The sequence below is a fragment of the Porphyromonas sp. genome (assembly GCF_030529325.1).
Taxonomy (GTDB): domain Bacteria; phylum Bacteroidota; class Bacteroidia; order Bacteroidales; family Porphyromonadaceae; genus Porphyromonas_A.
This window is the reverse complement of the sequence record NZ_JAUMXC010000006.1, coordinates 1-57,671: the sequence shown is the minus strand read 5'-3', so window position 1 is coordinate 57,671 and position 57,671 is coordinate 1. Positions and strand designations below refer to the sequence as shown.

51 protein-coding genes and 1 tRNA gene (1 of these 52 running past the window's edge) are annotated in these 57,671 nt (G+C 46.4%); 26 read left to right on the top strand and 26 right to left on the bottom strand.

Annotation, left to right across the window (positions count from 1 at the left end; genetic code table 11):
• From Q4A14_RS02045 to Q4A14_RS02005, 9 genes are all read left to right on the top strand, one after another.
• On the top strand, window positions 1-314 hold the 3' portion of the coding sequence (locus Q4A14_RS02045) for a hypothetical protein (protein ID WP_303169566.1). 61 nt of this gene lie to the left of the window's left edge; 314 of the gene's 375 nt are visible here — the last part of the coding sequence; the start codon falls outside the window, past its left edge; the stop codon is at window positions 312-314.
• Between the two features lie 84 nt (window positions 315-398).
• Complete coding sequence (locus Q4A14_RS02040) at window positions 399-1,325, top strand: 5'-nucleotidase (RefSeq protein ID WP_303169564.1); 927 nt, start codon at window positions 399-401, stop codon at window positions 1,323-1,325.
• Between the two features lie 206 nt (window positions 1,326-1,531).
• Window positions 1,532-1,858: a hypothetical protein gene (locus Q4A14_RS02035; RefSeq protein ID WP_303169563.1), complete on the top strand. Its 327-nt coding sequence runs from the start codon at window positions 1,532-1,534 to the stop codon at window positions 1,856-1,858.
• Window positions 1,859-1,882: 24 nt separating this feature from the next.
• The gene (locus tag Q4A14_RS02030) at window positions 1,883-2,746 is read left to right on the top strand and encodes a GLPGLI family protein (RefSeq protein ID WP_303169561.1); all 864 of its coding nucleotides are present in this window, start codon (window positions 1,883-1,885) and stop codon (window positions 2,744-2,746) included.
• 67 nt (window positions 2,747-2,813) lie between these two features.
• A complete protein-coding gene (locus Q4A14_RS02025) occupies window positions 2,814-3,035 on the top strand; it encodes a hypothetical protein (protein ID WP_303169560.1) in 222 nt (73 codons plus the stop codon).
• A gap of 21 nt (window positions 3,036-3,056) precedes the next feature.
• Window positions 3,057-3,893 carry a GLPGLI family protein gene (locus Q4A14_RS02020; RefSeq protein WP_303169559.1) on the top strand — a complete coding sequence of 279 codons (837 nt, stop codon included), beginning with the start codon at window positions 3,057-3,059 and terminating at the stop codon, window positions 3,891-3,893.
• Window positions 3,894-4,396: 503 nt separating this feature from the next.
• On the top strand, window positions 4,397-4,837 hold the full coding sequence (locus tag Q4A14_RS02015; protein WP_368492351.1) for a GLPGLI family protein: 441 nt from the start codon (window positions 4,397-4,399) through the stop codon (window positions 4,835-4,837).
• Window positions 4,838-5,115: 278 nt separating this feature from the next.
• Window positions 5,116-5,973 (top strand): GLPGLI family protein, encoded by an 858-nt coding sequence (locus tag Q4A14_RS02010; protein WP_303169558.1) that lies wholly within the window; start codon window positions 5,116-5,118, stop codon window positions 5,971-5,973.
• Window positions 5,974-6,097: 124 nt separating this feature from the next.
• Complete coding sequence (locus tag Q4A14_RS02005) at window positions 6,098-8,770, top strand: hypothetical protein (protein WP_303169557.1); 2,673 nt, start codon at window positions 6,098-6,100, stop codon at window positions 8,768-8,770.
• A gap of 180 nt (window positions 8,771-8,950) precedes the next feature.
• Here the strand turns inward: Q4A14_RS02005 and Q4A14_RS02000 are convergent, their stop codons facing one another.
• From Q4A14_RS02000 to Q4A14_RS01985, 4 genes are all read right to left on the bottom strand, one after another.
• A complete protein-coding gene (locus Q4A14_RS02000; protein ID WP_303169556.1) occupies window positions 8,951-10,030 on the bottom strand; it encodes a PspC domain-containing protein in 1,080 nt (359 codons plus the stop codon).
• Window positions 10,027-10,413 (bottom strand): PadR family transcriptional regulator, encoded by a 387-nt coding sequence (locus Q4A14_RS01995; protein ID WP_303169554.1) that lies wholly within the window; start codon window positions 10,411-10,413, stop codon window positions 10,027-10,029. The genes Q4A14_RS02000 and Q4A14_RS01995 overlap by 4 nt, the downstream gene beginning before the upstream one ends.
• A 673-nt stretch (window positions 10,414-11,086) precedes the next feature.
• Window positions 11,087-11,758 (bottom strand): OmpA family protein, encoded by a 672-nt coding sequence (locus Q4A14_RS01990; RefSeq protein WP_303169552.1) that lies wholly within the window; start codon window positions 11,756-11,758, stop codon window positions 11,087-11,089.
• A gap of 54 nt (window positions 11,759-11,812) precedes the next feature.
• Entirely contained in the window at window positions 11,813-12,142 is a 330-nt protein-coding gene (locus tag Q4A14_RS01985) for a hypothetical protein (protein WP_303169551.1), read from the bottom strand.
• 355 nt (window positions 12,143-12,497) lie between these two features.
• Here Q4A14_RS01985 and Q4A14_RS01980 point away from each other — a divergent pair, with 355 nt between their 5' ends.
• The 11 genes from Q4A14_RS01980 to Q4A14_RS01930 all read left to right on the top strand — a co-directional run bounded on the left by Q4A14_RS01980 (window position 12,498) and on the right by Q4A14_RS01930 (window position 25,603).
• Complete coding sequence (locus Q4A14_RS01980; RefSeq protein WP_303169550.1) at window positions 12,498-12,896, top strand: BlaI/MecI/CopY family transcriptional regulator; 399 nt, start codon at window positions 12,498-12,500, stop codon at window positions 12,894-12,896.
• A 49-nt stretch (window positions 12,897-12,945) separates the two neighbouring features.
• Window positions 12,946-14,892, top strand: a complete 1,947-nt coding sequence (locus Q4A14_RS01975) for a M56 family metallopeptidase (protein WP_303169549.1) — start codon at window positions 12,946-12,948, stop codon at window positions 14,890-14,892.
• Window positions 14,893-15,309: 417 nt separating this feature from the next.
• The gene (gene tpx, locus Q4A14_RS01970) at window positions 15,310-15,807 is read left to right on the top strand and encodes a thiol peroxidase (protein ID WP_303169548.1); all 498 of its coding nucleotides are present in this window, start codon (window positions 15,310-15,312) and stop codon (window positions 15,805-15,807) included.
• 209 nt (window positions 15,808-16,016) lie between these two features.
• Window positions 16,017-17,900, top strand: coding sequence for a tRNA uridine-5-carboxymethylaminomethyl(34) synthesis enzyme MnmG (gene mnmG / locus Q4A14_RS01965; protein WP_303169547.1), 1,884 nt, complete (start codon window positions 16,017-16,019; stop codon window positions 17,898-17,900).
• 23 nt (window positions 17,901-17,923) lie between these two features.
• A complete protein-coding gene (gene uvrC / locus Q4A14_RS01960) occupies window positions 17,924-19,741 on the top strand; it encodes an excinuclease ABC subunit UvrC (protein ID WP_303169546.1) in 1,818 nt (605 codons plus the stop codon).
• Window positions 19,738-20,190 (top strand): D-aminoacyl-tRNA deacylase, encoded by a 453-nt coding sequence (gene dtd / locus Q4A14_RS01955; protein WP_303169545.1) that lies wholly within the window; start codon window positions 19,738-19,740, stop codon window positions 20,188-20,190. Before uvrC ends, dtd begins: the two co-directional genes overlap by 4 nt.
• Window positions 20,187-20,558 carry a nucleotide pyrophosphohydrolase gene (locus Q4A14_RS01950; protein ID WP_303169544.1) on the top strand — a complete coding sequence of 124 codons (372 nt, stop codon included), beginning with the start codon at window positions 20,187-20,189 and terminating at the stop codon, window positions 20,556-20,558. The genes dtd and Q4A14_RS01950 overlap by 4 nt, the downstream gene beginning before the upstream one ends.
• A gap of 30 nt (window positions 20,559-20,588) precedes the next feature.
• A complete protein-coding gene (gene deoC / locus Q4A14_RS01945; protein ID WP_303169543.1) occupies window positions 20,589-21,452 on the top strand; it encodes a deoxyribose-phosphate aldolase in 864 nt (287 codons plus the stop codon).
• 792 nt (window positions 21,453-22,244) lie between these two features.
• Window positions 22,245-23,555 (top strand): 3-phosphoshikimate 1-carboxyvinyltransferase, encoded by a 1,311-nt coding sequence (locus Q4A14_RS01940; protein ID WP_303169542.1) that lies wholly within the window; start codon window positions 22,245-22,247, stop codon window positions 23,553-23,555.
• A gap of 17 nt (window positions 23,556-23,572) precedes the next feature.
• On the top strand, window positions 23,573-24,094 hold the full coding sequence (locus Q4A14_RS01935; protein WP_303169541.1) for a PH domain-containing protein: 522 nt from the start codon (window positions 23,573-23,575) through the stop codon (window positions 24,092-24,094).
• 3 nt (window positions 24,095-24,097) lie between these two features.
• Complete coding sequence (locus tag Q4A14_RS01930; RefSeq protein WP_303169540.1) at window positions 24,098-25,603, top strand: PH domain-containing protein; 1,506 nt, start codon at window positions 24,098-24,100, stop codon at window positions 25,601-25,603.
• Between the two features lie 145 nt (window positions 25,604-25,748).
• Here Q4A14_RS01930 and Q4A14_RS01925 read toward each other — a convergent pair whose 3' ends face one another.
• Both Q4A14_RS01925 and Q4A14_RS01920 read right to left on the bottom strand, forming a co-directional pair.
• Window positions 25,749-26,168, bottom strand: a complete 420-nt coding sequence (locus Q4A14_RS01925) for a hypothetical protein (protein WP_303169539.1) — start codon at window positions 26,166-26,168, stop codon at window positions 25,749-25,751.
• Window positions 26,155-26,712 (bottom strand): RNA polymerase sigma factor, encoded by a 558-nt coding sequence (locus Q4A14_RS01920; protein ID WP_303169537.1) that lies wholly within the window; start codon window positions 26,710-26,712, stop codon window positions 26,155-26,157. The genes Q4A14_RS01925 and Q4A14_RS01920 overlap by 14 nt, the downstream gene beginning before the upstream one ends.
• A 162-nt stretch (window positions 26,713-26,874) precedes the next feature.
• On the opposite strand from Q4A14_RS01920, the gene Q4A14_RS01915 reads away from it, so the two are divergent.
• On the top strand, window positions 26,875-27,297 hold the full coding sequence (locus Q4A14_RS01915; protein WP_303169536.1) for a DUF6249 domain-containing protein: 423 nt from the start codon (window positions 26,875-26,877) through the stop codon (window positions 27,295-27,297).
• Window positions 27,298-27,443: 146 nt separating this feature from the next.
• Here Q4A14_RS01915 and Q4A14_RS01910 read toward each other — a convergent pair whose 3' ends face one another.
• The 4 genes from Q4A14_RS01910 to Q4A14_RS01895 form a co-directional block, all read right to left on the bottom strand.
• Window positions 27,444-27,902: a DUF1648 domain-containing protein gene (locus Q4A14_RS01910; RefSeq protein ID WP_303169535.1), complete on the bottom strand. Its 459-nt coding sequence runs from the start codon at window positions 27,900-27,902 to the stop codon at window positions 27,444-27,446.
• Between the two features lie 176 nt (window positions 27,903-28,078).
• Entirely contained in the window at window positions 28,079-29,278 is a 1,200-nt protein-coding gene (locus tag Q4A14_RS01905) for an acetate kinase (protein WP_303169534.1), read from the bottom strand.
• Window positions 29,279-29,321: 43 nt separating this feature from the next.
• Window positions 29,322-30,329: a phosphate acetyltransferase gene (gene pta, locus Q4A14_RS01900; RefSeq protein ID WP_303169533.1), complete on the bottom strand. Its 1,008-nt coding sequence runs from the start codon at window positions 30,327-30,329 to the stop codon at window positions 29,322-29,324.
• A gap of 1,232 nt (window positions 30,330-31,561) precedes the next feature.
• Window positions 31,562-32,500 (bottom strand): hydrogen peroxide-inducible genes activator, encoded by a 939-nt coding sequence (locus tag Q4A14_RS01895; RefSeq protein ID WP_303169532.1) that lies wholly within the window; start codon window positions 32,498-32,500, stop codon window positions 31,562-31,564.
• 135 nt (window positions 32,501-32,635) lie between these two features.
• Between Q4A14_RS01895 and Q4A14_RS01890 the strand changes: the two genes are divergently transcribed.
• From Q4A14_RS01890 to tpiA, 5 genes are all read left to right on the top strand, one after another.
• On the top strand, window positions 32,636-33,118 hold the full coding sequence (locus Q4A14_RS01890; protein ID WP_303169531.1) for a Dps family protein: 483 nt from the start codon (window positions 32,636-32,638) through the stop codon (window positions 33,116-33,118).
• Window positions 33,119-33,430: 312 nt separating this feature from the next.
• Window positions 33,431-34,171, top strand: coding sequence for a dipeptidase PepE (gene pepE / locus Q4A14_RS01885; protein WP_303169530.1), 741 nt, complete (start codon window positions 33,431-33,433; stop codon window positions 34,169-34,171).
• 32 nt (window positions 34,172-34,203) lie between these two features.
• Entirely contained in the window at window positions 34,204-34,758 is a 555-nt protein-coding gene (locus tag Q4A14_RS01880) for a DUF1599 domain-containing protein (protein WP_303169581.1), read from the top strand.
• Window positions 34,755-36,029, top strand: a complete 1,275-nt coding sequence (locus tag Q4A14_RS01875) for a BT_3928 family protein (protein WP_303169529.1) — start codon at window positions 34,755-34,757, stop codon at window positions 36,027-36,029. The genes Q4A14_RS01880 and Q4A14_RS01875 overlap by 4 nt, the downstream gene beginning before the upstream one ends.
• A gap of 7 nt (window positions 36,030-36,036) precedes the next feature.
• Complete coding sequence (tpiA, locus tag Q4A14_RS01870; RefSeq protein ID WP_303169528.1) at window positions 36,037-36,798, top strand: triose-phosphate isomerase; 762 nt, start codon at window positions 36,037-36,039, stop codon at window positions 36,796-36,798.
• A 562-nt stretch (window positions 36,799-37,360) separates the two neighbouring features.
• On the opposite strand, the gene Q4A14_RS01865 is transcribed toward tpiA, so the two are convergent.
• The 16 genes from Q4A14_RS01865 to Q4A14_RS01790 form a co-directional block, all read right to left on the bottom strand.
• Window positions 37,361-37,606: a hypothetical protein gene (locus Q4A14_RS01865; protein WP_303169527.1), complete on the bottom strand. Its 246-nt coding sequence runs from the start codon at window positions 37,604-37,606 to the stop codon at window positions 37,361-37,363.
• Window positions 37,607-37,751: 145 nt separating this feature from the next.
• Window positions 37,752-38,666: a lipoyl synthase gene (gene lipA, locus Q4A14_RS01860; RefSeq protein WP_303169526.1), complete on the bottom strand. Its 915-nt coding sequence runs from the start codon at window positions 38,664-38,666 to the stop codon at window positions 37,752-37,754.
• Window positions 38,663-40,831, bottom strand: a complete 2,169-nt coding sequence (locus Q4A14_RS01855; protein WP_303169525.1) for a DPP IV N-terminal domain-containing protein — start codon at window positions 40,829-40,831, stop codon at window positions 38,663-38,665. Before Q4A14_RS01855 ends, lipA begins: the two co-directional genes overlap by 4 nt.
• A 423-nt stretch (window positions 40,832-41,254) precedes the next feature.
• Window positions 41,255-41,336: transfer RNA gene (locus tag Q4A14_RS01850), tRNA-Leu, on the bottom strand.
• A gap of 512 nt (window positions 41,337-41,848) precedes the next feature.
• Window positions 41,849-44,308 carry an endopeptidase La gene (gene lon / locus Q4A14_RS01845; RefSeq protein ID WP_303169580.1) on the bottom strand — a complete coding sequence of 820 codons (2,460 nt, stop codon included), beginning with the start codon at window positions 44,306-44,308 and terminating at the stop codon, window positions 41,849-41,851.
• Window positions 44,309-44,579: 271 nt separating this feature from the next.
• A complete protein-coding gene (gene nth, locus Q4A14_RS01840; RefSeq protein ID WP_303169523.1) occupies window positions 44,580-45,227 on the bottom strand; it encodes an endonuclease III in 648 nt (215 codons plus the stop codon).
• 8 nt (window positions 45,228-45,235) lie between these two features.
• Entirely contained in the window at window positions 45,236-46,258 is a 1,023-nt protein-coding gene (gene pheS / locus Q4A14_RS01835) for a phenylalanine--tRNA ligase subunit alpha (protein WP_303169521.1), read from the bottom strand.
• A 287-nt stretch (window positions 46,259-46,545) separates the two neighbouring features.
• Window positions 46,546-47,634 (bottom strand): hypothetical protein, encoded by a 1,089-nt coding sequence (locus Q4A14_RS01830; protein ID WP_303169519.1) that lies wholly within the window; start codon window positions 47,632-47,634, stop codon window positions 46,546-46,548.
• 1,201 nt (window positions 47,635-48,835) lie between these two features.
• Entirely contained in the window at window positions 48,836-49,645 is an 810-nt protein-coding gene (locus Q4A14_RS01825) for a hypothetical protein (protein ID WP_303169517.1), read from the bottom strand.
• 69 nt (window positions 49,646-49,714) lie between these two features.
• Window positions 49,715-50,464 carry a type III-B CRISPR module RAMP protein Cmr6 gene (gene cmr6, locus Q4A14_RS01820; protein WP_303169516.1) on the bottom strand — a complete coding sequence of 250 codons (750 nt, stop codon included), beginning with the start codon at window positions 50,462-50,464 and terminating at the stop codon, window positions 49,715-49,717.
• Entirely contained in the window at window positions 50,461-50,904 is a 444-nt protein-coding gene (locus Q4A14_RS01815) for a type III-B CRISPR module-associated protein Cmr5 (protein WP_303169515.1), read from the bottom strand. The genes cmr6 and Q4A14_RS01815 overlap by 4 nt, the downstream gene beginning before the upstream one ends.
• Entirely contained in the window at window positions 50,905-51,576 is a 672-nt protein-coding gene (gene cmr4 / locus Q4A14_RS01810; protein ID WP_303169513.1) for a type III-B CRISPR module RAMP protein Cmr4, read from the bottom strand.
• Window positions 51,577-51,587: 11 nt separating this feature from the next.
• Entirely contained in the window at window positions 51,588-52,793 is a 1,206-nt protein-coding gene (gene cmr3 / locus Q4A14_RS01805) for a type III-B CRISPR module-associated protein Cmr3 (protein WP_303169511.1), read from the bottom strand.
• Window positions 52,783-54,321 carry a type III-B CRISPR-associated protein Cas10/Cmr2 gene (gene cas10 / locus Q4A14_RS01800; RefSeq protein ID WP_303169510.1) on the bottom strand — a complete coding sequence of 513 codons (1,539 nt, stop codon included), beginning with the start codon at window positions 54,319-54,321 and terminating at the stop codon, window positions 52,783-52,785. Before cas10 ends, cmr3 begins: the two co-directional genes overlap by 11 nt.
• Window positions 54,318-55,517: a hypothetical protein gene (locus Q4A14_RS01795; RefSeq protein WP_303169508.1), complete on the bottom strand. Its 1,200-nt coding sequence runs from the start codon at window positions 55,515-55,517 to the stop codon at window positions 54,318-54,320. Before Q4A14_RS01795 ends, cas10 begins: the two co-directional genes overlap by 4 nt.
• Window positions 55,518-55,820: 303 nt before the next feature.
• Window positions 55,821-57,431, bottom strand: coding sequence for a hypothetical protein (locus Q4A14_RS01790; protein WP_303169507.1), 1,611 nt, complete (start codon window positions 57,429-57,431; stop codon window positions 55,821-55,823).
• Between the last annotated feature and the right edge of the window lie 240 nt (window positions 57,432-57,671).

Sequence of the window (57,671 nt, the reverse complement as noted above, 5' to 3'; positions counted from 1 at the left end):
GGGGCTTCTTTTCGCGCGCCGGCTATACCCTCACCTGCCCCAACTGCAAGACCCAAGGGTGGGTGCGCCGTATGAGCAAACGCAGCTATCTGACCCTCCTCCTCTCTATCTTTTTGCCACAGCTCAGCTTCTTTATTGTCAAAAGCTTATTTTCGGGATTTACAGAATCAATCTTTTGGGGACTCTTTATATCGTACATCATCGTAGGTCTCCCCCTTTTGGCACTTCATGTATACCTCTACGAAGCAGAATACATGTGGCCGAAAGATGTCATAGACAATAAGGATAACAAACCTCACGAAGAGACTCGATAAACCCCACAACGCAGTCTGCACCTCAACGGTATCGAAGGCCACAGACCGAAGATATCAAGCCCCACTCAAGAACACTATCAGCCCATGCCCCATCCGATAGAAGACAAACTCGTCATCGCCGTATCGTCAAGCGCGTTGTTCAACATGCTTGACTCCGACAGCATATTCCAAGCCAAGGGGGAGGACGAATACCGCAAATACCAAACCAAGTACATAGACAAACCGTTTGAGAAAGGAGTTGCCTTTCCGTTCATCAAGAGGCTGTTGAGTCTCAACAACTCCTTTCCGGACGAACAACCCGTAGAGGTCGTACTCTTCTCCAAAAACAGCCCCGAGACAGGGCTGAGAGCTTTCCGATCTATCCAACACTACGGACTGAACATATCCAGAGCGTGCTTCTCATCGGGCAAGAGCAACTACCAATACCTCCCGGCATTCAACTCCGCCCTCTTCCTCTCTGCCAATATGGACGATGTCAAGGATGCTATCCGCATGGGCTATGCAGCCGGGATGGTGCTCAATAGCGAAGTCATCGACGAAGAGGACGATGACGAACTGAGACTCGCTTTTGACTTTGATGGAGTGATCGCCGATGACTCTTCCGAAAAGGTATACAAAGACGGAGGGCTGGACAACTACATGAGTCACGAAAAAGAGCTTGCCACCCTACCCTTGGCTCAAGGGCCTATCGGGACACTGCTCAAGCGGATATCGGCGTTCCAAAAGTTGGAGAAGAGCAAAGCCGATGCCGACAAATCTTATCGCCGTATCCTCAAGACTGCCATAGTCACGGCACGCAACGCCCCTGCACACGAGAGAATGGTGACGACTCTTCGGAGTCTCGATGTCGAGGTAGACGAGGTCTTTTTCCTTGGGGGTATCGACAAATCCCGCATCCTCAACATCCTCAATCCCCACATCTTCTTTGACGACCAAAGGGTGCATCTCGACCGACTCCGACGCATCCCTGCCGTACACATACCATTCGGCATCACCAACGACAACAAGTAAACGCCGACCCAAAAGTAAAGAAGGCCACAAATCAACGTGCCTACCTTGATGAATTAAGGTGCCTACCTTGATCTCTCAAGGTAGGCACCTTTTTTGCTCCCCTCACAGACCTTATCGGGAGAGAAGTCTCAAAAATACTCAAAGTTGCCTCTTTTCACGATATTTTTTCATAAATTGGGTGCGATATCATCCTCAAGTCTATGAATATGAAAGCAATCCATATCCCCTTGCTGTGGCTTTTGCTCCACATCTGCTGCCTTACCGTATCGGCACAGAAGATATATAGAGCCGTCTATGACACCTATGGGAGCTATGCCAAGATGAGACCCGAAGATAGTAAACGTGGGTATGTTTCGACCTTGATCTTTGGGAAGAAAATCAAAGCCGGCAAAGCGGAAGTCATCAAACTCCTGCGTTATTACATCTCGAATCCCATAGGTTACTACAACATGCAGAACCCCGACGCTCCTGCGGAGCTGATCGATGCCTCCACAGAGGACTTCAAAGAGACATTCATAAACATTGAAAAGTAAATACATCAAAACATCCTGAGACCTATGAGACAGTTATTTCTTCTATTCGCATCTATATGTGTGATGACATTGATGACCGCAAAGGCACAAGAAACTTTCAGAGCATTCTATGACACTTCGTGTTCGTTCAAGAAGGGAACTTCGGTATTTGAAGAGAAAAACGAGCTCAACAAAGACAGCGTCACTTACCCCTGTGCCCTTGAGATCCATGCAGACAAGTCTTACTTCTACAACTATGCAAAGATGCTCAAAGACTCTGTTGCCAAAACCGTATTCTCCGAGACAAACGACCCCATGATGGCCTTTAGTGTAGCACGAAAGTACAAGTCAGGAGGGCCGCAGATGACTGTCCGCAGTCTCTTTGGCGAACTCAAACGCACGACAACTCATGAGATACTCAGAGATTATTATGGGTATGACGAAGAGTTGGCTCGCCCCGAGTGGACGGTAGATGAGACCATCACCGAGATCAAAAGCGGATATAAGTGCCATCGGGCAACAGCAAAATATCTTGGTCGCAAGTGGACAGTCTGGTACACGCCGGAGATCCCTACATCCGCAGGCCCTTGGAAACTATGGGGGCTTCCCGGTCTCATCGTCGACGCGAGGGACGACGGTGGGAGGTTCTCCTTCGAGATGACCTCTTTCGGCAAGATCTCTCCCGAGATGATGACGGAGGATGTCACCAAATATATGCTCAAAGGAGACATAAAGACGGATACAAAGGCAAAGGTGCTCAAGCTATTGGAAGCATACATCTCCAATCCCATGGTCTTCATGACGATGAAAGAGCCAAACAAAAAAATCCGCATCGGTAACCCTGATGGCGCTCCTATAGACAAATCCGAGTTTACGACACAGTTCGAGTACATCGAGCTCGAGGACTGATATTTTTTTAATGCCTAAGCCTATCAACAGACCTATTGTCAAACACAAATAAAAGATATCTCCCGAGATGGCGAAGAACGATATGACCGGGCTTATGGTCGAAGGCGAAGTAATCACCGACTCGAAGCAAAAGGTGATCAAGGTCCTTGAGACCTACATCACCAACCCTATGATGTTCTTGGCGATGAAAAACCCGGAGTTGAAGATAGCCTTCAAGAATCTCAATGGTTCGTCTATCTCCAACGCCGAATTCACCAGAGAGTTTGAGTACATCGAGCTCGAAAAGTAATACAAACAAAAAACATCCCTCATGAAACAGTTTAGCAAGCTTTTTATCCCTCTTGCCCTGGCATTCATGGTAGGAGGTGCAGCGACAGCACAAGATGCCTTCAAGGTAATTTATGAAACCAAAGGACACTACAAAAGAGCATGGGCGGAGCAAGGACACAAGGCACCAATGGCTCTGGAGATCTATCCTGACAGGACATTCTTCTATGACATGACCGTTGTTGCGAGGGACTCCGTCATTCGGATGGAGTTCGACAAAAGTAATGACTTCGATCTGGCGATGAAGGAGGGCAACAAGTACAATAGTCCTTCGCTCGAAATGCTGATCAACACTCATTTTGAGACCAACAAGAGGACGGTGACCCACGTCATCCACTTCGACTATCACAGCTACACCGAACTCATGGAGCGGATCGACTGGCAGATCGACGACACCGTCACCGAGACAAGGAGCGGTTATCCCTGCCACCTGGCCACAGCCACCATCCTTGGTCGTCGCTGGACAGTATGGTACACGCCCGAAGTGCCGACGCCCGCAGGGCCTTGGAAGCTCTGGGGACTGCCCGGGCTCATCGTCGAAGCCACAGAGGCAGAGGGCTTGTTTGCCTTCTCCCTATCTTCGTTCGAGCAACTGAAACCTGAAGATCGTCGAGAGGATTGTCGAAAATACCTGCTTGTGGGGGATGCCAAAGAGGGCAGGCGCAAGGACATCCATAAGCTCCTCCAACTCTACCATGCCGATCCAGCCACTTACCTCAACATGATCTACCCCGGAGGTACACTTGTCCTTAAAGATACTAAAGGCAAGACTCTCACTCCCGAAGAAGTACGCAATAAGTTTGTCAACATAGAGAGATAGCCCGGACACCCTACGGCATCATCCCTAAGGCTTACTATTTACGAGCCATAAGCCTCTCAAGGGAGCATTGAAGGGGTTGTAACCAAGATACAAATCATATATAAGTCTATGAAAACGAAAGTAAATTTACTTTTTATCCTCGTACTACTGAGCTTCGTGGGAGCATATGCACAAGCTCAAGATGCCTTCAAGGCAATCTACGAAACCAAAGGACACTACATCCGAGAGTGGGCACAGAGAGGGCGCAGTGCGCCTACGGTGCTGGAGATCTATCCCGATAGGACTTTCTTCTACGATATGGCGCGTCTTGCGTCGGACTCTACCCTCTTTGTGACCCTTCAAGAGACACAGGATACCCATAAGGCGATCCACGAAGCCCTCAAGATGAACAACCGTTCTCTGGAGGTAATGATACGAAGCACTTTCGACACAGGGCAGAGGGAGGTGACCCAGGCCATCCACTTCGATTACCACACCTACACCGAGCCCATGGAGCACATCGACTGGCAGATCGACGACACCGTCACCGAGACCAAGAGCGGTTATCCCTGCCACCGTCCACTGCCACTGTCCTCGGTCGTCGCTGGACAGTATGGTACACGCTTGAGGTGCCTACACCAGCCGGACCATGGAAGCTGTGGGGACTGCCCGGTCTCATCGTCGAAGCCACAGAGGCAGAGGGCTTGTTTGCTTTCTCTCTCTCTTCGTTCGAAAAGCTGAACCCTGAGGAGAGTCAAGAGGGCTTCAAGAAGTACATCTCCATCGGGGAGGTCAAGGAGGGTAGTCGTAAGGACATCCGTAAGCTCCTCGAACTCTACTTCGGCGATCCGGCGGCGTTCCTCAAGTTGCGCTACCCGGGACAGAAGGTGATCCTCGAAGATGGGGAGGGCAAGTCTCTCACACCCGAAGAGATACGTAGCAAGATCGTGAATATAGAGCAGTAAAAGTTTTTGCCTGAGCTATGCCGTTGTCTTTGAGAACACAAACACCTCTTGTACAACCTCTTGAAAGGTCGGTGATACTACAAAATGTATTCCGATGCACGACGTACACGAGTCTGTAGCCTACCAGACTATCGTCCGACGAGCAACGGACGACAGTCCGGCTCCCATCCATAGGAATGAGATGCTACGTGGCTCCTGAGCCGTTCGACCACCTTCGTAAGACTGTCTGTATTTAAGATTTTATGATATATAACACATACACAATTTGGAATTTCACTATGAAAGCAACACTTACTACATTACTTGTAATCATCCTATCCCTCTCGACACGAGGTACATCGGTAGCGCAGAGCACTACCACCACCGTCTTCAAGGCTATCTATGAGATGAAAGGTACTTACCGTGCAGAGAGCCTCAAAGACAAGGCGAAGATCCCGGTCTTTCCCGTGGCATTGGAGATCTATCCCGATAAGTCGTTCTTTTACAGTATGCCAAGTATGACTCAGGACTCTATCACGCATGCGGTGTTTGAGGCTACCAACGATCAAGTCAAGGCTCAGCAGGAGAGCAACAAGGTCGCGAACCGTAGTATGGACATACACATCCTTTCGTCCTTTGAGACGGGTCGATCGGTCGTCACCCATTCCCTTAACTTCGACCATTACAGGTACGAAGAAGAGATGCTCCGCCCCGAGTGGGTTATCGACGATAGTGTAACGGAGACCAAGAGTGGCTATAAATGTCACAAGGCTACGGCCGACTATTTCGGTAGAGTATGGACAGTATGGTTCACTCCCGAAGTCCCCACTCCTGCAGGTCCTTGGAAACTCTGGGGACTGCCCGGCCTCATCGTCGAAGCCTCCGAAGCCGAAGGCATCTACTCCTTTTCGCTGTCTTCGTTTGCACCCATGGATGAGCAGGACAGTAAGATCGACTGTGAGAAGTACCTCGTCCTCGGAGAGGTTAAGCACGACTCTAAAAGCAAGGTGAGGAGGCTATTACAACTATATGTCACGGATATGCAGAAGTTCTTCCAGATGATCTTCCCGGGGGCTACGGTCACCATACAGGATCAGGATGGCAAAGAACTCAGGGGCGAAGACCTTCGCAACAAGTTTGTGGACATAGAGAAGTAACCCTACACACAAGATGTACATCCCGACAAAACGAAGTGCCTATCTCGATGAAATGAAGTGCTTATTTCGATCTGTCAATATAGGCGACTTTTTCCAAGACCTAATATAATCACTATCCACAGCTATGAGAAGTCTTTCAGTCCTTTTTATATTGATATCCTTGAGCATGACTGCTTTCGGACAGTCCGCCATCACCGGTCGTGTCGTATCCAAAGGTGTGAACGAAGCCGTCCCTTCAGTATCTGTCTCTCTGACGGATGCGACGACGAAGAGGATCATCGGCGGTGGATTTACGAATAAAGAGGGGCGTTTTTCGATCCCCATATCGGATGCTCTTTTGTCTCAGAAGGTGACACTGACCCTCTCCCACCTGGCATACGAAAAACTCTCGATGACGGAGCCGGCGAGCCAGTTCAGCGGGCGCACCTTTGTCCTCTCCAACCGTGAGGAGAAGCTCAAGGAGGTCGTCGTACGTGCTACAACGGTGCGCAAGAGGGGAGATACAATACGTTACTCTGTGGGCCAACTCATCAAGCTCGGGGATCATACACTCGAGGATGCCATCAAGCGCATCCCGGGTATGCAGGTAGACAAAAGCGGACGCATAAGTTATGAGGGAAAAAGCATCAACAAGTTTTATATCGAGGGACTTGACCTCATGGGTGGCAAATACGGTCTGGCCACAAAAAACATCAAAGCCGATGATGTTGCAGCCCTTGAAGTGCTGGAAAACCACGAACCGGTGAAGATCAAAAAGGATCGTTCGTTGAGCGATCAGGCAGCTCTGAATGTCCGTCTCAAAGAGAGTGCCAAAAACAATTGGATCTATGCCTTGACGACCGGTGTCGGCATCAACAAAGAAAAGAAACCTCTGTATCTCGGGGATGGATCGGCATATACTTTCGGCAAAGACAATCAGGCCATGATCATAGGTAAAGGGGCCAATACGGGGAGAGACATCTTTTCCGAACTCAATACCCTGGCTCCCGATGAGGTTATCGTCCGCAACCCTTACGAGAACAGTGGCAGGGAAGACTTCTTCAGCACCGGCGCAGACATGGGAGATGAGGTGGTACGCGATCGTGGACGTATCAATACCACGGCCTTGGGGTCGTTCAACTTCCTCCATCGTATCTCGGAGGATGCCAAATGGAGAGTCAATGCCAACTACGGATTTGATCAGGCAAAGCGAGAAAAGGACGAGACGACCTACTTCCGCCTCTCCCCCACGGAGATAAGGATCGTACAGGACCACACTTCGCTCTTGAGGCAAGAGCACTATGGAGAGATAGAGAGCGATTATACTTACAATGGTTCCAAGAAGTTTGCCAAGGTACAGACCTTGCTCAAGTTTGCGCACAAGGATCTCAAAGCGGACATGAGCACAAATGGCAATCCCTATTCGCAACACACCTTGGCTCCGGCAGTGGTGCTGAAAAACAACATCTCATGGTCGAAGAAGTTGGGCAAAAACATCCTCTCCATATCCGATGCTCTGTGGTTGGACTACATGCCTCAGAAACTCTCCCTACACGCTGAGTCTCCACTGCCCGGCAATACGGACAAGGTGATACAGGATGCCAAGACGAACAGCATATCCAACGATCTCAAACTCGATTTTGACTACTTTGCCGGACGTTTTCAACTCAATGCCGGAAGCAATCTGAAGTACCTCCGCGAGCACTACGACACGGATCTGTATTTCCCAGCCCTCGGAGCGGACGCTCCTCTCAAGGGAGATCTCACGTATTCGAGGATAGTACTGGAAGTGTCTCCGCGATTTATCTATCGGGTCAAACGTTGGAGATTTTCGGTGACTCCTGAAGTGAAGCTCTTCAACACCTCCGCAATTGAGAAAAATATCGCAGACGGCACGATGTCACGGGGGAATTTGTGGTTCACACCATCGGCAGGGCTGTTCTATGAAGGGCACTCGATAGACTGGATGCTGAGCGCCAACCACGGCACAAACGAGCCCTCGGCACTTGACCACTATTCACCGTACATCTTCAGGGGTATAAACTTCATCACCCGAGGTGCACGCCGGTGGTGGGAAAGCAAAAGGACATCGCTATATACAAGGCTTGCATACAAAGATATCTTCAACTTCTTCAGCGCTGTCTATAGTGCCAATCTTGCCCTCACCCACACGCCGATGAGTGTTTCCACAAGATTGCAGGACATCTATCGCCTGCACTCGCCGGAAGCCGTACCTCAAAAAGGGAGGATGTTCTCACAAAACCTCGACCTCCAGAAGATCTTTCAGTCTGCAGGCATTACTACCAATCTGTCCGTGATGCATGGCTTCTCCGACATGGAGACCAACCAGCAGGGCCTGCTTTACCACTTCAACACGCACAACATCACGCTCTCGCCGACCATCGAGTGGCAGGTCAAGACGGGCTTCAGCATCAAGTACGGCAACAGTCTCAACAGATCGTTTTTCCGCCTCAAGGGGGCCGACAACTACACTGTCCAAGATGCTCATGTACATACATTGTCGGTCTTTGCAAAGCCTGCCAAGTCGCTACTCCTCAATGCAACAGGGAGACTGTACTACAATAAAAGCGAAGTCGTCAATGAGGGCAGACCCCACAAGTTTTATGTCTTCGATGCAAGCGCAGAGTGGAATCTCTCTTGGGCGACTCTCATCCTTTCGGCAAAAAACATCGGAGGCTCTTCGGTCTACCGTATCGAACGCCAAAGCGCTCTCAATGCTTACTCGGGCAGATACTATCTGCGTCCGTCAGAAGTCTTCCTCACTATGAGATGGAAACTCCCGAGCAGGAAGCCTTGACGCTTTTCTCATCGCGACATGACAACGGCACAAGGAGCCACCGAAGATACTTTGGTGACTCCTTGTGTATATAAAAACTCCGAGATGGTTATCCCAACCACCTCGGAGAAAAAAAGTACAATGTGTGGACCTAATGAAGGTCTAAATGAGAAATATTATTAAAGCGTCCATATTTCTATGTCAGAGCATTGCGAGGAGAAAAATAAACCATGCTACGATGAGGATAGCCTTGATCAATCCGTGCAAAGGCGTCTTGAGGATGATACCTATCGGCACTATGAGGATGGCCAACAAAAGTCCCAAAAACAAGATAAGGAGCAATATCAAAAGTGGCACAATCAGGACGGTAAGCAACCCGAGACCTCCTGCAAAGAGACTTTCCCAAAAGCCCCCAAAGTAAAAATCAGAAGGACCTCCGTATCTTCCCGAAAATCCGTCCTCAAGCCCGTAAGAAAAGGCCTGAACGAAGTCAGGAGCAAGGAGATAGAGACACCCTATACCGAGGATGATCGCGATGACGACACCTACGATACCCCAAAGGAGATTGGACCAAAAACTCTTCTTGGGAGCAGACTCTTGTCGCTCGTCTCCTGTCTTGTATCCGAGGTTGTACTTGCTGCGGAATTTAGAAAATCCATCAGAGACTCTGCCGCCCAATTCCTTGGACTCCTCGGAGATCTTTTTCCACATCGCATCGGGCGAGACTGCCTTACCGCTCATCTGCAGACGTTGATCGACAGTGACGGCAGGCTCTACGAATATCGCACAAGCTATGTAAATGAGGATGAAGAAGATTGTACCGGGAGTAAACAACAACACGATGAAGATCAAACGCATGATCCAGACATCGATATTGGTGTAGGCTGCAAGTCCGGCAAGCACTCCTCCGACCCATCTGCGAGAGATATCGCGGTAAAACTTCCTATGTGGCTTTTCGTTGCCTGACGAAGGGATCTCAGTCTCTACCGAAGGACCATCCTCTGTCTCCTCTCCCTCAGTATCTATGAGATCTTGGGCATCTCCGATACGATGGATGACCTCAGAAGTGATCTCCACCGTGATGACTTCGTGCCCAAGGCGTTTTTTCTCCGCAAAAAGTTCGCTGATACGATTTTCTATATCATCGGTGATCTCTCCGTCCGGATCGGTACGCTTGAAGTAAGCCCTGAGTCCGCGAAGGTACTGCTCAAGCATGGAATAAGCCTCTTCTTCGATCTGAAAGACGCGGTTAGCAAGGTTAATGGTAATCGTTTTTTTCATATGTTAATAATGTCTTCAGGATTATAGGACTGAGTGTTTTCTTCGATGGGTAAATCTTTCATGAGGAGATCCACGGTGTTTCGGATCTCATGCCAAGCCGAATGCAGTTCGGAGAGGAACTCCTCACCCTTTTCCGTGATTTTGTAATACTTACGTGGAGGCCCTTGCGAACTCTCAACCCACGTGTACGCAAGTAGCCCTCCGGTTTTGAGTCGAGAGAGGAGGGGGTACAGCGTCCCTTCGACCACGATGAGCTCATTTTGCTTGAGCGCATTGATGATGTCAGTGCTGTATGCCTCCTTGCGGTGGAGGATCAGGAGTATACAGTACTCCAAGATACCCTTACGCATCTGAGACTTCACTTTTTCTACTGCTTCGTTCATTATACCAACGTTTTAGCTCTTGAGGTTAATTATTGTTTTTGTCTTTTTCGGTAGCCGTTTTCACTACCTATACCACAAAGGTATGCAAATTCTTGTACTTTGCAATACAAACTACAAGAAAAACAAATACAACCTTCTGAAAAAAGTAAGAGAAGTACCAAGCAGGGACAATGAGGTTAGACAAGGGTTGAAATCAAGGTAAGGAACTTCTGATCGAAAGTTCCTTACCTTGACAAATCACCTTAGACAACCTTTTTTGCATCCTTGCCTACCCCTATGGAGTAACTTGTCGATCCCCGTAGAGAGATTTGCTGATCTATGTGGGATAATTTGGCGACCGCGCGGAGAGCAATTTGTCGATCCCCGTGGAGCAGCCACATAACATGGCAATACTGCCGTGCCAAATCCTTTTTGGGAGGTAAGACTCAGGGCAACCGCATCAAAAATCCAGATAAAATACAAGTCTCTAATTTTCAAATAGTTGCATTTTGAGGGTTATATTCAAAGATAAAGAACACACTCAAAAATATGATTGATAATCAAGCACTTACATTTTGATACGGTTGCCCTGGGTAAGACTTCCTACCCATCAGGACAAAAAATATGCCGTGGATCGAAACTTAACGACCCACGGCACAGTCCCTATATGATATTAGGTATCGGGGGAAGGGAATTATGTACCTTTCTTAGCCTCCTCGATCATCTTCGCGTTTGGAAGGATGTATACTTCCACACGGCGGTTCTGAGCACGTCCCTGTACAGTAGCATTGTCTGCAACAGGCTCATCAGGACCCATACCGATGGAGATCATACGAGCAGGAGCTACTCCGTTGTTGATAAGGTGATTGTAGACACTGTCAGCTCTCTTCTTGGAGAGGGTCATATTGTACTCGTGACGTCCTGTGATATCAGTATGACCTACGATTCTGATATCTGTATCAGGATTTTCGTTCATGTTCTGAGCAAAGCGGATGAGAGCAGTGCGAGATGCAGCGCTGAGCGTGCTTGAGTTGGTAGCAAAGAGGATACCGCTATCGAATGTGACGCGGATGACTTCGCCATTGTTTACAGTCTCGATGGTTGCTTCAGGTACAGCTTGTTCGAGTTCTTTTTTCTGCTTGTCCATCTTGTTTCCGATGATACCACCGGCTGCGCCACCGACAGCAGCACCGATGACCGCGCCGAGTCCTGTATTGCCAAGAGCCTTACCTACACCTGCACCGATAGCTGCACCGGCACCGAGTCCTATACCTGAACCTTTGGCTGCGTTGTTGAGTCCGCAACCACTGAACATCATTGCGAAGGAGAGAAATGCCGCTCCAAGGAATGTTGTTGTCTTCTTCATAATCTAATAATTTATTTAGTTGTTCATATTGTGGAATACCTATGCCACTCGGATTTACACAAGGGTGTCCGTATACTCGGCTTCGGCATCGTAGATGAGGATGAAGTCGTCTTCTGTAAGAGAGAAATCAAACTCATCCCTTTTGATATTTTTGGTCACATATTGATAGAGCTCCTCAAGATCAACCTCGAAGTCCTCTTCGTCGTCTTCGTCCATGAGTCCACGACTCTCCATGAAGTCATACACAAGATCAATGATGTACATGATGTCATCATCCGAAAGAGCTTTGATAGCCTTGCTACCTGCAGTCTGCTCACGTATGAATGCTATACACGCATCATCGTCGTACTCCATCTCAACGTTATCTGTCTTTTTAGTATCCATGCTACAAATTGTGGTATTTATTTGCACAAAGGTAGAAATATAATATGATAATAATATCTCTAAATCTATAAAGTACGTGAATAAGCCACTCTGTACCACGCTTTCAATACCGATGTCACACCCAATCCGAAAAGGAGCTCAGGGAGCAGCATACCCCGATAGCCCCGCGTCTCAGCCCGACATATTGATCGTACGTAGTCCGACAGTCTGCCTAAAAAACTGATATGCATAATCATAGTCACAAATGTAATAAAATTTTGTCTCCACATTTACTTTTTTTCGTCATAACTATTGCTTGCTACGATTTTTTCGTATATTTGCTACGGAATAATCGTAGAACAAAGCGCAAACATCTATGAACAAGCAAGAAAAAGACAAAAGTTTCCTCAACGGATTATCCCCTCTCGAAGAAGACTTCATCCGTGCCTTATGGAAGATAGAGTCCGGAGAGATCAGCGATGTGCTCGAGTGTATGGAGCACTCATCGACACCCTACACCACGGTGGCTTCGATAGCACAGAAGCTCGAAAAGAAAGGCTATGTACATCGTGTGGGTAAAAAGCGTGGATTCGTCTATGCTCCACGTGTGAGCGAAGAGGACTACTGCTCCAACACCGTGGGTTATGTCGTCTCCAACTTCTTTACCGGTAGTTACAAGGGTCTCATACAACACTTTGCCTCAGAAGGTAAGGTATCTGCCGAAGACCTCCAGGAGATACTCAAGATGATCGAGGACGGCGATTCCCGATCATGACATAGAAAGGGCGGCAACGCTCAGTAAACTGACAAAATACTCTATGACCATGACACTTACATTCACGACATACCTCTTGATATCAGGGATAGGGCTGGCGATATGTGCGGCAGCAGACCGTTTTTTGCTCCGTCACCACCTCAGCCTCCACAATAGGAGGGGCTTCTACATCCTCTCACTATTGTTGAGCCTTGCCCTGCCTTTGGTTTCGACACTATACCCACACAAGTTGATCCCGACAGCAGCTCAGGGTGGAAAAGGAGTAAGCATCGAAATGTGGAACATGTATCTGCATCCCGGACTATCTGTCGAAGCCGTAGATAACACCGTGCGGACACTCTCCTTTTCATGGACGGACATCATCTTTGCGTTGTGGGCTATCGGAGCGGGCATCATGCTCATCCGCCTCGTGATAGGGCTCATCAGAGTGCTGTCGATCCTGTACTCTGCCGAAAGAGTGAGGCTCAACGACGGCAAGAGACTCTACATCACCGACAAGATCCCCAATGCCTTTTCATTCATGGGACTTATCGTGCTCCCACGAGAGATATATGACGACGAGAGACGCAGGAGTCTCATCATCTGTCACGAAGAGGCACACTGCACTCAGAGGCATCACTACGACCTCATCCTGCATCAGCTATGTCTCGTAACACACTGGTGGAACCCCTTTGCATGGATACTCACCGGTGCACACTACAATATACTCGAATACCTTGCCGACAACCACGTCATAGACAGTGGTATCGACCGCAAGGCATACCAACGCCAACTACTGGAGAGTTCTTTGAAGATACCGGCCGAATCTCTCAGCCTCTCCTTCTCTGTTTATAACCTAAAAAAAAGAATCAGTATGATGAACAGTAATGAAACCCCAAGCAAGCGTCTGCAATTTTTGCGGATGGCATCGACGCTCATCTTTACATCGGCTGGGATATTTGTGGGGACAAACATGATGGCGATAGCCCCCGCTCCCGACACAGCTCCTGTCGAAGACATGATCGCAAAGCCTCCTCCCAAGAAAACCGGAGAGGGCAAAGACTCGGATGATAAAAATGCCTCATATATCGGAGGAGATAAACAGATGTACAAGGACCTGAGCTCATGGATCAGGTACCCTGAGGAAGCAGCAAAGCAAGGTGTATCGGGGAAAGTACATCTGAAAATAACTGTGGACGAGAAGGGCAATGTATCCTCGGTAGAAGTAAAACAAGGTGTACACCCTCTACTCGATGCAGAAGCTGTCAGAGTTGCCAAACTGATGAAGTACAATCCGGCAATAAAAAATGGCAAACCCGTTGCGGCGAATATATACATGCCTATACACTTCAGGCTCGACGATGGTGGCAAGGCCGCTCCCATGGGAAAAATAGAAACCACCTCCAAGCCCAAGAGCATGAGTACTCTCAAGGCTGAGGTAGAGAGGTTTGCAAAAGCCTTCCCCAACAAAGAGAATGAAAATATCGTCATCACAATCAAAGTTGAAGGTGGAAAGCCGGCAACAGTCAAAGTCTCTGCCAAAGACTCAAGACTGAGAGGCGAGTTGCAACAATTCGTCATGAATCAAACTCTCGAAGCCTCAATAAATGGCGTCCAAACCATAAAGGTCTATGTACCGGCAAAGACAAAAGACGAGCTGAACACCTATGTGTTTGACTACTTGGAAAATATGCCGGAGTACATCGACGAAGGAGAAGGGGGATTGATGAAAGCCCTGGCAAGAATGGTGAAATACCCCGAAGAGGCAATAAATAAAAATATCAACGGTAGAGTGATAGTAGGTTTCATCGTTGAGAAGGACGGTAATCTGTCCAACGTAAAGGTAATCAAGTCCGCTCATCCTCTATTGGATGCCGAAGCCGTGCGTGTTGTGGAGCAACTGAAGTTCACTCCGGGGAGACAAGAAGACGGCACTCCCGTGCGCGTCAGATTCTCACTGCCTATCAATTTCAGAATCCCGGTTGATGACGTGAAGAAACAAGACAATAAGCAATAATACAAGCCTCACGCAAAAGAGGAAAAAAGAAGGGTTGAAGTGATTGCATACAAAACCCACAAGACTCCCCGATAGACTTTGATCCGAAGCCCATCGGGGAGTCACTTTTGACAACATGTTCCACCCTCATTCCGAGGACCTCGAAAAAAGGTTGTCTAACTTGATGAATTAAGTTGTCTAACTTGATGCGTCAAGTTAGACAACCTTTTTTGTGACCTTCTACGACTTGTCGAAGAGCATCAGGCAAGATCATATACGCAGCCCTGTCTACAAGCAGGATTTTTATTGTTTTCACTCTTGCATCATAGAGAGGGAGAGGGTTACCCGAACATTTTGGCACTCCGGATTGTTATACTCAGGATTGATATAAGCAAAATGAGTTTTTACTAACACTACAAAAACATATCGAAAAAAATTATGGCAACAGTTACACTAAAAGGCAATCCTATAAATATCAAAGGCAATCTCCCTGCAAAGGGTGGCGAAGCTCCTTGCTTCACAGCAGTAAAGACAGATCTATCTGAAGTATCTCTATGCGACCTCAAGGGTAAGAGAGTGATCCTCAACATCTTCCCAAGCGTAGACACAGGTGTGTGCGCACAGAGCGTGAGAGAGTTCAACGCTAAGGCTGCAGGCCTCGAAAATACTGTAGTACTTTGCCTCTCTAAGGACCTCCCATTTGCACTCGGTCGTTTCTGCGGTGCAGAGGGTCTTGACAAGGTGGTACCTGCTTCACTTTTCCGTTACCCTGCGTTTGAAGACAAGTACGGCGTGGTTATGGTGGATGGTCCTCTCGCAGGTCTTCTCGCACGTAGCGTGGTAGTCGTAGACACAGACGGCAAGGTGCTTCACAGCGAACTCGTGCCTGAGATTACTCAGGAGCCTGACTACGCAGCAGCTCTCGCAGTACTCTAAGAAAGAGAAGCCGATAAAATAAAACAAAGGCTGTGCACAGGGAATGATCCCCGTACACAGCCTTTGTCGTCTGCCCAAAAGGATGGAGACAACGGATATTCTTGGCTTAAACCTCTAACGATCAGTCAGAAGGCGCGGGATAAGTACGGTTATTTTTTGTAACTTTGTGTGTTTCACAATAAAGTAAAAAAGATCACAATATACATAAGATGAGAGTGAACTACGATATCATTGTGGTAGGAGCCGGTCATGCAGGCTGTGAGGCAGCCACTGCTGCGGCTCGCCTGGGGTCAAAGACCTTGCTTATCACAATGGATACGAACAAGATAGCTCAGATGAGTTGCAACCCTGCCGTAGGTGGGATAGCAAAGGGGCAGATCGTCCGCGAGATAGATGCGCTGGGCGGACACATGGGTGTGGTATCGGACAAGACAGCCATACAGTTCAGGATGCTCAACAGGAGCAAGGGTCCTGCGATGTGGAGCCCTCGTGCACAGAGCGACCGACAGAGATTCAGCGAAGCATGGAGGCAGATAGTGGAGCAGACCGAAAACCTGTCCGTGTGGCAGGACACGGTGAGCCGGGTGATCATCCATGATGGCGAGGTGAGAGGGGTACGTACGTTCATGGGCGTGGAGTTCATGGCACGTGCCGTGGTACTGACCAATGGGACGTTCCTCAACGGCTTGATGCACGTGGGGAAGTTGCAGTTTTCGGGAGGACGTATCTCCGAGCCGGCTTCGTTCGGTCTGACCGAGCAGTTGCGTTCTCTGGGATTTGAGTCCGATCGCATGAAGACGGGGACACCGATGCGTGTCGATGCCCGCACAATACACTTCGACCTATGTGATGTACAGCACGGAGACGAAGACTTCCGCAAGTTTTCGTTCCTGCCGGGAGTGTCCAACAAGCAACTCATACAGCGTCCTTGTCACATCACTTACACCAACCCCGAAGTACACAAGATACTTGCAGACAGCCTCGATGACTCGCCCCTCTACAACGGACAGATACAGAGTATAGGACCGAGATATTGCCCGAGTATAGAGACCAAGATCACGACGTTTGCAGAGAAAGAGCGTCATCAGCTCTTCCTCGAGCCCGAAGGAGAGCATACGACGGAGTATTACATCAACGGTTTTTCGTCCTCACTACCTTATGAGGTGCAGGATGCTGCCATACGTGCCATACCGGCCCTCAAGGATGCACACATATTGAGACCGGGATATGCGATAGAGTACGACTTCTTCCCCCCTACCCAACTCAAGCACACCCTCGAGACGATGCTTGTGAAGCGACTGTTCTTTGCAGGGCAGATCAATGGCACAACAGGCTATGAGGAGGCTGCGGGGCAAGGTATCGTGGCAGGTATCAATGCGCACTTGTCGGTACATAGTCCTTCGGAGGAGTTTGTACTGCACAGAGATGAGGCATACATAGGTGTCCTCATAGATGACCTCGTGACAAAGGGTGTGGATGAACCTTACCGTATGTTTACGAGCCGTGCGGAATACCGCATACTGCTTCGACAAGACAACGCAGATGCGCGACTCACACCACTGGCATACAACATCGGAGCTTGCTCGGGTGAGCGTGTGTCACTATTGAGAGACAAAGAGCAATCCGTGGAGGACATCATTCGCCTCTGCCACAACACTTCGGTATCCCCGTCAGAGGTGGATCAGTTCCTCATCGACAACGGCACGACAACATTGCGTCATGGCTGCAAACTTGTGGACCTTGTGTTGCGCCCGACCCTTTCGCTCAATAGCCTGGCAACGATAATCCCTACCCTTGCAAATGCGATCAGCGCACTGCCGGAAGACAGAAGAGAAGAGATCGTGGAGTCGGCAGAGATAGCTATGAAATACAAAGGCTACATCGATAGGGAAAAAGAACTCGCAGAAAAAGCTAAAAGACTGGAACATATAAAGATACGAGGACATTTTGACTACGATAACATCAGATCTCTATCGACCGAAGCGAGACAAAAACTAAAGAAGATAGACCCCGAAACCATCGGTCAGGCCGCTCGTATACCGGGGATATCTCCAAGTGACATCAATATCCTGCTTGTCCTTATAGGTCGATAAGACATCGTTCCACGTGGAACATTATGCTTATTCCGAGAGAACACATAAGAGCATCGCTAAGCGCCATTCCGGAAAAACCGGGCTGCTACCGCTATCGAAATAGTGGCGGCGAGGTCATCTATGTCGGAAAAGCAAAGAACCTCCGCAAGCGTATTTCTTCGTACTTCCAAAAGGAGAACGAAGACCCAAAGACACGAGCCCTCTTGCGCGACCTGAATTCGGTGGAGTACATCGTGGTAGAGACAGAGCATGACGCCCTGCTTCTCGAAAACAACCTCATCAAGGAACATCAACCGATGTACAACATCCTTCTCAAAGAAGGAAATACCTATCCGTGGATATCCGTGACAAGAGAGCCTTTCCCAAGGATATTCTCGACGCACAAGATGAATAGAGACGGTTCGTTGTACTTCGGTCCCTATCCCGACAGGAGCTTACCCCATACGCTCATAAAGCTATTCAAATGGCTTTTCAAGTTCCGCACCTGCAAGCTCGCCTTGACTCCCGAAAGCATCAAGGCCGGAAAGTTCAGGGTGTGTCTGCAATACCACATCAAAAGATGTAAGGCGCCCTGCATCGGCAACATACCCTTGGCGGAGTATCAAAAGGATGTGGAAAGCGCAAAAAAGATCCTCAACGGGAACATAAAGGAAGTGGTGGCAGAGCTCAAAACCGCAATGCTTGCCCATGCCGAGAGATTGGAGTTTGAAAAAGCGCATGATGTACAACAGACGATCATAGCCCTGGAAAATCACCAGGCCAAATCGACCATCATCAGCGATGTCATAGGAAACGCCTTGGTGGTATCGTGCGATAGCGACAGTGAGGCTTTTTATGTCAATTACCTCGAGCTTAGACACGGCAATATCATTGCGGGAAAGACCATGGAGTACAAAAAGCGCATCGAAGAGGACAGAGATGAGGTGCTTTCTTCGATCGTGCAGGATCTGATCCAAAACTCCAAGACAGGAAACATCAGAGAGGTCATACTTCCTTTTGATCCCGGATTCGAGCTTGGGAAAAACCTTACGATTACCGTTCCTCAGAGAGGTGACCGCAGAAAGGTACTTGATCTGTCTATGGAGAATGTGCGCCAGTATATGGAGGATAAGTACAAACAGGCTGAGAAGTTGAATCCGGAACAGAGGAATACGCAACTCCTCAGGGAGCTGATGACGACAATAGGTCTACCTTCCCTACCCTACCATATCGAGTGCTTCGACAACTCCAATATCAGCGGAGATGCTCCTGTCGCAGCTTGTGTGGTCTTCAAAGGCGCTCATCCCTCCAAAGCGGACTATCGACATTATCATATCAGAGGAGTCAGCGGACCTGACGACTATGCTTCGATGAGAGAAGTCGTCACTCGCAGATACAGCAAGATGATTGAGGAAGGTGCCGAATTGCCTGACCTTATCGTGACAGACGGAGGAAAAGGACACATGAATACGGTATCTTCAGCATTGACCGAACTTGGAGTGGAAATCCCGATACTCGGACTTGCCAAGGATGACAAGCACAACACCGCAAATATTCTCTATGGCGACCCTCCTCAGTTGGTAGGTATACTTCAGCGGAGTCAGGCCTTTCACCTACTGACACGGATACAAGACGAAGTACATAGGTTTGCGATAAAATTCCACAGAGATATACGGAGCAAGAAGCAAAAGCAATCCCAACTCGACGATATAAAAGGTATCGGAGCTGTCACGAAAAAGACCCTGCTCTCACATTTCAAGAGCATAAAACGCATGCGATCGGCATCGATGGAAGAGCTTGCAGAGGTCATCGGAGCAGCCAAGGCCAAGATTATTCACGACCACTTTAACAGTCCACAATGAAAGTTGTAATCCAGCGAGTGAGCGAAGCCCGACTCACCATAGACGGGGAGATATACTCTCAGATAGGCCATGGTATGGTTGTCCTACTTGGTGTCTGCACCGAAGACACCCAAGACGACCTGCAATACCTGCTCAAGAAGATCCCGAAACTCCGTATTTTTGACGACGAAGCCGGAGTGATGAATCTCGACATCACACAAGTCGATGGAGCGGAGATGATGCTTGTGTCTCAATTTACCCTCCTTGCCGACACACGCAAGGGCAACAGACCATCATACATACACGCAGCGAGACCCGAAGTTTCCGAGCCTCTCTACGTAGAAATGGTTGAAAAACTCTCCGAAAGTTTGGGAAAGAGAGTCCAAACCGGTAAATTTGGGGCTGATATGAAAGTGTCGCTCAGCAATGACGGACCTGTCACCATAATCATTGACAGCAAAAACAGATGAGTACAGATCAATCGAATAAAGCTACCTCCCCTACCCTTTCGGAGATGCAAGAAGCGGTAGACAGTTGGATTAAGGAATATGGGGTACGCTATTTCTCTCCCCTGACCAATATGGCCATCCTCACCGAGGAGGTAGGAGAACTCGCACGCATCATGGCTCGAATGTACGGTGATCAATCCACAAAGAAAGGAGAGGACATATCGCAGGATAAACTTGCAGACGAGCTTGCAGACATACTATGGGTTGTCGGATGTATAGCCAACCAGACCGGTTGCGACCTCTCAAAGGCATTTGAAAGAAACATCAGAAAAAAGACAACCAGAGACAAAGACAGACATCTAAACAACATCAAACTTACTGAGCAATAATATAAAAAGAACAGATATATGATGATTAACATGAAAAGTAAATTTCAAGAAGCATTCGAAGGATTTTCTCCTGTGCTATCTGACAGTGAGATCAAAGCAGAGATCCAAAAGATCATAGACAAGCACTATGACAGTCTCAACAACAAAGACAGCATCAAGCTCATCCACAGTTGTGTAGACTTGACATCTCTCAATCCTACCGATCACGTCGATCACATCTACAACTTCGTCAAGCAGGTCAATGAATTGGACGAAAACAACCCTACCATTCCTCCGGTAGCGGCTATCTGCGTATATCCCAACTTCGTCAAGACCGTCAAGGATGCCCTCATGGTACAAGATGTGGCAGTAGCATGTGTATCCGGCTCGTTCCCATCATCACAGTCATTCCTTGAGACAAAGATCGTAGAGACAGGCCTTGCGATAGCTGACGGAGCAGATGAGATAGACATCGTGCTTCACCTTGGTAATTTCCTCGCAGGGAACTATCAGGAAGTAGCGGATGAGATCCAAGAACTCAAGGCTGCTTGCAAGGGCAAAAAGCTCAAAGTAATCCTCGAGACAGGTGCGCTCCAAAAGGCAGAAAACATCCAACGCGCATCTATACTCTCTCTTTACTGTGATGCCGACTTCATCAAGACATCGACAGGTAAGGAGTATCCCGGAGCTTCACTCGAAGCAGCTTATGTCATGTGCCAGGTGCTCAAAGAGTACAACGCAAAGCACAACATCAAGAGAGGTCTCAAAGTATCGGGTGGCATCCGCACCACCGAAGAAGCCATCAAGTATCTTTGCCTCGTGAAAGAAATCCTCGGTGACGAATGGATGAACAATAAGTTGTTCCGCGTCGGGGCAAGTTCGCTCGTAACAGATCTCCAAAAACGTTTGGACTGATCATCCTCGACATTCATCCATATAAAACCAAAAGGGTATGCCGAAAAGCATACCCTTTTTTGTTTCAAAACAGCCAAAAATCAACACTCATAAACAGGCCTAAAAACGAAGATCTCCAAAATTATGAGTAACACATCCACAAAAATAAAAAGTGACGTATACGCAATCTATGACAGCAATAACAAAGCAAAGTCAAAATATTACATAAAACAACGATATTAAAAATCACAATATCAAAAATAAGGTATAGAACCCTCGAAATTCTCGTGCCTACCTTGATGAATGAAGTTGTCTAACTTGATGCATCAAGTTAGACAACCTTTTTAAGCCCCATGATGATCTCCTCTCGATCGGACTTTAATCCGGAGGAGATTCTGATCAAAGATGCAAAAGATAAGATCCTCAAAAAAAAATTTGGGAACAAAACAAGTAGAAAGAAATGTACGGAAGTTGCCACGATGATATAAAAAGAAATATCCACAAGGTAGGGTTACCTCACGGCAAGCCTCCTCGTGGATATTTACACTGTCCTTTAGCAATTAAAATGAGCTGAGCGTAAAAACTCTTAAAAAACGCAGAGCTCGACAGTGATTTTTATTAATTGATGAAATCTTAACTCTTTCCCTTCCCTCTTCCCCCTACAAATTTGGATTACTCTACATAATAGTAGGTAAATCATTGTTTTAACCGTTGATATTTGATAGCTTTACAAATCAAAAGGCTAAAATTCTATTTGCTGCAAATGTATAGAAATAAAATTAAATTAACACAATAAATCTCTAAATATTGTCAATGAATGTGCAAAGATTGCATATTAAGGTCAAAGATATCAACCAAAAATCTTGTGAAATCAGCCTTAATGCCTCCAAGAGCTTACTTTCAAGGGATTTAATAATAAGGAGCATCCTCCGTCTACCTGCTGATCCGGACTCTGACAACAACGAATGTGTGGATATCGAAGTCCTGAAGCAGGCCTGCAAAACACTTAGAGTCAGAGAAGGAAGATCGGCACAAGGAGGGTCCGAGGACACGATACATATATACATACATCAGTCAGGGACAGCGATGCGACTTATGACCGCACTTCTCGCAATCAGCGAGGGTACATTTGTCCTCCAAGGTGATCCTCAAGTCCAAAGACGCCCCATAGCTCCTCTGGTGTCGGCGCTACGCGATATCGGAGCCGACATCACGTATATCGAAGCCGATGGGCACCTTCCGCTGAAGATCCGGGGACAGAAACTAAGGAGCAGAGGTATCATCGATACCACGGGCTGGGAAAGCTCCCAGTACGTGAGTGCCCTACTCCTCATAGCTCCCAAGGTAGAAGGCGGTCTATCGCTAAGGAGGCAGAAAAAAGAAGGCTCTACGCCCTATATCAGCCTTACCATGGCTCGGATGTCTGCCTATGGAGTCCCTGTCGAGTGGCAAGAAGATATCCTCACTGTCTATCCTCAGGACTACAAAGAAATTCCCGACAAGGCTGTCGAACTCGACTGGTCCGGTGCCGGCTACTGGTACAGCTTCCTATGCCTCCACCCTACCCTACCGTCCATCCGATTACCCGGATTATTCCTTTCCGACAGTTTGCAAGGTGACAAGGTCGTAGCATCCCTTTTCAAACCATTAGGCATAGACACCATCGAAGACGAAGACGGCATACGCATAGTCAAAACCGCTCCGCAGGCAGTTCCCCAAACTGCATCCATAGATCTTTCTCACCATCCCGATCTTTTTCCCACCTTGGCCGTTACCTATGCCATGCTGGGTATGCCGATGCATTTTACGGGACTTGAGAGCCTTAGTCTCAAGGAAAGCAATCGCTTTGAGAGCGTCTCGGCAGGTCTCAAAGCTCTCGGTTTTTCGGACGGAGTGTCTCATGACCGATCCACGTTTACCTACGAGGGTACGCCAAGAAATACAACCAATCAGCCTACCCTCATCGACAGTCACGATGACCACCGCATCGCCATGAGTTTTGCCGTTGCCGGAGCTGTCCTGAGCAAAGGGATATATATAAACAATACAGATTGTGTATCAAAGAGTTATCCCAAATTTTGGAACGAACTCTCCAAAGTTGCCGACATAACCCCATCTCACTGACATCAACTATTGAAACCATGCACACAAACGAAACATTTCACAACCTCGAGGTAGACATCAATACCCTTCCCAAAGCGGAAGAACAGAGCTACCACCCTTTGGAACCTACATTTGTCTACGTCCTGATCATCGAGACCATACTCACATGGTTGCTGATCCTGGGACTTTCGTGGTTTATCTATCTCATACTTGAGGACTTCGGCTATCTCAAACTCTTTGGATTCATATCCTTGGGCATTGCCGTTGCACTGATCGTCAATCTCACGTGGCTCAAAAGGGCATGCAGCAAGAGAGGCTATGCCGTGCGAGACAAAGACCTCACCTACAAGAGAGGTATCATCTTGTCCAGACAGATCACCATACCGTTCAATAAGATACAACAAGTCGTTGTCTCACAAAATATTATCTTCCGTATCGTAGGGTTGTACAGTCTCAACATACGTACCGCAGCACAGACATCGGACGGGGTAAACATCGTAGGACTCACGCGCGAACAGGCAGAGAGTCTCAAGGAGATGATAATGAGCAAAATAAGTTAGTCTATGATGTCATCGGAAAAGACGAAGGACTTCAAGGCCTACACACGTATGGGTACCGATGCACTCCTGCTGATGTGCATGCGGGGTATGGCCATGTTTTTGTGGAAGTTTTGGCCGATCGCTCTGATAGTGCTATTCAGGGAAAACCGCTCGGAAACGGTGTTCCTCCGACTGGGACTTTTTATCCTTGCTATTGCGATATTCGGTATTATATCCAAGAGTATCACCTACTTCACCACCTACTTCAAGGTCTCTGATCAGTGCATCATCCTCAAGAGTGGATTTTTCAATAAAAAAGTGAAGAGCATACCTCTCGAGCGTATCCACACCATAAGGACAAAGAGCGGATTTTTCTACAGACTTGTGGATATGGTGAGCATCAGCTTCGACAGCATAGCGTCCGAAGATGTGGAGATCGAACTGCTCCTCAACCAAGAAGACCTCACCCGACTCATGCACACGATCAACGAGGAAGGAGACTTCGTGATCAACATCACTACCGACAATAAAAAGGAAGACGGCGAACCCATCATCGAGGGCGAAAAGCTCCACCACTTCCCCTACGGACTCAAGGATCTCATCCTCGGTGCAACGGTGCAGAACCCTCTCAAAGGTCTTCTCATCGTCTTTGCGTTTCTCTTTTATATCTTCAACGAAATCAATGAGTTTGTGCTGCGACATATCGAGGACATGACCAACAAGATCCAAGACTGGTACAGCAAGAGCGACTGGATCGTACTACTCATAGCCCTCACCCTCTCGTATATCGTCACTCTCATCGTATGGATAGGCTTCATCGTCGTCAGACAGTACGGAGCGACGATATCCGTGACAGCGGACAAGATGCGCTACGAGGCAGGACTCTTTACTAAACGCATGGCCTTCATCACCAAGGATAAGATCACGGCTCTTACCATAAAGAGCAACTATATCGAAGCCATCCTCGGCATCGCCAGTGTGTACATCCAACAGTCCGATGCGGTAGAGGGAAAGAAGGGCAATGAGCGTATAATACTCTTCGGGTGGAAACATCATGAGAGTCTGCAAAACGACTGGTACAAGGCCAAAGGGGTACTGCTTGCCGAGCGTACACATTCGGGATTCGGGATATTTTGGTACAGTCTTTTGATCAGGTTTTTGGTACTCATCGTTCCCGTTGTGGGAGCTACGGCGATACTTTTTTCACCGGCACTATGGGTAGTTGCCCCATTGGTCACCGCCATAGGACTTGTAGGCTCATATCTGATGTACAAGCACAGCGCCATAGCCATAGATCCGCACCATATACTCATCTATGGAGGACAGTATGCCCGCACCAAGACCTTCATCCCCATCGAAAAAGTGGAGAGTGTCAGGGTATCCCAATCCTTTGTCCAAAAACGTACCGGAAGGGCCAAACTCACAGTCAATACCATGGCGGGTATCTACGCCGTGCGGAGCATCCCCCTGTCCCATGCGGACAAGATAAGGAACTATATCCTCTACAAGGTGGAAATCCATGAAAAATAAGGGACTCGCCTACCGATGACAAGCACCCCCGATCGAAAGATAGTGAAGGGTAAAAATCAAGGTAGGCATCTTGATGCGTCAAGGTAGGCACGTTGATGTTTCAAGTCAGACAACCTTTTCGAGACACAAAAAAAGGATACGACCCTCATGAGTCGTATCCTTTTTTCGATTTGCGAGACTTGCACCTATGCGAGACCCAAAGGTCTATACTGAGGTAGAAAAATATCGTGCACAGCACTATGTATATCATAGGATTGCCGAGAGTCTCTGCCATGCCCGAGTAGGCCGCTCTCATCTCCTCCGATGCGTCTGAAAAAAGGTAATGAATAACGAAGACTGAAGCTGCTATCCCAAGTACGATGACGAGACTGATACAGAGGTAAAAGATGACCTTTTCCCGCTTTTTGCGACGGTTGTCTATCTCCCGTATACGTGACATCACAGACCATTTGAGATCGGTCGAAGATGGCTCTATGGAAGGCAGTTGTGCAAAGAGATGGGATAGACCCTCGTCCTTGAGCAGGGACTCTTGAGGGGGTCTGATGATATGTTTATCTTTCTTCATAAGCAGACATGATCTTTTTGAGTTTGTTACGCAGGCGAAAGAGCCTTATCTTGATATTTGAGGGAGATTGTCCGGCTATGAGACTTAGTTCGGACACACTCTTTCCCTCTCCATAGTACAGAGACAAGAGGGTCTGATCCTTCGGATCGAGCTGTGCCAAAGCCCACCGGAGTGTTTCGGGCGACTCTGTGACCGTCTCTGTCTCATCATCATCGTCCTCTACTTGGAGTATGGAGTCGTTCAGAGGAACTTCGGTATATCTATTCCGCTTCTTTCTCATGTCGCTGACAGCCTTGTTGTACGCTATGCGATAAAGCCAGGTCGAGAAGCTGCAGTGACCGTGAAAGGAGTCAAGACCGGTAAATGCCTTGATCATCACTTCCTGTGCAAGATCCTCGGCATTGCACCTGTCGCCGACCATGAGCATGAGCATACGGATGAGCTTGTCATTGTAGCGGGCAACGAGCAGACCGAAGGCCTCGGTATCGCCTCCCGTCACACGCGCTATACAAGCCTCATCGCTGAGTATGTTTGTCTTGTCCATGATCGTCGGTCTTTGTCATATAGACGCAAAGTGTCGCTTACGGTTACACTTTCCGAAGATAAATTTTTTCCAAGCTAAAAAGTGTAACCGCCCCCACCCTTTTGCGTCTAAAGGGTAAAAAGTAAACAACATCAAGTACTAACCAATAAACATTTCAAAGTCATGAAAGAAATAATGGCAATCTCGATCATCTTTATCATCTTCACCTGCATCTACAAGATATTCGAACTATTTGTGCGTCGCAATGAGCGTATCAAACTCATAGACAAACTCAGCGAAAGTGATAACCCACAGGCTCTCCGGGATGCCATCCTCAGCAAATACAGAAACAGATCTGTCAACAACAAGTCTACCATCAAAGTAGCTTCACTGCTCCTCGGTATGGGCATTGGATTGGGCATCGCCCTTTTCATAGTTTATCTTGACTATGTGTATCACGACATGAACATGAATGATATATGGGAAGTCTCCTTCGTGTACAGAAATTTTGAAATGATTACGCTTTCTTCGGTACTTTTCTTCGGAGGTATAGGCATACTTATACCATCTCTTATCTTCTACAGAAAGGAGGAAAAGCAAGACTGAGGGTTGTTTATTCTCTCTATGGATTGATGATTGTCTGTCGGTGTCCGGAGTCTGCCTCCTACACCTGCGGACAATCGTCTGTTCGGGCAAAAAAATAAAAGCGATGTATGACATTTATCGTCAGGCATCGCTTTTATTTCGATATATCAAACCTTGTTGGCCTTGTTCATCCTATGCGCTCCGAAGATGATTATTATCGCCAAAGAAACGAGTATAAAGGGAATAAAGATGTGAGACATAACTCTCACCGAAAGAGCGGAGAAAATCGTAATACAGGCAAATATGCCCACAACCGGGAGTCTTAGAACTTTGACTGTCATAGCCCCGGCGGCATAGACGTGATATTTGCGCTCTTCGTTGATCGTAAAAGGATAAGAAAATCTGTGGGGTTTGCCACTGAGGAAACCCATAAAAAGGTGTATCGCCACAAGTATTCCCACGACGATAAATATACTGCTCTTGTGCCCCATGGCATCGCACACTCCGTTGATATCGTAGTGCACAGGTATCTGCTCGAGCATACTCGGATAATAAATGGCTATGAAGACCAATACACCCAATACCACGGCATGCGAAAGATAGTCTACAATGTGCTTGGTACTCATACGTTATGGTATAGTATTAAGAAAGTTAGGCAAATCGACTACAATCACAAGGTAAGCATTATCAACCGAATAACATAGGATTATGCGAAGATGTATTGCATGAAAATAAAAAAACGAGGATCTACGGCATCTTACCGTAGACCCTCGTCTGTAATGACTATCTATACTACCGGAGATTACTTACCTGCGAGAGCGAGTGTATCTGTAGCTATCATCAACTCTTCATCGGTAGGAACGATCATCACTGTTACCTTACTTGAAGGCTTTGAGATGACGATCTCCTTACCTCGAGTCTTAGCGTTGAGTTCTGTATCGAGCTCTATACCGCAGTACTCCATGTCTGCACATACGATCTCACGGGTAGAAGTTTGGTTTTCGCCCACACCACCTGTAAAGATGATGATGTCGCAACCGCCAAGTTCAGCCATGAACGAACCCACATACTTCTTGATACGGTGGTTGTACATGTCCATAGCGAGCTTAGCACGCTCGTTACCCGCTTCGATAGCGTTTTCGATGTCACGCATATCCGATGAGATACCTGATACACCAAATACACCTGATTCCTTGTTGATAAGATTGCTGAAGCCTTCTACGTTGAGGTTTTCCTTACCCATGATGAAAGCCAAAGCTCCCGGATCGACGTCACCGCAACGAGTACCCATCATGAGACCTTCGGTAGGAGTGAGACCCATTGTGGTATCTACAACCTTACCATTCTTGATAGCGTTCATAGATGCACCGTTACCGATATGGCAAGTGATGATACGAGTGTTATTGAAGTCCTTACCAAGGATCTCGCAAGCTCTCTTGCTCACATATCTGTGGCTGGTACCATGGAAACCATAACGGCGTACACCATACTTCTCATACACACGGTATGGAAGAGCGTACATAAATGCGTGTGGTTCCATAGACTGTTGGAATGCTGTGTCGAATACACCTACCTGTGGAATGGTTGGGAGGAGCTTCTTGATAGCATCGATACCCTTGAGGTTGGGTGGATTGTGTAGAGGAGCGAGGTCGATACACTCATTGACCTTAGCGATCACTTCGTCAGTGATGAGGACACTTTCCTTGAAAGCTTCACCACCATGCACGAGACGGTGACCTACGGCGTTGATCTCGTCGAAAGACTTGATACAACCGTACTGTGGGCTTGTGAGATTTTCGAGGATGAACTCTACTGCGCTGGTGTGCTCAGGCATTTCTTTTTCAAGTACTACCTTTTCACCGTTTGGCAAAGTCATCTTGAGAAATGAGTCTTTTAGTCCCAATTTTTCTACTACACCCTGTGCCAATACGTCCTTTGTAGGCATCTCGTATAGCTTGTACTTAACTGAGGAACTACCACAGTTCAAAACAAGAATCTTCATTATTTCCCTTTGTTCTTTTTTTTAATATATAATTGATTGTTAATTATTTCTTAGCTGCCATAGCCTGATTTGCTGTGACAGCAGCCATATAATAGATGTCATCAGCAGAGCAACCACGGCTGAGGTCGTTGATAGGAGCCGCCATACCTTGGAGGATAGGACCCACAGCTTCAGCACCACCAAGGCGTTGAACGAGTTTGTAAGAGATGTTTCCCACTTCAAGGTTAGGGAACACAAGGACGTTAGCCTTACCCGCTACGGTACTGTCCTTAGCCTTTTGACGAGCTACAGACTCTACGAGAGCAGCATCTGCCTGGAGTTCACCATCTATGGCAAGTTCAGGAGCCATTTCCTTAGCTATGCGAGTAGCTTCGACCACCTTATCCACACACTCATGAGCCGCACTACCCTTTGTAGAGAAGCTGAGCATAGCCACACGTGGTTCGATACCGCCGATGGCTTTAGCTGTCTGAGCCGAAGCCACAGCGATCTGTGCAAGCTCCTCTGCAGTAGGTTGAGGTATCACAGCACAGTCAGAGAAGATAAGAAGACCATCCTCACCATAACCCTTTTCCTTTACCATCATGAGGAAAGCACCCGATACACACTTCATGCCCGGAGCAGTCTTGACGATCTGGAGTGCAGGACGGAGGACATTACCCGTGGTATTGAGTGCACCTGCCACTTCACCATCAGCATCACCGTTCTTGATCATGAGACAAGCGAGGTATAGAGGATCTTCAGCCTTCTTTGTAGCCTCTTCGATAGTCATACCCTTGCTCTTACGAAGTTCGAAAAGGAGATTGGCATATACATCCTTCTTTTCGTTGGTCTTAGGACATAGCAGAGTAGCCTCTTCGATGTGCTTAAGGCCAAGATCTGCAGCCTTTGCCTTGATTTCAGCAGGATCACCGATGAGGATGACCTTGACCACTTTATTGGCAAGCAAACGATCTGCAGCTTGTAGTGTACGCTCTTCTGTACCCTCAGGCAACACTATACGCATAGGGTTGTTCTGAGCTCTCTTGATGATATCTTCAAGTAGTTTCATAAATGATGTATTGGAAGTTAAATTGAATTCTTGCACAAATGTAACCATTATTTTGTAGTCTGAGGGACAATTACTTTAGCTTTTTCCACACTTTTCATCATCTTTATATTTATATGGTAGTAACTACTTTTCGGAGGCTGTGGAGAAAGGGGTTGATCTAAAAAAAATAACTCGTAAATATAAGATGATAATAGTTGTGAGTATTGTGGAAAGAGATTGTGGACAAAATACATTAGCTCTTGCAGCATATTGTCTATCCACATTCATCCACAGCATTATCCACAGTCTATATTACATTAAAACAAAGAGATAATCCATACTGTGGATAACCATAATTTATCCTGTGAAGAGCTAACTGAATGTTAATTTCCGGATCTTTTATGTGGATAACTATGATAGTAACTTTTGGATAACTTTTCCCCTTATTTTTTGGTCAGATCAACAAAGATTATATATCAAATGAGCCTTCATTATACCAAATATTTTAACACTTATTTTTCCACAAGTTTTCCACAACCTATTCACAGTTTTATCCCTACTTATCCACATATATACATGTGCGAAAAAAAAAGATGCCTACCTTGAGACTTCAAGTTAGACATCTTCATTCATCAAGTTAGACAACTTAATTTCGACCCTTCTACTTCTTCTTATTTTGGATATATGAGTTCACACCGAAGACCTGAATAATTTCACTAAGATTCTTTTGTTTCTTAATTCAAACTTTTATGAGGGACTTTATCATCGTTTTCTACATTTTTATGAGGGACTTTATTAGTATTCTATACACTTTTATGCGGAAGTGGTGGACTTGTATGTGTGATTTGGAACTTTTTCTGTTAAAATATTTAACTTTGTTACGAATTATTTCTCCATACTCTGTTGTCAAAATAGGCTTCAGAGTGCAGAATCAGATATCGTTCAATAATAAATGTATACAGTATCTAAATACGGAAAGGTAAAATAGAGAATTATGAGTAAGAAAAAATTGTCAAGTACTACGTCGCAAAGATGGAATATCAAGACTGTCCTGATCACTATTTTGATAACTTTTATAGTACATATAGTGATTGATCAGGGGCCTGATATTGTCAGATCCATAATGAATGGAAAGGTTCCCGCTTTTTTGTCAGATGCCAGAGATGGTTTCATGGATGGTTATCATGGCAGGCCTCCGAGATACTGATTTACAGATAAAAAAATAAGAGAGACTCTTTGTCTCTCCTACCTTTTTACTTGAACTTATTGGCGAGGGTCTGATCCCTGTGTATGGTGTGCATCTTTTCGGGTACGGCTTTGAGGATGAGCTCGGATATGTGCTCTATGACCTTGCAGCGTACATATGTGGGATGATAGGCGAGCATCACGGGGCGTACGGGGCGAGGTATGGCAAATCTCCGGAGGAGCTCTTTTTGTTTGTCATTAAGGGTATTGATGGCGAGTTCGGGCACAAAGGTGATACCATGTCCTGCTTCGACGAGTCTCATATAGGTCTCTATACCTCCGAGGGTGAAATTGATACGTTTGGGATGTGTCTTTTTGAAGTCACAGAACCTTATCAACTGGTTACGGAAACAGTGTCCTTCGTCTAGTAGCCAAAGGGCTTGCGGATCTATCTCAGAGCTACGTATGAAGGAGGAGGCAAAGAGGCTTTCGTTGCGACTGACGTATCCGATGAACTCTTCGTAGTAGAGTGTACGTGTGATGAGTTTGTCTCCTCTCAGGTCTCCCGCGATTATGGCAAGGTCTACGGATCCGTCTTTGATACCTTCTTCGCATAGAGATGTGGTGAGTTCCACAAACCTTATGTCTATATTACCCATATTTTTGCGACATATGGGGAGTAGTATAGGCAATAAAAAAGGTGCTATCGTAGGCAATATACCGATGGTGACAGTACCGCTCACTTCATCTTTTTCTTCGGCAGCTATCCCCTCTATACCACGTATGTTGTGGAGTACTTTGACAGCCTGGTCGGCTACCCTTTCGCCTATGCGTGAGAGAGAGAGGGGTTGGGTAGATCTGTCGAGGAGCTTGACACCGAGTTCGTCTTCGAGTTTGGCTATCATGGCACTCAGAGTGGGTTGGGTGACACCACATTCTTCGGCAGCTTTTACAAAGTGTCTGTATTTTCTCAAAGCTAGTAAATACTCGAGTTGTTGGATGTTCATAGCGCTACAAATCGTTTATATATAGATAACGTCTATAAAGGTATAGATATTATAGTTTGTATACAAGAATGTTATGATTTACCTTTGCATCAGACAAAAAGATAATAGTAGTAATAATTAAAAACATATACAGTTATGAACACAAACATTCTTTCAATTCTCAACATTGATGCAAACTATGCACAGGAAATGAACAAGAAGCTCAACAAGCTTGCAGCTACACTTCACGTTTATTACTCTAACCTCAGAGGTTTTCACTGGCATATAGAGGGTAAGTCATTCTTTACTTTCCACTCTGAACTCGAAAAGATGTACGACGCAGAAGCTGAGCGTATCGACGAAGTGGCAGAGCGTATCCTACAACTTGGTGGTGTACCTGTACGTATCTACAGCGAGATCGAAAAGCTATCTGAAATGAAGCAGTCGGAAGTAATCACTTGCGCTGACAAAATCTCTGAAAACCTTCTTGACTATGTAGCTACACTTATCCGCATCGAGAGAGAAATCCTCGGATTCGCAACTGAAAATGGTGATGATGTCACAGTAGGTATGATGTCAGAATACATCGCAGGTCAGGAAAAACTTGTGTGGATGCTTACAGCGTTCCTCAAGAAGTAAGACATAGAACAAAATATTAGGATATACTAAAAGGTAAGGAATATCAATAGAAAACAACACTCATTTATAATCGCTTTATTAAACCATGCTCCTCCGTTGTCCGTGTTGGATAGCGGAGGGGCTTTTGTATATACAGAGCGGTGTAGTCATATTATTTACCACCCTAAATAGATATAAATTATGGGTGATTATGAGTATCTCGGTGACATCTCTGTACAATATGGGTATGTGTTGGGGCGTTGCTTCGGGGGAAAAAAGTTATATTTGTGGAAGTTATGTAATTACTAACAAACCAAATAACCATATACAGACATGAAACTACTACTTATCAGCAATTCAGCATCACCGGGTGAAACTTATCTCGAAAAGCCCGGAGCAGATATAGCTCGTCATCTTGGAGATACCAAGGGAGATGTGGTATTTATCCCTTTTGCAGGTGTCACGATGACTTTTGACGACTATGTGGCAAAGGTCAACAACGCCCTCGCTCCACACGGAGTCAAGGTAAGAGGTATACATACTTTTGACGAGCCTTTGCGTGCCATAGCTGAAGCCAAAGCTATCATGATAGGTGGTGGTAATACCTTCCGCCTCCTCAAGATGATGCAGGAGTCGGGTATCCTCAATGCCATCCGTGAACGTGTCAGAGCAGGAGTGCCTTATGTGGGCTGGAGCGCAGGTGCAAATGTGGCTTGCCCTACTATATGCACTACCAATGATATGCCTATCGTGGAGCCTTTGAGCTTTGAGGCATTGAACTTTGTGCCTTTCCAGATCAATCCTCACTACCTCGATGCTCATCCCGAAGGTCACGGTGGAGAGACTCGAGAACAACGTATCCGTGAGTACCTTGTCGCAAATCCGGGTGTGTGTGTCGTAGGACTTAGAGAAGGTTCGAGGATGTTCTATGTCGGAGGCAAGTTGACTCTCGTGGGAGATCACACGGCTCGCCTCTTCTTGTTGGGCGAAGAGCCTCATGAAGTGTCTCCATCCGATGATGTGAACTTCCTCATGACCAAGCCTGATATGGGCGAGTGCACACGTAACAAGTAATATCTACATCATCCTATACTCTTATGGCTCATATCTCTGAGACATCCCGACAGTACGACGAAGTGATAAGGGAGTGTCGTGCCCTCTTTGTCGCCAAGCTGAAGGATTATGGTGCTTCGTGGCGTATCATGCGCCCTACTTCCATGACCGATCAGATCTTTATCAAAGTCAACAGGATACGTTCTATACAGGACAAGGGAGTGAGTCTCGTGGGAGATGACATACGTGGTGAGTTTGTTGCCATCATCAACTACGGCATCATGGGGCTTGTACAGCTCGAAAAGGGATATACCGAACAACCCGAAGCTGACGAACCTCATGTGCTCGAGTGGTACGACAAATATGCGGAAGTGGCCAAAGACCTCATGCAGTCCAAAAATCATGACTATGATGAGGCTTGGCGCTCCATGCGCATAGCTTCGCTCACCGATATGATACTCACCAAGGTCTTCCGTACCAAACAGATAGAGGATCATCAAGGGCAGACCAGTGTCTCCGAAGGTATAGATGCCAATTATCTCGATATGATCAATTATGCCGTCTTTGCACTCATAAGACTCAACGAAGAGAGGGGAGGCAAAGTATGAAAAGAAGCATACGTATACTCGTATGGGTATCGAGGACCGTTCTCAGTTTACTGTTCATCTTTTCAGGACTGATGAAGTCCATCGATCCTATGGGTACGGCGATAAAGATAGAGGAGTACTTTGCTACGGCCTCTTTGCCGATGACTTCATGGTTTGCCTTGGCCATAGCCTTGGGCTTGTGTCTCTTTGAGTTTGGCATCGGTATATCCATCCTTTTGGGGATATGGCGCAGGGTGACGGGGGCACTCGCAACGGTGATGATGACCCTCATGACGCTCCTCACGCTGTACATAATGGTGCGCAATCCCATAAGCGACTGCGGTTGCTTTGGTGATGCTTTCAAGATCAGCAATGAGGCAACTTTCGTCAAAAATGTCATACTCCTACCACTTGCATTCATCCTCCTACACTACTCCGCTTACGTCAATCCCCTCATACTATTCCGCAGGGGAAAGCTCGCAGTGATAGGATGTGTGCTCGTGATGGCCAATTTTCTCTTTGTCACCGTTATCGATCTTCCGGCTATAGACTTCAGACCGTTCAAGGTAGGGACATCAATCCTCGAAGCCAAGGAGTACAAGGAAGCTCACAAGGATGATCCCGAAAACTTCCGCTTCGTCTACAGCAAAGGTGGCGAAGAGCACATATTCGCGATGAATGAGCTTGATCAGGTAGACTCGACTTGGGTATATGTCCGAGATGCTTCTAACGAAGCTGCGGCGGGTGTAGAGGTGACTCCTGCGGACTTTGTACTCTCGGACGAAAGAGGCAAAGATGTCTCCGCTCAGCTCATGAGGTCTCAGTCATCGATGTTTATCTACTGTGTGGCAAAGGATTGTGAGACCCGTGTATTCAAGGACAAAGAGCGTCTGAAGGCTCTATCGGAACTTGCTTTCAACACCGGGGGATCCCTGTACATAGCCATGGGTACTCCTATGCCGGAGGATTATGACGATCCTCTGTGGTCGTTCAGAGATATTTCCGGGATGTACCACATGGATCCCACGATCATGAAGACTGTGGTGAGATCAGATCCCGCCTTACTCATCATCAAGGACGGAGTACTGATTCGTAAAGTTGCCGATCGCAAGATTTCCCGCCTCCTCGATGAAGAGGAGTTTACCTCCAATCCTTTCGATGCAGAGAAGAGTATCAAAGCCGTCAAGAAATCTGCCGTAATGAGATTTATACCTTTTGGTATCGCAGCCTTGGTACTTCTCCTCCTCATTGTCTTCAAGAAAAAGAATGTTTCAACCTATAAACCTCAATGACAATAGTATGAGAAAGAATATTGTAGCAGGAAATTGGAAAATGAATACTACCCTCGCTGAGGGTATCCAACTTGCCAAGGATGTCAGAGCTTCCGTAGAGGGCAAGACGCTTCACTGTGAAGTCATCCTCGGAGTTCCCTTTACGCACCTTACCTCTGTGGTAGAGGCTGTCAAAGGCTCACTTATCAAGGTAGCTGCGGAAAACTGTGCTGCTTACGACAAAGGAGCATATACCGGCGAAGTGTCGGCTGCCATGGTGGCATCGACAGGAGTTTCTCATGTCATCCTCGGCCACTCCGAGAGACGTATGTACTTCAAAGAGTGTCATGAGACCCTTGCGCAGAAGGTGAGACTGGCTCTCGACAATGGATTGACTCCTATATTCTGTATCGGAGAAGTCCTCGAAGAGCGCGAAGCAGGTAAGCACTTTGAGGTCGTAGGTCGTCAGGTTGAGGAATCTCTCTTCGGACTTTCTGAGGCCGATTTCCGCAAGATCATCCTTGCTTACGAGCCTGTGTGGGCTATCGGTACAGGCAAGACTGCCACTGCAGATCAGGCTCAGGAGATACACGACTACATACGTAAGGCTGTGGCGAAGAAGTATGGCGAATCCGTAGCCCAAGACTGCTCTATCCTCTACGGGGGAAGTTGCAACGGCGGCAATGCTGTCGAACTTTTCTCAAAGACTGACGTAGACGGCGGACTCATCGGTGGTGCCGCTCTCGCTGCGGATAAGTTTTTGCCCATCATCGAGGCCTTCGACAAGTAAACACAAGTAGACAAAAGCGATAACTCCGGACGGATGAAAGCGGATGACCTTATGGTTGTCACGCTTCATCCGTCCGGAGTTTTTTTGTTTCAAAAACCGCCTACCCCCTACTCTAAGCAGACTTTCTCCTTTTCCTTGTCATTTTTGCTCCGGATCTTTATCCCATGCTATCCTACTCGTGATCCCATTTGTGATTCAGATTTGAAAGATTCCGAAAAAAGTTGCCTGCTTCGATGCATCAAGGTAAGCATATCTATTTGGAGGGTTGTTTATCTCTTTCCCGAGCATTTATCCTGCATCTATCCAAACGGAGGCGTAGATACGAGAGAGTCCGATATAACGGCTATATCGGACTCTATCTTCTGTTTATCTTCCCCTATTCTTTCCGAAGAAAGCTTTAGAGGCCTTTTATTTGTGTTTATGGCGCTTTATTTCGTCTGTGATGGATTAGTCTTACCCGAATGCCAAAACAATCGTTTCTACGCGCCCGGAAAGCTATCTATACAACTATAGATGTACCTTGACGTGTGGAAAAAATTGTTTACAGACTCGATGCCGAGGTTTACTTGTCCCTATCGAGGTTGAGCACCTTGATGACAAAGCTTGCCGCAGGCCCTTTGAAAGCACGTCCCATAGCCTCTGTGAGGATATTCATCACCTCCGTATATTCGCCGAAGACACGGGTGGATATGCTGCCGGGCTCGACTTTTATGTTGTCATGCTTTTGAAGGTCGGCGATGAAAGCACGGATATGTGGCTTGAAGTCATCGGTAAGGGGATAATAACTGAGTTCGACCGAACATTTCATAAGTCTTCGATGTATTTGAGTTGTTACTTATTTTATTATTTATCAGATGGATAAGTGTTTTCTTATCCTTTCTGTCTTATCTTTTGATCCAAAGAAACAAACACCCTCGATGCAGTGCACATTGAGGGTGTTTGTCTTGTAGGCGTTATTTTTTCACGAGGTCTCTCAAACTCTTTTGTTCCTTTGCCTTTGAGAACTGGCTGTCTGCATGGTAAGAGGAGCGCACGAGAGGACCGCTTTCCACATGGGTAAGCCCGAGAGCTTCACCGATACGTTTGTACTCGGCAAATTGGTCGGGATGCACATACTCCACCACCTCTATATTGCGCTTCGACGGACGCAGGTACTGACCTATGGTGAGGGTCGATATGCCATTGGCGACACAGTCTCTCATCAGTTCCTTGACCTCCTCCGGAGTCTCTCCCAGACCCACCATGATACCTGTCTTGGCGACAAATCCACGCTCCGCAATGGTGCGCAGCACCTTCATGCTCGTGTCATAAGTGGCTCTGTGACGTACTGTAGGTGTGAGACGACGCACGGTCTCAAGGTTGTGCCCCACTACATCGGGTCGTGTGTCCAGCACCTTTTGGAGGCAATCCGGATCACCTTGGAAGTCAGGTATGAGTACCTCTATCTTCGTATCCGGGCATCTCTTCTTGACCTCTCGTATACACTCTGCCCAGTGCCCTGCTCCGTAGTCATCCATATCGTCTCTGTCCACAGAGGTGATGACCGCGTATCTGAGCTTCATCTGAGCCACACTCGCTGCCAGACGCTTCGGCTCGAGAGGGTCCACGGGGGCAGGCTTCGCACAGGAGTTTGTCGCACAAAAACGGCATGCTCTCGTACAGTCGTTGCCACAGATCATAAATGTGGCAGTACCGCGGCTCCAACACTCATGCATATTGGGACAACGGCCACTGGCACATATCGTGTGCAGACCTCCCGTGGTGAGGGTCTCCGAGGTGTGCGAGTAGTTGTCCGTACTGCGGATGCTTATCTTGAGCCAGTCGGGCTTGCGCAGGGGTTTGGTATTGGCTTTTGCTCCTGTGATCATAGGTTGGTCTTGAAGTAGCCTATAACCTTGCGGAAAAGGTGGTTACGAGAGTTTCCTCCATGTATGCCATGATCCTTGTCGGTGTAGGTCATCATATCAAAGTCTTTGTCTGCCTGGACAAGTGCTTCAGTCAAGAGCATTGTATTCTGCATATGTACGTTGTCATCGGCCGAGCCTTGGATGATCATGAGCTTGCCCTGAAGTCCCTTGACATGGGTGAGGACAGAGGTCCGGCGGTAGCCTTCTGGGTTTTCGTTGGGTGTACGCATATATCTCTCCGTGTAGATGGTGTCGTAGAGACGCCAGTCTGTAGGAGGAGCGACAGATACACCGGCCTTGAACGTACCATTGCCACGAGTCATACACATGAGCACGTTGTAGCCACCGAAGCTCCAGCCGAAGATACCGATGCGGTTGCCATCGATGTATGGAAGTTTGCCAAGAGCCTTGGCTGCCGCTATCTGATCGTCACTCTCGAGGATACCGAGGTTGAGATAAGTAGCCTTCTTGAACTCTCTGCCACGGAAGCCCGTACCGCGACCATCTACACAGACGACGATGAAGCCCTCTTGTGCCATGGCTACGACCCAATCGGTCTCGTATTTGTTTTCCACCTCTTGAGAGCCCGGACCGCTGTACTGAGTCATCACGACGGGATAACGACGTGAGGGATCGAAGTTGGTAGGCTTGATCATCCACGCGCACAAGTCTATGCCTTCGGCAGTCTTGAGCATCATGAATTCCTTTTTAGGTATATCGTATCGTCCAAGGGTGCTCTTAAGGTCCTTATTGTCTTCGAGGAGTTTGACCTCCTTGGCATCACGAGTGCGGCATATCTTGTAGCTTGGCACTTCGGTAGCCGATGAGTGCGATAGGAGGTAGTAGCTCATGTCTTTGCTGAAAACAACGGAGCTGACACCACTCTTGGGCGAAAGGTATCTCTGCTTACCCTTTTTGTCCTGTGCGATGATGACACGGTCGCCGGGAGTAGGGGATGCGAGGGAGTAAATGAGTTCGCCCGCAGCCGTCACACCATAGAGGTGAGCCACATCGCTCTTTCCCTTGGTGACCTTGCCTGCGAGAGTACCGTTTTTGTCATATCTGTAGATCTGTGCCGTACCGTCCGACTCATTGACATAGAGTGCTCCCCGGTTGTCAAACGTCAACTGTCTCACCCACTCGGTGTCGATGTACTTTTCGTCCCTGTCTTGCAACCACACCTTGGCTACGAAGCTCTTGGGATTGACGCTGTACACCTTGAATATACTCTGATGACGGTTGAGCGTGAAGACGTAGAGGGCTTCGTTGCAGAAGTCCATACGAGGAATATAAAACTCTTCTTTTTCAGGGAGTTTGATGTCCTTTGTGTCACGATTGTCTACGTTGTAGAGTTTGATCGATATGTCAGAGTTTTTTTCTCCCGCCTTAGGGTACTTGTACACGTAGTTGAAGGGGTAGTTGCCCCTGCCGAAGATTGTCATGTCGAAGGTCTTGACCTTGCTTTCATCGCTACGTACAAAAGCGAGGAAAGCTCCGTCAGGGCTCCACTCCATCAGTCCGATGGTGTACAATTCCTCCTCGTAGACCCAGTCCGTGACACCGTTGAGTATGGCATTCATCTTGCCATCTGTCGTCACGCGAACCTCTGTGTCGTAGTCAAACTTCTTGATATAGATGTCGTTGTCTATCACGTAGGCACACATACGACCATTGGGCGAAAGGGTGGGGATGCGCACCTTGCCTGCGGTCGTTGCGAGAGGCTTGACCATATTGCGGCGCACATCGTAGTGGTAAGCTGTATAGCTGCGACTGCGGCGGTAGATGGGTTTTGTCTCTCTGAGGAGGATGATGTGATGACCGTTGTCGCTGATGCGGTAGTCTTCGATGTCTTTGAAGTCGCATTCGCGAGCTGTCTTGCAGTTGAAGAGCGTATCGACGACCTTTGCCGTCTCATACGAGTAACGCACGATGGCACTGTGGTCCTGACTCAATATGGTGTAGTGCTTGCCATCGGCAGTCGAACGAAATCCGTTCCCTGCTCTTTTGGCTGCAAATACTCCACTCGTAATCTCTTGGATAGTAGGACTCTTGGGCGTGGTCGTCTGAGCAACACACACCGAACTGCTCAGTAGAGCAGAGAGTAAAAGGTATCTTAAACTGTTCATATCTATTAGTTTGGTTGAACAAAGATAACATATCCCGACTAAATAAGCCAATCACAGAGGGATATAAAAAGTGTCCTCTCCCACGCCCCCTCAAAGGGTGGGGGGATCGCTCGGACAAGCTACCGCCCAGACCGCCTCCTCAGATTCCCTTTTTTTTGTCCGTGTCAAAGCAAATAATTTCGGACTCTGACAGCCCCAAAAAAGTCGTCTAAGGTGATTCATCAAGTTGTCTAACTTGCGATCACAAGTTAGACAACTTGATTTCGACCTTTCTTTACTTTGTCCGATCACCTGCTTTGCTTTCCTGATTATCTCTCTCCAAGAGTCGAGACCTTCTGTTTCGAGCCCTTTCCATGATCAGTCTCATCCTCCCGAATACAAAACAAAAAGGCTGACAACCTATTGGTTATCAGCCTTCATCTGTACCCAGACCCGGGATCGAACCGGGATGGATTGCTCCACTGGTGTTTGAGACCAGCGCGTCTACCGATTCCGCCATCTGGGCATGGCTTTCGTTTATCGATGCAAAGGTAAATAAAATATAGCTATCTGACAATAGTTTGACGACTTATCCGTTTTCGGATCGGGTAGGGCGGGGGAGTCTGCCTTGTATGGACCCACAGCTTAGAAGGCTGTGATCCCGGGCTTGGACCTCCGGAGTGTCATGGATGGGCACAGATAATCCCGAGAGTAAAAACAAAAAGAGTTAGGGTTCTTTCTCAAGCTCCCTAACTCCATGAAACAAATCAATCTAAAACATCAATCATTATTATTAAGAGTTGAGCTGCCTCACGGCATGTCTACCCTCAATCAACGACTTGGAAGTCGTCTTTAAGCATTCTCAGTGTATTATTGCTCTATTTTAACATGTGTCATGACAAATATAAACAAATATGAACTAAGTCCAAATTTTTTCTATTCAAAAAAGCCTTTTGTATAGCATTTTTACGAAAAAAGGCTGTGCAAACAACTTTTTGCACAGCCTTTTAAGTTCTGTTTGTATATTTAGTCAATTATTTAGTTACTCGAAGCATTGTCTTTTTCATTTTGCTTTTTGAACTGGTTGACGTGCCTCATCAAATCCACCGAATGATTGACTTTTGTTTCTGTCAAAGCATGAGCGATGACATCCTTGATATCTGTGACGTATACGAAATCAAGCCCGGAGATATATACATCCTTGATCTCCTCTATATCTTTGCGGTTTTCTTGGCAGAGGATGATGGTCTTGATGCCTGAACGCTTCGCTGCGAGGATCTTTTCCTTGATACCTCCCACAGGGAGTACCTTGCCACGAAGAGTGATCTCTCCGGTCATGGCTATGGAGGACTTGACCTTTCGCTGGGTAAATGTCGAGATGAGGGAAGTCACAAGAGTGATACCTGCACTCGGACCGTCTTTGGGGATCGCTCCCTCAGGGATGTGGATGTGGACGTTCCAGTAGTCGAAGACTTCTTTCGGGATGTCGTACACGTTGGCATGGCTCTTGACGTATTCGAGAGCAAGGACTGCAGACTCCTTCATCACATCTCCGAGATTTCCGGTGATGGTCATACGGCCGCTCTTGGAGGGACTCAAGGCACTCTCCACAAGGAGTATCTCACCGCCTACGGATGTCCATGCAAGACCTGTGACGACTCCTGCGTATTGGTTGCCCTCATACTGGTCACGAGTATGTTTAGGTGCTCCGAGGAAATCCTTGAGGTCTTCAGGTTTGATGGTAAAGACGGGCATCTCTCCTCCGTTATCGGTGATGTCGGCTACCCTCTTTGCCACTTTGCGCATGAGCGATGCTATACGTTTCTCAAGCTCTCTGACACCACTTTCTCGTGTATATCGCTCGATGAGTTCGGCAATAGTCTTTTTGCTGACTTTGACGTTCTTTTTGGAGAGTCCATGATTTTCCAACGCTCTTGGCAACAAGTGTCGGTGCGCAATCTCTACTTTTTCTTCGAGGATGTAGCCACTCACTTCGATCATCTCCATACGATCACGGAGAGGACCCGGTATAGCTCCTATATTATTGGCGGTAGCTATAAAAAGAGCCTTGCTCAAGTCGTAATCGAGGTCAAGGTAATTATCGTGGAATGTGTTGTTTTGTTCCGGATCGAGGACCTCAAGAAGGGCAGACGAAGGGTCTCCCTTGTAGTCCTGAGCCAGCTTATCTATCTCGTCAAGGACAAAGACAGGGTTGGCGGACTTTGCTCTGATAAATCCTTTGATGATACGGCCCGGCATAGCTCCGATGTAGGTACGTCTGTGTCCTCGTATCTCAGCCTCGTCATGGAGACCACCGAGAGATATACGCACATACTTACGATTGAGAGCTGAGGCTATGGACTGCCCAAGAGAAGTCTTACCTACCCCCGGAGGGCCGTAAAGGCAGATGATGGGCGAACGCAAATCTCCCTTGAGCTTGAGGACAGCAAGGTGTTCGAGGATACGCTCCTTGACCTTTTCGAGTCCGAAGTGATCCTTGTCGAGTATCTTGGCTGCGTTAGGTATGTTGAAGTTGTCTTCTGTCGTCTCCTCCCAAGGCAGATCGAGCATGGTCTGCAAGTATTGCATCTGTATGCTGTAGTCCGGCGACTGGGAGTTCATTCGTTGTAGTTTCTTTATCTCCTTTTTGAACGCCTGGTCTACCTCTTTTGACCATCTTTTGTGGAGGGCTTTTTTGTTGAGTTCGATGATATCGTCCTCATCGCCCTCATTGAGCTCGTCCTTGATGACCTTGAGTTGTTGCTGGAGGAAGAAGTCTCTCTGTTGCTTGTCCAATTCCTTGCGGGTCTTCTGCTGTACCATCTGCTTCATCTCAAAGAGTTGGAGCAGAGTATTGGCACTTGTCAGCATGCGATAAGCCCTTGTTTTGAGGTCTCCGATCATGAGCAGAGAGAGCTTCTCAGCCATATCGGAAGGGAAATTGGTACAAGCAAAGTTGAGCATGGCTTCAGGGTCTTTTACACCCTTTATTGCCTGCAGTACGGGTTGAGGCAGATCTCCTCTGTGTCTGAGGATGGCTATGCATTTCTCTTTGAGAGTGGAGATCAGGGCCTGAAACTCTATGTCATCCTCTGCGGGTTTATTGTCCTCCAAGAGGCGATAAGTACCGAAGAGATAAGGATTTGTCCGTGTCAATCCTGTCAGTTCGACACGCTTCTTACCCTGAATGATGACGGTGAGGATGTCCTCCTGTACCTGCATCACTCGCACTATTTCTCCTATCGTTGCTACATGGACAAGGTCTTCAAATTCCGGGTCTTCCGTCTCCGGTTCCTTCTGTACCGCCACGAGGACGTGTTTATTTTTGGCTTTACCGAGTTGGTTCACCAACTTTTTAGTTTTGGCGCGACCCACCATGACAGGGAGCATCACCCCGGGGAAGAGTATCATATCTCTCAGCGGGATGACAGGTAGTTCTTCAGGCAGGCTGTCAAGTCCTTCCGACAGGTCCATGTCCATGTCTTCGGGAAAGATCATTGGCGTCATACCACCTGTCAGATCATCCTGATTCAGGGTGTCTTCTTCCAAAAAAATATCTAAGTTCATCTAATATCTGTATTTCAAAAAGTCATTGAGCGTGGAGTAAGTATACTCTCTCTATTACGTAGCAAAATGCGTGCCATATTTCCCATAACCCACACAAAGCTCACTAATATTCAACATCGGAGAGACCCAAATAGTTGTAAAATATACGAGCCGTAGACAAATATGAAAAAAATAATCGGAGTGGCAGACGATCGGCAGATGATCAAAGGGTCTGTACCTTTTCGCCGTGACGGCAATAAGAGCGTATCCCGCACTCCATGCACTTCGGACTGCGAGCTATGCATACATATCTGCCGTGGAGGATGAGCCAATGGTGGGCACGAGAAAGGAGTTCACGAGGGATGTGACGCTCCAGCAGACGCTCCACCTTGAGAGGCGTATTGGCTGTACTCGGTACCAGCCCCAAGCGATGAGACACCCTGTACACATGGGTATCTACGGGCATTGCAGGCACATCATAGATGACCGAAGCCACGACGTTGGCTGTCTTTCGGCCCACCCCGGGGAGTTTGACAAGCTCCTCTATCCTGTCCGGTACTACGGAGTCGAAGTCCTCTACCAGCATCCGTGCCATCGCTGCAAGGTGCTTCGCTTTGTTGTTGGGGTAGGAGACACTTCTGATGTACTCAAATAGCAGTTCGGGCGAAGCTGCCGCCATGACCTCTGCCGTCGGGAAGGCCTCAAACAGTGCGGGAGTGATCATATTGACCCTCTTGTCCGTACACTGTGCAGACAGTATGACGGCGACAAGCAGCTCAAACGGGTTGGTGTACTCCAGCTCCGTCTCAGCTGTGGGCATCGCTTCCTTGAAGTAGGCGATGATGGCATCGTATCTCTCCTGTCGCTTCACTCTTTTGATCAGTGTGCTGCGGTGAACTGGCGTAAGAACTTCAAGTCGTTTTCCGAGAACAAGCGAAGGTCGCTCACACGGTACTTCAGGTTGGTGATACGCTCGATACCCATACCGAGAGCATAGCCCGTGTACTTCTTGCTGTCTATACCGCAAGCATCGAGCACGGCAGGATCAACCATACCGCAGCCGAGGATCTCCACCCAGCCGGTGTGCTTACAAAATCCGCAACCCTCTCCGCCACAGATGTTACAAGAGATATCCATCTCTGCCGAAGGCTCTGTAAATGGGAAGAACGAAGGGCGGAGACGTATCTTGGTCTCTGTCCCGAACATCTCCTGAGCGAAGTGCATGAGTACCTGACGAAGATCGGCAAACGACACATTTTCGTCTATATATAGTGCCTCCACCTGATGGAAGAAGCAGTGAGCGCGAGCAGAGATCGCTTCGTTGCGATACACCCTGCCCGGGCAGATGATACGTATGGGAGGTTGTCCCTGCTCCATGACACGAGACTGTACCGAAGAAGTATGCGTGCGCAACACTATCTCAGGCGTGTGAGATACGAAGAATGTATCCTGCATATCGCGAGCAGGATGATCGTCGGCAAAGTTGAGCGACTCAAAGACGTGCCAGTCGTCCTCTATCTCAGGACCTTCGGCCACGTTGAATCCGAGACGGGAAAAGATATTGATGACCTCATCCCTCACGATGTTGAGAGGGTGACGAGAGCCCATGGGGAAAGGGAATGCCGTACGGCTGAGATCGAGGTTGCCCTCACCCTTTTGCTTACGACTTTCGAGTCTTTCTTTGAGTTCGTTGTACTTATCTGTTGCCAACTGCTTGAGTTCGTTGATGAGCGCACCCACTTCCTTCTTCTCCTCATTGGGGACAAGTTTGAAGTCGGCAAAGAGGGCGTTCAACGCACCCTTTTTACTCAAGTATTTCAGTCTCATCTCTTCCAGAGCTTCTGCTGTCTCCGGAGCGAGCTCTGCCAACTGTGCTTTAAGCGCTTGTATCTTCTGTCTCATGTCGTTAGTCTTGCTGTAAATAAAATTTCGTAGCTGCGAAGTTACGCTTTTTGTCCCTAATTACAGCTATCTGGCTGAAATAATTAGACTTTACTCATACTCTCTCCTCTCTCGGGATCATATCCACGGCTCAAAAGTTTATCTCCCCGCTCCCTCCCACCAAGTGATCCTTAAAAAAGACTCCGGAGAGACCTTGTAACGTCTCCCCGGAGTTCGGCTTTATCTGCTCTCTGTCTGAGGCCAAATGTCTATGCCTCAGATCGGTAAATTCTCAGATTTTGTCTCCTTTACATACATGTACCGGGGCTGTACTCCATAGACTTGATCAACCCATCTTCCGAAAAAACGATGACCATCTCTATGGGAAGTTCTTGGCTGAGTCTGACGACGAGCATCTCATCCCTATGCTCCTCCTTGTCATATAGAGACAATAGCTCCGGACCAAACCAGTTGCCGAGGTACTCTATCACAGCCTCCTTGTTGCACTCGGGTACACCTACATAGAGTCCGGCGAAGCCAAAGCCCTCTCTGTTGGTCGAAAATAATGTCAAGGATGGGTCGGCTTGATACTCCGGATTGTACTCAAAGTGTACCCAAGAAGCCTCAAACGGCTCATAAGTGACGAAAGAAGAGTGGGTTATTCCACAGGTTGTGTAGTAATAGTTGTCCTTGGGGTAGGATATCTTGCACTCAAACAGAGGCTTTCCCCACTTTTCTGTCACCTCTTCGGGATTGGTAAATCCCGCCAACTCTGTCAACAAAGCCCCCTCATAGGTCATCTCCCCCTCTTCCGATTGGGTGAAGATCTCTTCAAACTTCCTTTTTCTCGCCTCTCTATCCTCGAGTGACCAGTAAGGCTCGATACCTTCCTGATCCCCACCGGGAGCCCTGCTATACTCGACCGAAGCATAGTCTATCTGAAATGCTCCCTCATGAGGTATGAGTGTTACCTCCGTGTTGTAGACATAGTCTCTGCCGTACCTGATGTACACGTTGTAGACCAATCCCTCCTTGTGTGTGACCTTGAGGTCATAGAGAGAGGTGGTCTCCCCGTTTCCTTTCCCGAAAAGTTTGTGATCATCCTCCTTGATGGGATAGATGTCTTTCCACTTTTCCTTGTAAGCCTGCTCCGCAGCCTTCAACTCATTTTCATCCATGTTCGATGGTCCGTAGATACGAAGTGCGTCATTGAAAAACTCCCTCAGACGAGGAGTCATCACCAGCTCTTCGTCGGTGCTGTCGACACACACTTCACCATCCGCATTGATGATCAGGCTCTCCAACCACTTCGCTCCGGCCTCGATTTGTTGTTGACTCTTTTCTTGGCAAGACAACAGCATCAACAACACTGTTGCCATTACGATAAATCTCTTCATGATACAAACGATTATTATTTGGATTTACATACGATACAAGGTTCATCTCAAAGCCGGAACTCTCCCCCGACCTCCACAAGACACTCCCCCTATCATGTTCATTTTTACCCTCCAAATTTACACAAATTAAGACACTCTGCAACACCTCTTGATATCAAGGTAGTGAAAGGTCGAAATTAAGTTGTCTAACTTCATGAATTCATCAGTCTAACTTGTCGCATCAAGTTAGACAACCTTTTTTCTTCAAGTCTACCTGCCCCTTTTTCATCCAACCAAGATTTTTCACCTCCTCTGCTTCGACAGATACATCCCGAAAACAAAAATCCCATCAACATCATACATGAAATATGTGCCGATGGGAAATAAACGCTACAATGTCACTCCAAAGTTCTGCCCCTTAAAGACAGATCGCATATACACAGAAGATCCCCTCAAAATAAAAAGTCCCGAAAAAATCAGCAGTTTGACCTTGGAACTGCAATCCAAGACTCTTACTGGATTTTTCGGGATCATTTGTGCCATTATTTTTCTGTTTTTCTCCTAATATACTTCCTAAATAGCTTTACCGATCGGCTACGTACATGGATAAAAAAGTAGGGGAAGACGAATGTTCATCTTCCCGGGGGCACGATGCCTTTCGGACATCCCACCTGAGAGGACTTACTCCTCTACTCTGCAAGAGTACAAAAAATAAATTAAAAACAACGGATTCTCATCGTCTTACAGCATATATAGATGGTAGCTTACTACTTCGACTTGGTAGGGGTGGTTGGTTCGTCTTGATAGTCTTATTGACTGATTATGTATAGATGGAGGTTTGTGAAATGGACTGAAGGAGGAGCTCAGGTTTCTACGTCTTGATAGTCTTACTGACTGAATATGTATAGATACTATGGGAAGCGTCTCTTTCTCTCTTGGTATGAGGAGTCTTGATAGTCTTATTGACTGATTATGTATAGATGGAGATTGATTATCAGTGTTTTAATGATTATACCATTTCTAATTTACTGAGAATCAGATCTGATTATTTTTTCGAAAATCATAGTCCAAGAATGTGTTTACACGAACATTTTGGATGAGATATTACTTCTCAATCTCCTGTGCAACAAAGATATATAAAGAATTTGATTTTTCGAAAATAGAAGCTAAGAAATGATCTTTCTTCGATTTTCGAAAAATATCCCTTTGGCATTGCTGATAATCAGGGTGTTATAATTGTTAAAGATGGCATTTCTTCGAAAATATGTTGGGGTCTTATCATTAGACTATGATTTTCGAAAAAGTGTCGACGTTTTTGTTTTTCATAATGTGTTGATTTATAGAGAAAAGTGCTTTTAGGAGAGGGGAAATGTTTTTCGAAAATCAAACAGCTGTTTTCTGACCCTTTGGGGCCCTTATGATGTGCCTTAAGAGGTAGTGTCATGGCGTCTCTTCGGGAGGGCTTGAGGACTTGATCGACCTTGAGCGTCGTAGGGGTCAAGAAGCGCAGACTGAGGTGTTCGTGCCAACGAGGGGCTTGGCGGACAAAAAAGTTGATCGTAAGGCGTGCTTGATCGATAGTCGATCCGTTGCGGTAGAGTGAGGCTTCGGGGCTGAAGAGTTGGTAAGAACGGTAGATGAAGCTGTGATCGTTAAAGAAGTTGTACGCCTGCCACTCGGGCAAAAAGGTAAGGAAGTCCTCCACAAGCTGAGGGTCTTGGGAGATGATGGTGATGTAGATATCGAGGGCTTCTCCTCTTGAAAATCCTCGTCGGGAAGGCTTGTCTACTCGTATGATCAGTCGCGAAGAGGAGTTGGTGCCGTCTTCTGTCTCGTGTGGCTTGAATAGTTCGCCATAGAGGTGTGAGAAGCGCGAACTGTTTTTCAATGCATTGCCCAGTGCATAGCGTGGCAAGAAGTACCATTTGCCCGAAAAGGTGAAAGCCTGACGGGCTTCGAACCGGACTCTGAAATGATAGGCGGAAAACTTTTGGAGAAATAAGGGTAAGGATGCTGGCGTAACGGCTGACATAGAGATGATAACAAAAAAGGGTGTGCCAAAGTGTTGAACTTTGGAACACACCCTCGTGTCGTAGATTTATCATTCGGTAAACTGTCCGTACCCTACATTGGTCTTGGCACCGAGACCGAAGGTGAGGATGATCTCTTTGAAAAGATCAAGCTTTTCCTTGGCAGAGGGTTCCTTTGCGTGGTCTTTGAGGATAAACCGAAACTCATAGGTCACGCCGGGATTGACCCTCAGGAAGCGGACAGGGGTGGGGTTTTGCAGTGGGGCGGGATGATGGGTGATGTAGTCCTCTCCGAAGAGGAGTTGAGACGGTGTGCCGACAGGGACAGCATCGAGGAAGATGTCCCTATCGTAGATCGACAAACCTTCACCCTTAAAGACGGTGCTGACAAATTTATCTACTTTATCTGCATCCATGCCCTTGTCCTTCAAGAAGCTCCACTCAACAATGGCTGAGCATAGCATCCCTTTGATCGAAGATCCGGGAATGACGGGAAGTCCTGAGGTGTAGTCAAAGTACATCCCGAGGTTGTATACTTCGGGGGTGTCTTCTTTGTCTGTTGTTTCCTTTTCGCTTTTGGGCTTATTGATCTCGTGATGATAACCTATCCCACACACCAGCCCGGGATAAGTGGTTTTCAGCTTGAAGGTCTGAATGACCCCTTCCCCAAAGCCGTCTTGTGGCATCTTGGGGATAATCTTAATGTTTTTGAGCTTATCATTAGATCCCTTGTTGAACTCAGAGAAGTTGACAACTTCTCCTTTTTTATTGATCTTCAACGTGTCGAAATAACGCCGATAGTACCAGTGACCAAAATTCATTGTCCCTTCCCTCCTTTCTCATCTTCCTTGCTCGCCTCTTTTGCTGTGAATGTCCGAAGTGCCAACTTGAGTGCCACAGCGTATTCAAGTATCTTCTTCTCCCACATTTTATGTTCGGGACCAGTTGCCAATGTTTTTAGATCTCCGGCCTTTTCGTCGATAGCGAGTTTGATGATTGCTGTGAAATCGGGATCTGTCATCTCCCTGCCCTCTTGCTTCATCTCCATATAGTAGAGGGCTTTGAGCCATAATTCACGCTCTTCTTTATTGTAGAAAATAAGAGTGGGTAGTAGCCCTGACTGCACGATGTTGGGACCAAGGGCATTGATGTATCCTTTGTGGACTTTTTCGAATGAAGCTGTAGTAGTATCTACAATGCCGACACTTTCAATGGCATCCATTGCTATCGGGATAAGCTCTTGTATCTTCCTCTTGTCCATCTACTTCTGAATTTTTATTATGTTCTCAATCTTACAAAAACCATAACCGATCGAGCCATTCGCTCCTATCTGTACCGGACTTTCTTGGAGTATCTTGTCAAACTCCTTAAATATCTCCTCATCGTCGTAAGATACAAAGAAGACAAATCGAGCCTCAGAAGGGATGACTTCCTCGTACCAAAGGTTTTGGCTCTCTCCGTTATCCAAATTGTTGCGGGCAATGACCGGAAGTTGTTCGAGCTCAGCGAGGAGATTTTCATTTTCTGTCAAATTAGGCTTCGCCTGATTAAAGAGATCCTCTACTCCAAGAAGTTTAGCCAAATTTTCAATGGGCTTTATTAGTTTATTATTTGTCCTGAGTATATATGTTTCGTTTCCACCTTCAGTACGAACAGGATAGCCGATCAGGTTGGCTTGGAAAAAGGTGAAGTGTCCTACACTGTGAGACAGGTCTTTGTTATTGGCATCACTTCCAAAGACGTGTCTTATGTGAGGAAATTTCTTACTGCTGAAGTATTGTCTCAGAGCTCCTTTCAGACTTGAAGAATAGATGCAGGGAAAGCCTGTCGTTACATCCCGTTGGACACAATTATCTACGACTTCGTAGGTAGCATCACCCTTGCCGACATGCATGTTGGTAAGGCATCTGATGGTATAAATAGCTGTTTTCATATGTTATAGGTTTATTTTTCAGGTTGTAATGGGTCGATGACTATGGCATGATTGTAACCGATGGTATGGAAGTTGATGTTGCTTTTGAGAGCTTCGCGGAAATCTTCCGCTTCTTGCTCGCATTTGAAATAGAAGACCGATCCGGCTGCATATAGTTCTTGTTCGTAACTCAGGGCAACTTCTGGCTCACATTCGTTTTGCTTCTTTTCTGCTATGACATCCTCTGATGTTCTTGGTTTTGAGGCACGGTTTTTTGTCATGTTGTAATACTTCTTCGTGTCTATGTTGGTGAGGAGACATGCAAAGTCTTTCAACGTTGTGATGCCAAAAGTAGCTTTAGAGACCTGCTCCGGCTTGATCAATGCATCCGACAGCAGGACTACGGTATAGTGTTGCTTATCACTTGTAGAAGGTGGAGCAGCTTTCGATAAATCGAAAGATTCCTCCGAGACTTCCATCACGAAAGGTTGTCGTTCGCCACCAAGGTATACTATGCGTTTGTCTAAAGCAGGGAATTTGATCTCGCTGTTGGTCTCCAATAGAGTCGCAAAGTAGAAGTCATGTGGATCACTATGGGGGTTCTTATCTTCTCCTTCATCAATAAACTTATTGAATTTATAGAATGTCTGACGGAAGAAAGAGTCATCTTGAGTCGAACCTTCATAATCCTTTCGGATTCCTGTGCGTTCGTCAGGTGTGAAAAATTTTTCCTCAGGGATTATTGTACCTTTCTCTAATGATACCCAGCAAGATTTAAGCTTAACTTTCGCATCATACTTCTCAAGAATTGGTGGACACCCCTCTTCGCAGGATAGTGAGAGTAGCTCGTAAGAAGTCTTTTCTTCTTCTTTTTCTTTGTATCGTTTTCCCATGGGAATAAAACGCTCTCCGGTAGCCCTGTCTATGATGAAGACAGGAGATATTGACTCAATCTTACCGAATCTCAATCTCTCAGTGGCAAAGGGAGTAAAGCTCTGCGAGCCGATCTCTTGCTCTGCGAGCCTTGGCTTTGCAATCTTATTGTCCTTGAAGACATTATTCCCCGCTATTTGTAGCAACTGATACCTCAGCAACCCCAATAATGTCGTCTGCTGTGGGAAGTATGAAGAGTGAACAAAGTAATTGGCATTATCGTTGCCAAAGGTCTTCTTTTGCCCGAAGAAAAACTTGTCTATCGGTGTGAGTCTAACGAGATAGGTCGGCATATTATTTCTCATCTTTAGCGGTTACAAACTGACAGTAGCGCAGGATGCCATGTAAAAGCGCCTTCTTTTCCTTTAGCCCTTGGGGTGCATCTTTATCGTTGTACATCTTGTAGATGAACTTTTGAAGCCTATCGAAAAATCTGTCTTCCTCATGATGCTCCTTATGTGTGCTCTCATCGAAAAAGTTGTCAAAGACAGCTTTTATACGTCTTTCATCCTTCACCACACTATCGGTGAAGATGACCTCATACATCTCCTCAATCCAATAGATGAGGCTGTTGATCATAGGTACATCTCCTTTGAATGCCTTTATGAGCTCACAAGCCTCTGCATATAGGGTAGTAGGCTCTTGATCCGCAGGAACAGAGGTAGAGTGCTTGCAAGGGAGCCGAAACTCTATCTTTTGGCCACTGTGTTTTTGGATGGATATCGCCACGGCATCTTTGCCTTTAGCACTTTTGGCCTTTTCCTTCATATCATCAGCCACCTTGAGAGCTTCAGACATAGGGCTTTTGTGGTAGAAGATGCTTACTCCGTATGACATCGACAACTTCTCACTGGTTTGGAGTTTTTCCCAAAATTCTCGGAAGCATTCGTCTATGATATCGATGAGCCTGAAGATGTCTTTCTCCGACTCGCCTTCCAATATTGGAGTAAAGAGCTTTAGGTCATCTCCTCCGATGTAGACCGGAACTGCCTTGGTCTTATCCATTAGCTTTTTGGTTACATTGACGGAGAAGTCAAAAAACAACTGAGCAAAGTCTTGCATTTCTTCCCGATTCGAAAGCTTTTTGATGTACTTACCAAAATTGTCTCCATCAGCATTTATGATGGCTAAGTATTTGTAGCAGTTGCGATAACCTTCTTTGTGCGTCAGTTTTGTGTAGTCAATTTCACTTTTATTATTCAGGATCCCTTCAATCTCCTTTTTACTAAGCCACCCCGAAACAGCTATCTCCGAGGTGCTCTCAAAGGCTCTTGATTCTCCTTCCTCCCTGAAATCTTTCAAAAAATAAATTTCGTGATCCTCAATAAACTTTTCCATGTAATCCTTGCTCTGAGGAGAACTTTTGCTGAAAAGTTCTTGTGTGTCCAAGTACTCGTTGAGCGTTTTTAAGACACCGGAGTCGAGGCCTTTTAGGGTAATCGTGGAGATGGAGATATAATTTTTTAAGTAATCCTGAAAGTCTACAAGTTTTCTTTCTCTGTTTGCTTTAGTTACCAAAGTGTTCTTAAACTCTTCCGCTAACTCTATTAAGACCTTTTCCTTAATCTTTTCGATGTCGGCTTTAGCATCCCCTGCTATAAAAAGTCTATCAGGGAATAGCCCCACTTTGTGTTTTAGACCTCTGAAAGAATCGTCGTCCTGTGGAAGACAAGGCGATATAATCAAGTCTCTATGGGGATACTCCTCCAGAAGTCTCTTCATTATCCACGAAAACATATAGCTCGCAGTCCAAAAGGCTTTCACGCTACGCGCCTTTTCAATAGTCTTGTATATCGGTCCGATTGTTACAGCTGTGTAGGTATTCGTACTCATTTTTTTAGACTCGTATAAATACGTTTTATATCTTCAAATATTTTTTTCCCTTCTTCCGTTTTTATGGGAGCAATTCTTTTCTCTACATCGATATTTGAAAATATATAGTCGAGAATGTCGTTTAGTTTAATATCACGCGGAACAATCATTTCTAATGGTTCTTTGATAGGCTTTGAAGGTTCCTTGAGGGAGTCTTCCCCTTTCTCTTTTTTGAATGCATTCACAAACACCTTGCTACCCAAGAATTCTTCAAACCCTGTATCTTCGGTAAATACATCAAAGAAGACGACGCATTTGTCTCCGATAAAAATGGGCTTAAATTGAATTGGTGACTTTAGACGATTTATTTCCTTGCCGTCTTTACCCCTGCAAGTCTTGCTGATATTGAATTGTTTCCAAGTTTCGTTTGTCGATAGTCCAAGTAAATCCCTAAAATCATACTTTTCGTCATCACGGTTGATATCATTGATCTTATGGATTTGCTCTTCTTTTTTCAGTTGTTCTGGGAAGAAGTGTTGCTTGATACTTCTTTTATCCCATTGCTTTCCTTTATGGGTCGTGGCGTAATAATGAAAAGCCGACTTAAAATAGAGGAGAGAGACCAACTTTTTATCTTTACTAGAACGATACTCATTTATTCCACTTCTGAGACTTTTGTAAAAGTAATTTATGCTCTTTAGGACATTATTGTAATCAGTTGTCTTAATATCAAAAGAGTATTTGTAGAGACTCCTGATGTTTGAGATTTTCTCATCTTTTATTGTGAATGAACCATAGCCTTTAGATTGTCGAGATCCAAAATTATGAAGGAGGAAGAACCTTGCCATGTTTTCTTCAATAAGTTTCTTTAGAGTCTCATCTTTTACCAAGATAATCATACGTACTCCGTTATCGGAAAAGATTAACTGTTTGGGCTTCTTTGACTTTAGATTGCCAAAATACATTGGCGTACGATCAGCACTTATCCGTTTTGTATTGTGAGGAATGAACTTTATTTTGAAGTCCAGGCTCGGATGATGTCCTTTTTCTGTTCCATTTTTGATTGTCGATTGAGGTATTTTTTTTTCATATGCTCTCAATAGAAACCTATCCAGTTTTGGCTTGACTTCCGAAGCTCGTAAAGTTGCTCCATCATCCGTTGCTTGGAAGTGGATGATGGGAGTGTGTTGTTTGAGTTCAAATTCTAACTTGTGCATAAAGTCTTGTTCTCTTGATTTAAGGATTTAACCTTGGTATCACAGCATATAGATTTTCATGCTTTGCTTGGGAGGATGACTGGGCCTTGTTGATTATGATTTTTTCTGTTCGTCCTCTTTGTTTTTCTGTTGTTTTCCGAGTCGCATTTCTTCCATATCCTTTTGAGCATTTAGTTCTGCTTTCCTGGTACGATACTTATAACGTCTATCAATTCGCATAACAAACGCCACAGTTAAACAGATTGCTACAATCGACCAGAAAATAAGTTGAGGCCAGCTATTGATCATACACATAATGTTCTCTTATTTATTTTTTGTTTTGAAATGGTATTTAATGGGGAAGTATAGGCATATAGCTATGACTATTGTTGTTATGAAGTCTCCGACACTCCACTGCCAACTGTTGGTGTTATTCCATGCGAATAGGCGGTCAAACCAACCATTATAGCCAAGGGTGTTGATGCCCAGCACTCCGGTAATCAGAGCAAGAGGCAGATACAGGTTGGCAGTTTTGTTCAAGGCGGTTTGTTCTTCTATCTCGAGATAGTTGAATAGCTCTGTCATTTCTCCATCAAGCGCCTTGGCATCACGCTCGATATTCATTGCCTTTTGGAAGAGCTCATACATCTCGATGCCTTGTATTTGTGATGTGACTTCTCTGAAGAATACCTGATTAAGAAATCGGATATAGTTTTCGTATAGTTCTTTGATATGTCTCCCTGCTTTTTTCTTCCGTCCCAGTATCTGTTCGGTAAGATTGGTGATTTCTGCACTGAAGCGTAGGACTCCGGCGCGTTGAACAAGGTTGAGTATTGCCATTTGATAGTATATGCTCATGAAGTGAGCTTCTATCGGAGGAAAAGTTGACAGGTAAACAGAAGAATCCCTTGTGATCCCTATAAGTGTGCCGTTCTCCACCCATCGTGAATATGTGCCTTTCTTGATTTCAGATAGCTGTAGATCAGAGTTGGCAATCCCCTTGCCATTTCCATCTCCATACATATACCGGTACCAAAAGTCTCTTTCATAACCGCTCTCGTATGCGTACCCGTCATTGGCTGTAATACCATGGAGGGCTGCAATTTTTTGTTTGGGACAGTCCCTTTTTCTTCCTACTCGGTTGGCGAGATGGCCATTTTTGTAGTGACTCAAGAAGTACATCCTATCATCCATGATGGGAGAGATCCGGATCGTACCTGCACGCTCATCCTGGTCTCTGAAGACAAATTTACTCCAACTGTCTCCCAATCGGTCTGTTTTCGAATACCCGAATACCTGTCGAATATGATCCGGTGGCAGGAAGGGGCTGCGGTGGTCTATTTCTCCTTCAAACTGACTGAAGTCCTCATAAAAGTCCAAGACTCCGATATGGCCCGAAATTGAATCAGCAAGGAAGACTTCTTTGGCCTTAAGTCTTTCCGATTTGTCTAAAAATTGTGGATATAGACGACGCCCGAAGTCATTGATCCGAAGGATATCAGACTCATCCTTATAGGAGTCATTGTGCAGGGTAAAGGAGACAAGCCCTACCCCTGTATCAAAGATATGCACCGATATCTTCGTTAGCCTTAGATCATAAGTCCTATTGATGCCTGCTTTAATATCGATAGAATACTTGCCATTTTCATCATGCAGTTCGTAAAAGTACACTGCTTTATTCTCCTTTGTGCCATAGATAGAGTTGCGGACAAAGGGATAATAGTAGGTGTATTCATTGTAATGTATGGCAGAGTCGTTGATCTCAAAAAACGTCCTCTTCAACTTCGTCTCTTGTGTGAATATCCTATCAAAGGCCTCTATGTCTGTACGTTGATTGTACGATAGATCCTCCTTTTTCGAAACCTTATGACCGATGTAGTCCCATTGAAAAGGAAAAATGAAGATATGTCTGCTGTATGGCATATTATTATCCATGAGTCTGAAGTGAAAAAGGTGAGTATTTTCATGCCTCACCATCGGTTAAATATAGCCGAAGAGGAGAGTATTTCCTCAAAATTATTGTCAGAAAACTCCTGCTTTTGGAGTCATAACAAAGATAAAAAATATTTAATAATATCAAGGTGTGCCTTCTGAAATAAAAGCAACTAAAAACGATAAATTAACGCCAGTTCGATTTAAGCGCAAGTAGGAAGTTTAGGATTTCTGACGATTTCA

Bases quoted from the DNA above. Each gene is read 5' to 3' on its own strand.
- Q4A14_RS02040 (WP_303169564.1), top strand. From the start codon at position 399: ATGCCCCATCCGATAGAAGACAAACTCGTCATCGCCGTATCGTCAAGC.
- Q4A14_RS02035 (WP_303169563.1), top strand. From the start codon at position 1,532: ATGAAAGCAATCCATATCCCCTTGCTGTGGCTTTTGCTCCACATCTGC.
- Q4A14_RS02030 (WP_303169561.1), top strand. From the start codon at position 1,883: ATGAGACAGTTATTTCTTCTATTCGCATCTATATGTGTGATGACATTG.
- Q4A14_RS02025 (WP_303169560.1), top strand. From the start codon at position 2,814: ATGGCGAAGAACGATATGACCGGGCTTATGGTCGAAGGCGAAGTAATC.
- Q4A14_RS02020 (WP_303169559.1), top strand. From the start codon at position 3,057: ATGAAACAGTTTAGCAAGCTTTTTATCCCTCTTGCCCTGGCATTCATG.
- Q4A14_RS02010 (WP_303169558.1), top strand. From the start codon at position 5,116: ATGAAAGCAACACTTACTACATTACTTGTAATCATCCTATCCCTCTCG.
- Q4A14_RS02005 (WP_303169557.1), top strand. From the start codon at position 6,098: ATGAGAAGTCTTTCAGTCCTTTTTATATTGATATCCTTGAGCATGACT.
- Q4A14_RS02000 (WP_303169556.1), bottom strand. From the start codon at position 10,030: ATGAAAAAAACGATTACCATTAACCTTGCTAACCGCGTCTTTCAGATC.
- Q4A14_RS01995 (WP_303169554.1), bottom strand. From the start codon at position 10,413: ATGAACGAAGCAGTAGAAAAAGTGAAGTCTCAGATGCGTAAGGGTATC.
- Q4A14_RS01990 (WP_303169552.1), bottom strand. From the start codon at position 11,758: ATGAAGAAGACAACAACATTCCTTGGAGCGGCATTTCTCTCCTTCGCA.
- Q4A14_RS01985 (WP_303169551.1), bottom strand. From the start codon at position 12,142: ATGGATACTAAAAAGACAGATAACGTTGAGATGGAGTACGACGATGAT.
- Q4A14_RS01980 (WP_303169550.1), top strand. From the start codon at position 12,498: ATGAACAAGCAAGAAAAAGACAAAAGTTTCCTCAACGGATTATCCCCT.
- Q4A14_RS01975 (WP_303169549.1), top strand. From the start codon at position 12,946: ATGACACTTACATTCACGACATACCTCTTGATATCAGGGATAGGGCTG.
- tpx (WP_303169548.1), top strand. From the start codon at position 15,310: ATGGCAACAGTTACACTAAAAGGCAATCCTATAAATATCAAAGGCAAT.
- mnmG (WP_303169547.1), top strand. From the start codon at position 16,017: ATGAGAGTGAACTACGATATCATTGTGGTAGGAGCCGGTCATGCAGGC.
- uvrC (WP_303169546.1), top strand. From the start codon at position 17,924: ATGCTTATTCCGAGAGAACACATAAGAGCATCGCTAAGCGCCATTCCG.
- dtd (WP_303169545.1), top strand. From the start codon at position 19,738: ATGAAAGTTGTAATCCAGCGAGTGAGCGAAGCCCGACTCACCATAGAC.
- Q4A14_RS01950 (WP_303169544.1), top strand. From the start codon at position 20,187: ATGAGTACAGATCAATCGAATAAAGCTACCTCCCCTACCCTTTCGGAG.
- deoC (WP_303169543.1), top strand. From the start codon at position 20,589: ATGAAAAGTAAATTTCAAGAAGCATTCGAAGGATTTTCTCCTGTGCTA.
- Q4A14_RS01940 (WP_303169542.1), top strand. From the start codon at position 22,245: ATGAATGTGCAAAGATTGCATATTAAGGTCAAAGATATCAACCAAAAA.
- Q4A14_RS01935 (WP_303169541.1), top strand. From the start codon at position 23,573: ATGCACACAAACGAAACATTTCACAACCTCGAGGTAGACATCAATACC.
- Q4A14_RS01930 (WP_303169540.1), top strand. From the start codon at position 24,098: ATGATGTCATCGGAAAAGACGAAGGACTTCAAGGCCTACACACGTATG.
- Q4A14_RS01925 (WP_303169539.1), bottom strand. From the start codon at position 26,168: ATGAAGAAAGATAAACATATCATCAGACCCCCTCAAGAGTCCCTGCTC.
- Q4A14_RS01920 (WP_303169537.1), bottom strand. From the start codon at position 26,712: ATGGACAAGACAAACATACTCAGCGATGAGGCTTGTATAGCGCGTGTG.
- Q4A14_RS01915 (WP_303169536.1), top strand. From the start codon at position 26,875: ATGAAAGAAATAATGGCAATCTCGATCATCTTTATCATCTTCACCTGC.
- Q4A14_RS01910 (WP_303169535.1), bottom strand. From the start codon at position 27,902: ATGAGTACCAAGCACATTGTAGACTATCTTTCGCATGCCGTGGTATTG.
- Q4A14_RS01905 (WP_303169534.1), bottom strand. From the start codon at position 29,278: ATGAAGATTCTTGTTTTGAACTGTGGTAGTTCCTCAGTTAAGTACAAG.
- pta (WP_303169533.1), bottom strand. From the start codon at position 30,329: ATGAAACTACTTGAAGATATCATCAAGAGAGCTCAGAACAACCCTATG.
- Q4A14_RS01895 (WP_303169532.1), bottom strand. From the start codon at position 32,500: ATGAACATCCAACAACTCGAGTATTTACTAGCTTTGAGAAAATACAGA.
- Q4A14_RS01890 (WP_303169531.1), top strand. From the start codon at position 32,636: ATGAACACAAACATTCTTTCAATTCTCAACATTGATGCAAACTATGCA.
- pepE (WP_303169530.1), top strand. From the start codon at position 33,431: ATGAAACTACTACTTATCAGCAATTCAGCATCACCGGGTGAAACTTAT.
- Q4A14_RS01875 (WP_303169529.1), top strand. From the start codon at position 34,755: ATGAAAAGAAGCATACGTATACTCGTATGGGTATCGAGGACCGTTCTC.
- tpiA (WP_303169528.1), top strand. From the start codon at position 36,037: ATGAGAAAGAATATTGTAGCAGGAAATTGGAAAATGAATACTACCCTC.
- Q4A14_RS01865 (WP_303169527.1), bottom strand. From the start codon at position 37,606: ATGAAATGTTCGGTCGAACTCAGTTATTATCCCCTTACCGATGACTTC.
- lipA (WP_303169526.1), bottom strand. From the start codon at position 38,666: ATGATCACAGGAGCAAAAGCCAATACCAAACCCCTGCGCAAGCCCGAC.
- Q4A14_RS01855 (WP_303169525.1), bottom strand. From the start codon at position 40,831: ATGAACAGTTTAAGATACCTTTTACTCTCTGCTCTACTGAGCAGTTCG.
- lon (WP_303169580.1), bottom strand. From the start codon at position 44,308: ATGATCTTTCCCGAAGACATGGACATGGACCTGTCGGAAGGACTTGAC.
- pheS (WP_303169521.1), bottom strand. From the start codon at position 46,258: ATGAGACAGAAGATACAAGCGCTTAAAGCACAGTTGGCAGAGCTCGCT.
- Q4A14_RS01830 (WP_303169519.1), bottom strand. From the start codon at position 47,634: ATGAAGAGATTTATCGTAATGGCAACAGTGTTGTTGATGCTGTTGTCT.
- Q4A14_RS01825 (WP_303169517.1), bottom strand. From the start codon at position 49,645: ATGTCAGCCGTTACGCCAGCATCCTTACCCTTATTTCTCCAAAAGTTT.
- cmr6 (WP_303169516.1), bottom strand. From the start codon at position 50,464: ATGAATTTTGGTCACTGGTACTATCGGCGTTATTTCGACACGTTGAAG.
- Q4A14_RS01815 (WP_303169515.1), bottom strand. From the start codon at position 50,904: ATGGACAAGAGGAAGATACAAGAGCTTATCCCGATAGCAATGGATGCC.
- cmr4 (WP_303169513.1), bottom strand. From the start codon at position 51,576: ATGAAAACAGCTATTTATACCATCAGATGCCTTACCAACATGCATGTC.
- cmr3 (WP_303169511.1), bottom strand. From the start codon at position 52,793: ATGAGAAATAATATGCCGACCTATCTCGTTAGACTCACACCGATAGAC.
- cas10 (WP_303169510.1), bottom strand. From the start codon at position 54,321: ATGAGTACGAATACCTACACAGCTGTAACAATCGGACCGATATACAAG.
- Q4A14_RS01795 (WP_303169508.1), bottom strand. From the start codon at position 55,517: ATGCACAAGTTAGAATTTGAACTCAAACAACACACTCCCATCATCCAC.
- Q4A14_RS01790 (WP_303169507.1), bottom strand. From the start codon at position 57,431: ATGGATAATAATATGCCATACAGCAGACATATCTTCATTTTTCCTTTT.